Raw genomic sequence first — 55,787 nt, 5'->3', positions numbered from 1 at the left:
GTGGAGGGAGACGTCCGCCCCGGAGGCGGTGTGCGAGGTGACCAGGGCCCGGATGTCGAGCCCGGTCAGGATGTCGCCGTTGAAGATCAGGACCGGCTCGTCCGGCCCCGAGGACAGCTTCGGCGCGACGTTGCGGATGGCTCCGCCGGTGCCGAGCGGCTCCTGCTCGGTGACGTACTCGATGTGCAGGCCGAGCGAGGAACCGTCGCCGAAATACGGCTCGAAGACCTCCGCCAGGTAGGACGTGGCGAGCACGATGTGCTCCACCCCGGCCGCCCTGGCCCGCGCCAGCTGGTGGGTGAGGAAGGGGACCCCCGCCGCCGGAACCATGGGCTTCGGGGTGTGCACCGTGAGCGGGCGCAGCCGGGTGCCTTTGCCACCGACCAGGAGGATCGCTTCTTTTGCCTCTGTCACAGCACCGTCTCTGCTTCCTGCTGGGGCCTGGCCTGGTTGTGGCTGGCCAGTCTAAGCAGACCGGTCGGAAACGCCCCGGTCAGCGGCCCTGCAGTTTGGCGGAGCTGGTCCGGGCCTTGCCGAGCTTCTTGTACAGACGCGCTCCGGGACATTCGGTTGCGAAGCCGTCCCGATGGCCCGAGATGACGTTCATCTTGACCTTCTTGCCCTTCTTGTACTTGCCGCTTCCGCCGGAGACGAGGGTGACCTTGCCCTTGGGGTTGGCCCCGTACAGTCCGAGCTTCCAGGCGGTGAGCTTGGAGACGGCGGTCACCGCGGCGGCGGGCGGGTTGGTGGAGGAGTAGGTCCCCAGCACCGCGACGCCCATGGTGTTGGTGTTGAAGCCCAGGGTGTGGGCGCCCAGGACGGCTTTGGAGACGCCTCCGGCCCGGCCCTCGTAGATGTTTCCGCACTTGTCGACGGCGAAGTTGTAGCCGAAGTCGCGCCAGCCGCTGCTCTTGACGTGGTAGCGGTAGATGCTGCGGAGCACCGAAGGGGCCTGCTTGCAGGTGTAGTTGTTGCCGCTCGCGCTGTGGTGCACGAAGGCTGCCTTGACGGACTTGGTGTACGCGAAGTTGCGCTCGCGGAGCTTCTCGTCCGCACCCCAGCCCTTGCGGGTGATGATCTTCGGCCGGGGTCCGATGTACGGCTTCGCCCCGGCCGCGACGATCGCCGCCTCCTCCGTCGCCGCCTTGGTCAGCGCGGGGATGACGGCCGCACCGAGCGGCGCGAGGTCCGCGTTGACGGCCGAGGTCGCGGCGGATTCGGCGGTGAGCGCCTCCGGCACGACCGCCGTCTTCCTCGGTGGCACCGGCTTGACGGTGAACGCCGCCGGGGTGACGGTCCGGCCGGCGGGGGCGTCGGCGGCGGGCTCCGGCGCGGGGTCCTCGCCGGGGTCGACGAGTTCGAGGCGCAGCCCTTCGGGGAGTGGCACGGCGGCGGTCCAGTGCTGCGGATCGGCCGCTTCCGGGCGTACGCGTACCTCCACGCCGTCCGAGTCGCCGACCCAGAGCGGGGCGGTCGCTCCGCGCACGGCGCCGGACGCCCGCTCGGCGCTGCCCAGGTCGGCGGCGTGCTCGGCGTTGTGGGTCTCGACGTCCTGCCAGTCCGACCAGTTCGCGCCGCCGGTAGCCCGGGTGCGGACCTGGACCGTGCCGTGGAGTTCGGCTCGGGCGTCGTCCCAGACGACGCCCACCAGGGAGAACGGCCGGGCCGTCCGCCGGTCCAGCCCCTGGCCGGACACCGCCGGGCCCATGGCCCGGTCGGTCGGTGCGGCAAGAGGCTCCAGGGGCAGGGACTGCGTGGAGCCCGCGAGCGTGGCCGCACGGGTCTCACCGGTGCGCGGCGGGGCGGCCTCGCGGACTTCGGGGGCACCCTCTTCGTTCGCTTCGTCGGGGGCGACTTCGGCCCGGGCCGACGGCGGGCCGGACCCGGGCGACTCGTCGAGGGACAGGGAAGGAGGTCGGGCCGAGGCGGAGTGTTCGGCCGGGGCGGACAGGGCGGGGGCGGCGAGCGGCAGGGTGAGGGCTGCCGCGCAGGTGACGCCGACTGAGGTGACCAATAGTGCACGCATACACATGATCCTGGCCATATAGTCATGAGTCCGGCGACCCGGATATCGGCCCCGACGTGACGCACCGTCGGCCGAACCGGTGTACGTGACACCCGTTCAGCCCGTCCCGCACAGCGCCCCCGCGTACGCTTGCGCGGATGAACTCCAGCGACCGCACCCCTGCCGACCTGCTGCGATCCGCCCTCGCCGCGGACCCCACCCGACCTCTGGTCACCTTCTACGACGATGCCACCGGAGAACGCGTCGAACTGTCGGTGGCCACCTTCGCCAATTGGGTGGCCAAGACCGCCAATCTGCTCCAGGGCGACCTCGCCGCGGAGCCGGGCGACCGGCTCGCCCTGCTGCTCCCGGCGCACTGGCAGTCCGCGGTCTGGCTGCTCGCCTGCTCCTCCGTCGGGGTCGTCGCCGATGTCCAGGGCGACCCGGCCGCCGCCGATCTCGTCGTGACCGGCCCGGACACCCTGGAGCGGGCGCGGGCCTGCCGGGGTGAACGCGTCGCCCTCGCCCTGCGTCCGCTGGGTGGCCGGTTCCCGCAGGCGCCCGAGGGGTTCGCGGACTACGCGGTGGAGGTGCCGAGTCAGGGCGACCGCTTCGCGCCCTTCGCCCCGGTGGACCCCGAGGCGCCCGCGCTGGCCGTCGGCGGGACCGAGCTGACGGGTGCGCGGCTCGTCGCCCGGGCCCGGGAGGACGCCGACGCCCTCGGACTCGTACCGGGGTCCCGGCTGCTCACCGGGCGTACGTACGACACCTGGGAAGGGCTGAGTGCCGGACTCTTCGCGCCACTGGCGGCCGGCGGGTCCGTGGTGCTCTGCCGCCACCTCGGGCAGCTCGACGCGGATGGGTTGGCCAAGCGGACCAGGAGCGAGCGGGTCACCAACACCGCGGTATGACAAGCGCCCTGAGGTGCACTCGTCCGGCCCACAGCGGGCCGAGTCCTCGGCAAACGGCTCCGGAGCGGGTAGATGATCGGGCGGTACAGACCACTCTCCTGGCCGTGCACAACCAAGCGTGAGTTTCAGCCGTCTACCCCTGCGACCGGCGGCCCCTCGCGCCGCCGAACGTGAAGGATGGACGCAGACGTGACCGACAGTGCTGGCCCGCCGTCCGACCCGGACCACCCGGCCGGGGACAAGTCGCAGGGCAGGTCGCAGGAAGAGTCCGGACCCGAGGACGTGCCCTCCGAGGACGTGGCCCCCGAGGACGGTTCATCACAGGGTGATGCCCAGCGGGACGAGGCCCCGGCGCCCGGGGAAGCCCCAGCGCCCGGAGAAGCCCCGGAGGCCCTGAAACCCGCGGAAACCCAGGGGCCCGCGGAAACCCCGCGGGCCTCGGACACTCCGGAAGTCTCGGAGTCCCCGGCTCCGGCTCCGGCCGCAGCGAAGCCCGAGCCCGAGTCCGGGATGGAGGCGGGTCCCGAGCCCGGGGGCGGCGCCGGCGTGCAGACCTGGGCCGACCGGCCCAAGGACGGCATCGTCGCGGCGGGCAAGAGCAACTGGCTGCGCTGGACCGCGCTCGCCGCTTCGTTCCTCGTGCTCGTCGCCGCGGGTACGGGCTGGTGGCTCTACAAGAAGCTCGACGGGAACATCACCACCGACACGAGCGCCGCCGCCGAGCTCAAGGCGTACGAGAAGGAACGGCCGGCCCCGGTCGTCATGGACGCCCAGAACATCCTGCTCATCGGGTCCGACAGCCGGGCCGGGGACAACAGCGAGTACGGCCGGGACGACGGCGGCAGCCAGCGCTCCGACACCACGATCCTGCTGCACCTCGCGGCGGACCGGAAGAGCGCGACAGCCGTGTCCCTCCCCCGTGACCTGATGGTGGAGATCCCCAGCTGCCGCACCGCGGACGACAAGGAGACGCGGAAGCAGTTCACCCAGTTCAACAGCGCGTTCGAGCTGGGCGGCACCGCCTGCACGATCCGTACGGTGGAGCGGATGACCGGCATCCGTGTCGATCACCACATGGTCGTCGACTTCAACGGCTTCAAGGACATGGTCGACGCCGTGGACGGGGTCGAGATCTGCCTCAAGGAGCCGATCGACGACAAGGACGCACACCTGGAGCTGCCGGCCGGCCGGCAGAAGCTGAACGGCGAGGAGGCGCTCGGCTACGTACGGGCGCGCAAGACCATCGGCGACGGCAGCGACACCGAACGCATAGAGCGCCAGCAGCAGTTCCTGGGCGCCCTGGTGAACAAGATGCAGAGCAACGGCGTCCTGCTCAACCCGACGCGGCTCTACCCGGTGCTGGACGCGGCGACCAAGTCGCTGACCACGGACCCGGGGCTGGACTCGCTGCGCGACCTGTACGACCTGGTGCGCGGGATGCGCAACGTGCCGACCGAGCAGGTGCAGTTCCTGACCGTGCCACGGCAGCCGTACCGTAACGACGCGAACCGGGACGAACTCATCGAACCGGACGCGGGTGACCTGTTCAAGCAACTCCGCGAGGACCGGCCCGTCGCCGTGGTCCCGGCCGACGAACTGAAGGAAGCACGGCAGGACCAGGCAGGGAAGCAGGACGGGAAACCGGACGACACGGGGTCCGGGAGTCCGACGCCCACACCTACCTATTCGGGTTCGAGTGCGGCGGACGACCTGTGCAAGCAGTAAAGCAATTGCCAAGACACCGAACACAATCGACGCCTAATGGGAAGAATGCCCGGTTGTAAGGAGCGTGGAATGTGTCACGCACGTCGCTCGACGCGGAATCGGCCGGATAGTGTGACGCGATCCGGTGCTTCCGGCCGTCAGGTCGTGCGCTGCTGGAGCGAAGGAACGAGCGCCTTGCCGGGGGAGGGCGCCTCGCGTGGCACCGACGGAGGACGCAGGCAACCGTGGACGCGCACAGTCGTGGACGGGCGGACGATATCGACCCCGCCGACCAGTGGGTACTCAACCCGCACACCGGTAATTACGAATTGCGACTGGATCACTCCGCTGGGGAGTCGGGCGGCCCTTCGCGTACGGCTACAACCGAGGGAACAGGCCGCCGCGGCGGCTCCCGGACCGATTCGTCCCGCGAGGGTTCGGGGCGTGAGGGTTCGGGGCGCCGCGGTGCCGGTTCGCGTGAGCGCGAGCGCGAGGGCGCCCAGGTACCCGGTCAGCGCAGCCGCCGCGGCTCCCAGGGGGGACGCGGAGCCACCGAACCGCCGGCGGCCGGCCGCCGGAAGCGCAAGCCGGAGAAGTCGCGCAAGAAGAAGGCGCTGCTGTGGACGGGCGGGGTCATGGCGTTCGTCGTGGTCGCCGGCTCGATAGGCACGTACGTCCTGTACCAGAAGCTCAACGGGAACATCGACGCCATCGACGTGGGTGACGCCGGCAGCAAGAACGTCGTCACCGAGGGCCCGATAAACATCCTGGTCATCGGCACCGACAAGCGCACCGGCAAGGGCAATGAGGGGTACGGCGACAAGGGCAGCGAGGGCCACGCCGACACCACCATCCTGTTCCACGTCTCCGAGGACCGGACCAACGCGACGGCGATGAGCATCCCGCGCGATCTGATGACCGAGGTCCCCGAGTGCGAGTCGAAGGGAGCGGACGGCGACTCCACGGTCATCCCCGGCACCCCGAACGCGCGCTTCAACACCAGCCTCGGCCAGAACGGCCGCAACCCCGGCTGCACCATGGAGACGGTCGAGAACATCACCGGCGTCAAGCCCCACCACTTCATGATGGTCGACTTCAACGCGGTCAAGGATCTGACGGCCGCGGTCGGCGGCGTCAAGGTCTGCATGGCGAAGCCGATCGACGACCCGAAGTCCCATCTGAAGCTGCCCCGGGGCGAGTCGAAAGTGCAGGGCGAGCAGGCGCTGGCCCTGCTGCGCACCCGGGACAGCTTCGGCAACCGGAGCGACCTCGACCGGATCAAGGTGCAGCAGCAGTTCCTCGGCTCGATGATCCGCGAGATGAAGTCGAACGACACCCTGACCAACCCGAAGAAGCTGTACTCGCTCGCCGACGCGGCCACCAACGCCCTGACGGTCGACACGGGCATCGGCGACGCGCAGAAGCTGATGACGCTGGCCCAGGAGATCGGCAAGGTCGACACGAAGAACATCAGCTTCCTCACGATGCCGGTCATAGACAACCCGGCCGAGCCGAAGCCCATCACCGTGGTCGTGGACCCGGTCAAGGGCGAGCAGCTCTTCGCGATGATGCGCTCCGACACCTCGCTGACCGAGGTGAAGCAGAAGGAGAAGGCCGCCAAGGGCAAGCAGGCGGCCCTGCTCAAGGGCCCGAAGGCCGAGGCCGCCGACGTACGCGTGGACGTCCTCAACGGCGGTGAGATCCCCGGCGCGGCGGGCTCGACCGTCACCTGGCTCCAGAACGAGCAGGGGGTGCTGAAGTCCACCAACAAGGCCAACGCACCCGAGAAGATCAAGAAGACGACACTGGAGTACGCGCCGAACCAGGCCGATCAGGCCCGGGCGCTCGCCGAGATCATGGGGCTGCCCGCTACGGCCATGAAACAGGGCACCACCGACGCCGAGGGACTCGAGGCGATGGTGCTCACGCTGGGGGCGGACTTCAAGGGCGCGGGCCAGCTCATCACCGGGCCGGTGAAGGTGCCGAAGGACATCGAGAAGGCAAGCGCCGACAAGGCGGTATGCGCCGAGTGACACCGGGTCACCGCGCCACAGCGGAAATCTGAACAGCATGGGGGGTCCGGTGGGACGGAGCAGCACGCCCGGGGGGCGGACGCGATCACGCGTCCGCAGCGCCGATCAACTCGGCCGGGACGAGAGCCCGCACGAGGGCGACGGGCCGGGGAACGACGGTGATGGGCCGGGGGGCCGTGAGGCGTCGGAGGGCGACCGTCGGGCGGCGAAGGGCCGGGGCAGCGCCCAGGGGCGCAGCAGCCGCCGGGCGCCCAGGAGCGCCAAGCGGCGCGTACTGCGCTGGAGCGCCACCCTGCTCTCGGTGCTGATACTTGCCACCGGCGCGGCCGGTTACCTCTACTACGATCACCTCAACGGCAACATCAAGAAAGAGGATCTGACCCTCGGCGACAAGCAGATGGCCGATCACAAGGCCAACGCCGCCGGGCAGACCCCGCTCAACATCCTGCTCATCGGTTCCGACGCCCGGAACTCCAAGGCCAACCAGAAGCTGGGCGGGGCGAAGGAGACCTTCGGCGCACGTCCGCTGGCCGATGTGCAGATGCTGCTCCACGTCTCCGCGGACCGCAGCAACCTCTCCGTGATCAGCATGCCGCGCGACACCATGCTGAAGATGCCCAAGTGCACGGCCCCGGACGGTGAGGTCTTCCCGGCCAGCACCACGGACGTGCAGACCAACGAGAGCCTGGGCCGCGGTGGTCCGGGGTGCACGGTGGCCACCTGGTACGAGCTGACCGGCATCAGGATCGACCACTTCATGATGATCGACTTCGCCGGTGTGGTCTCGATGGCCGACGCGATCGGCGGCGTCCCGGTCTGCGTCGACGCCAACATCAACTCCCGTGGCCGGGACGGCAAGGGCTCCGGGCTGAAGCTGGAGAAGGGCACCACCTCCATCAAGGGCGAGCGGGCCCTCCAGTGGCTGCGCACCCGGTACGGCTTCGAGGACAACACCGACCTGGGGCGGGCGAAGGCCCAGCACCAGTACATGAACTCCATGGTCCGCGAGCTGCGCAAGGGCACCAAGCTCACCGACCCGGCGAAGCTGATGAACCTCGCCGAGGCGGCCACCGAGGCGCTGACGGTCGACGAGGGCCTCGATACGGTCAAGAAGCTCTACGACCTGGCCGAGGTGTTCAAGAAGGTCCCCACGAAGCGCATCACGATGTCGACCATGCCCAACGTGTACGGCACCGGCACGAACAGCGGCCGGGTCTACCCGAAGGCGGGCGACGCGGAGCAGCTGTTCCGGATGGTCCGCGACGACGTCCCGCTGGACGGCAAGGCCTCCAAGCGGAAGAAGCCGGAGGCCACGAAGGACCCGTCGGCTCCGGTCGGCGAGATCGCGGTCGCCGTGCGGAACGGGACCGCCACGGACGCGCTCGGGCCGGCCTCGGGGCGCGCCGGTGATGTGGCGGACCAGCTGAAGGGCGCGGGCTTCGCGAAGGCCGCCGTCGACCCAGGCGATGTGACCGGAGCGGCACGGACGGCGGTCCTGTATCCGAGCGCGGATCTGGAGGGCGACGCGCAGGCGGTCGCCAAGGCGCTCGGGGTTCCGCTGTCGCAGGCGAAGAGGTCCACCGACGTCTCGGGGATCTCGCTCGTCGTGGGCGCGGACTGGCGCGAGGACGGGACCTACCCGGTGTCCAAGGGCAAGGAGAAGACCCCGGAGTCGGCGGGCGCCCTCAACGGCGACGACGAGAAGGCCTGCATGAAGGTCAACCCGAACTACACCTGGTGACGCCGTAGGCAGGACGTACGAGGGACGTACGCCGGGCGTGAGCGGCAGGAGGGCCCCACCGCGCGAGCGGTGGGGCCCTCCGTACGCGTCGGGCGCCCGGGGTCAGACGGTCTCGCTGCTGCCGGTCATCGCGGGCCGGCGGCTCGCGATGACCCGCTTGGCCAGGGACCGGGGGCTGGTGAGGAAGCCGAAGCCCCAGCACATGTGCATCGTCGCCAGCGCCACCGGGATCTGTGCGCGGGCCTTCAGCGAGAGGCCCTTGCCCGCGGGCAGCGACCCGGCGACGATCGCGGCCACGTAGCCGCCGGGGACGAGAAGGGCCCACGGGGTGACGGCCGCGCCCAGGACCAGGCCCGCCGCGATGGCGACGACGGCGGTCGGCGGGGCCAGGTAGCGGAGGTTGATCGAGCCGGAGTGGTAGCGGGCGACGACGTGGCGCCAACGGCCGTAGTCCTTGTACTGCTTGGCGAGCGCCTTCACCGAGGGGCGCGGCCGGTACTGGACCTTCAGCTCGGGCGAGAACCAGATCAGCCCGCCGGCCTCGCGGATGCGGAAGTTCAGCTCCCAGTCCTGGGCGCGGATGAACTCGACGTTGTAGCCCTCGGCCCGCTCCAGGGCCTCTCGGCGAAAGACGCCCAGGTAGACGGTCTCGGCGGGGCCCGCCTGGCCGCCGGTGTGGAAGGCGGCGTTGCCGACGCCGATCTTCGAGGTCATCGCGGCGGCGACGGCGTCCTCCCAGGCGTTCTCGCCCTCGGCGTGCATGATGCCGCCGACGTTCTGCGCGCCGGTCTCCTCCAGGAGGCGGACGGCGGTCGCGATGTAGTTCGGCGAGAGCATGCCGTGGCCGTCGACCCGTACGACGACGGGGTGGCGGGAGGCCTTGATCGCCGCGTTGAGGGCGGCGGGGGTGCGGCCGGTGGGGTTGGGCACGGTGTGGACCCGGGGGTCCTCGGCGACCAGCTCGGCGGCGATCTCGTCCGTCCGGTCGGCGGAGGGGCCGAGCGCGATCACGACCTCCATCTCACCGGGGTACTCCTGCTCCAGGATGTGCCGGACCGAGTTCCTGAGATGACGTTCCTCGTCGAGCACCGGCATGATCACGGAGACGGCGGGGTACTGCGCGGCAGACATGTGGTCCTCGGGTGGTCCTCGGGGGCGCCGGGGGCGCCGCACCGCGGAAGGCGGGCGCCCCGGGAGGTGGCGTTATTCGGCCGCCACGTTACCGCGAATGGGGGATACCGGTGCGCGCCGCCGGGTCGTGGGCCGGGGCGGAGATCGTATGGGCCTACCGTGCGATGGTCCCCTTGCACCGCAGAGGTGTCTCCCTTGCACCCCGGAGGTGTCTCCCCCGTGCCCGCACCGCAACGACCGCAGCGTCCGCCGCATCCCCGCGCCACTCCCCCGCGAGGCCGTCCGCCGCAGGGCACCCGGCCGGTCCGCCGCCGGGAGCAGGACGAGCGGCCACGTTGGGGCATGCGGGTGGCCACGGGCCTGTCGGTGCTGGTGCTGGGGGCCGGCGGGATCGGTCACGCGGTGGTGAGCAGCCTGGAGGGCGGGATCGGGCGGGTCGATCCGTTCAAGGACATGAAGAACCGCCCCCAGGGGGGCCACGGCACGAATCTGCTGCTCGTCGGCACCGACGGCCGGGACACGATCACCAAGGCCGAGAAGAAGAAGTACCGGCTCGGCGGCGCACCCTGCCACTGCACCGACACGATCATGCTGGTCCATCTGTCGGCCGACCGGCAGCGGGCGAGCGTCGTCAGCCTCCCCCGGGACAGCTACGCCGAGATGCCCGCCCACACCGACCGCACCACCGGCAAGCACCACGAGAGCCACCCGGTGAAGCTGAACGCCGCGTACGCGGAGGGCGGGCCCACGCTGACCGTGCGGACCGTCGAGAACATGACCAAGGTCAAGATCGACCACTATCTGGAGGTCGACTTCACCAGCTTCATGAAGACGGTCGACGCGGTGGGCGGGGTGAAGATCTGCACGGCGCGGCCGATGAAGGACTCGTACACGGGTCTGGACCTCCCGGCGGGGACCCATGAGCTGGACGGTGGCCGGGCGCTCCAGTACGTGCGCTCGCGCCATGTGGACATCGGCTCCGACCTGGGCCGGATGCAGCGCCAGCAGAAGTTCATGGCGGCGCTGATCAAGCAGGCGACGAGCAGCGGGGTGCTGCTGAACCCGGTGAGGTTCCAGCAGGTCTCCGCCTCGGCGCTCGGCTCGGTCCGGGCGGACGAGGGCTTCGGTTCGGAGCAGCTGCTGGCGCTCGGCAAGGCGATGAAGGACTTCGGGCCGGCCTCGTCGGAGTTCGCCTCCGTGCCCGTCGGCAACCCCAGCTTCCCGGTCAAGGGCATCGGCTCGACGGTGCGGTGGGACGCGGAGAAGGCGAAGAAGCTGTTCCAGGCCCTGCGCGAGGACAAACCACTGGCCCCGTCGAAGCCGAAGCCCGCGGCAGGTCCGAAGAAGTCTCCGGCCACGCTCGTGGACGTGGCGCCGAAGGATGTCCGGGTGCAGGTCTACAACGGGACCCCGAAGGCCGGCCTCGGCCGGACGGTGGACGCGGCGCTGCGGGCCACCGGGTTCACCACCACCGATGCCCCGCTCAACGGGGAGTCGAGGGGTCTGAAGCGGACGCTCGTGGAGTACGACCCGCGTTGGGACCGCTCGGCGAAGTCCCTGACCACGGCCCTGCCCGGGAGCGAGCTGAAGGCGGTGAAGGGCCAGGGCCCGCAGATGAAGGTGACGGTGGGCTCGGACTTCACGAAGGTGCGGCCGGTGAGGACGGAGAGCCGGCAGACGGGCGAGTTCTCCACGATGACGGGCGACGAGGTGGTCTGCCCGTAGAGCTCCTGGGAACCGTTCGTCGCGGGGCTCGCTTCCGCCTCAGTCGTCGATGCCGTCGGCGGCGCGCCTCTCGCGCAGTTCCTTGATCGCGCGGCGGCGGGCGAGCCGGTGGGTGCGCCGGATCTGCGCCTCCTGGTAGCGCCGGTCGTCGCGCTCGGTCTCGGGGATCACCGGCGGTACGCGGCGCGGCTTGCCGTCCCCGTCGACGGCGGCGAAGACGAGATAGGCGCTGCCGACCTGCTGGGCGGGGGTCGACTCGTTCCAGCGTTCGGCCATCACCCGGACGCCGACCTCCATCGAGGAGCGGCCGGTCCAGTTGACCTGCGCGCGTACGTGAACGAGGTCGCCGACCCTGACCGGCTCCAGGAACACCATCTCGTCCATCGAGGCGGTCACGGCGGGCCCGCCGGAGTGCCGGCCCGCCACCGCGCCCGCGGCGTCGTCGACCAGTTTCATGATCACGCCACCGTGTACCGTGCCGAGGAGGTTGGTGTCGCTGCCGGTCATGATGTGGCTGAGGGTGGTCCGGGACGCCGCGGTCGGCTTGCCCGGAATCTCGCCCTCCGGGCGGCTGGTCTGGTCTGTCATACGATCCACCTTATGCGGGGCGTCGGCCCCGTGGAATGCATCAGCTTCGCAACAGCCCTGGCCCAATTTCCCCTACACCCTGTAAGAGCTGTGGGGCGGCGCGGCACACTGAGCGAATGAACGATTGGCCCGATCGACGGACCGGCGACCGCAGCGAACGCTACGGCCGGGGCAGCGCCAACCCCCAGCCCGAGAGTGCGCGGGCGATGCCGCACATCCAGCGCCGTCCGACCCCGCCGCAGAGGCCGTCGGCCCCGCCGCAGGTGCCGCCGCAGAGCCAGGGATACGACGACCGCCACCAGGGCGGCGGTTACGGCAACAGCCCCGACCCCGGGTACGACAACGGCTACAGCACGGGCCAGGTCTACGGCTCGGGCGGCGGTTCGGGCGGCCGGGGCGGCGGAGGCGGCCGTCGCGGCGGCGGTGACGGGGGTTACGTCCAGGGCCGCCCGGCCCCGGACTGGCGCCGCCGGATCAAGCTCGGCGCCCTGACCCTGGTGGTCGTGGTGCTCACGGTCTCGATCTCGACGTACTTCTGGGCCGACTCGAAGCTGAAGCGTGAGGTCGACCTCTCCAAGGTCATCGAGCGCCCGGAGTCCGGCGACGGAACGAACTACCTGATCGTCGGGTCCGACAGCCGCGAGGGCATGTCGGCCGAGGAGAAGAAGCGGCTGCGCACCGGTTCGGCCGAGGGCAAGCGGACCGACTCGATGATGATCCTGCACGACGGCTCCAACGGCCCGACACTGATCTCGCTGCCGCGCGACTCCAACGTCGAGATCCCGTCGTTCGTGGGGTCCGAGTCCGGGAAGAAGTTCCAGGGCACCGGCCGCCAGGTGAAGCTGAACGCCGCCTACGCCGAGGACGGCCCCGAACTGCTGGTGCGCACGGTGGAGTTCAACACCGGGCTGCACATCGACCACTACGTCGAGATCGGCTTCGGCGGCTTCGCGAAGATCGTGGACGCGATCGGCGGGGTCGAGCTGGACATCCCGAAGGCCTTCAAGGACAAGAAGTCCGGGGCCGACTTCCAGGCCGGCGAGCAGACGCTGAACGGTGAGCAGTCCCTGGCCTTCGTCCGAACGCGCTACGCGTTCGCGGGCAGCGACCTGGACCGTACGAAGAACCAGCAGAAGTTCCTCGCGGCGCTGGCGAGCCAGACGGCGACCCCGTCCACGATCATCAACCCGTTCAAGCTGTACCCGACGATGGGCGCGGGCCTGGACACGCTGATCGTGGACAAGGACATGTCGCTCTGGTCGCTGGCCAACATGTTCTTCGCGATGAAGGGCGTCACCGGCGGCGAGGGCACGTCGATGAACATCCCGATCTCGGGCACCGTCGGCTCCAACCTCGCCTGGGACAAGGCCAAGGTGAAGCAGTTGGTGGAGCAGCTCAACAACGACGAGAAGGTCACGGTCAAGGGCGACTGAGGCCACGAGCAGACGCGTCGAGGGGCGCCGGGCTGTTGCCCGGCGCCCCTCCGTCGCCCGGGGTCGCTACGTGCCGAAGGTGATGTTGCCCTTCTCGTCCATCACGGGATGGATCCTGGAGGGGCCGTAGTCGTCCACGTCCGACGGGCGCGACTTCTCCGGCCCGTCCGGCCCGATCCGCATCACACGCTCGACCCGGACCACCTCGAACCGACGCCCACGCAACACGAGTTCGTTGGGCCTCCGGCGCGCGGTGAACTTCTTGGCGGCCCGCGCGTGGAGGGCCGCCTCCTTCTCGTCCACCTTCATCCAGGCGGGCAGCTCCGGCATATCAGGCAGGTCCGGCAGTTGGGGCACGGGCCGGGTGAGATGGTGGACGAGAGCGCGGCGGGCGCCCTGCGGGGTCGAGTACTGTCCGGTCACCATCGACCAGGTCAACTCCTTGCGCTCCACCACCCGGAACGTCGTCGGGAGGAGCACGACCCCGGGGTGGGTGGTCAACGCCCGCCGGGAGTCGGCCCGTACGTTCTCGGGGAAGCGGGTGGCGGTGTAGGAGTGCCGCAGCAGCCCGGCCCGGTCGATCCCCTCGGTCAGCCCGACGGCAGCCGCGTGGTCGACCACGAAGCCCTCGGTGCGGCAGGGGTCCGGCGCGTCCAGGTCCCAGCTGTCCTCGTCCGGGTCGGTGACCCGGGGCGGCTCCAGACGGTCGCCGCCGATCCGGGCGAACTCGTCGGCGCGCACGACCCGGTAGCGGACGCCGTCCGCCGACACCTCGTCTGTCGCCTCGGTCTCCAGCCGCGCCACGGCGTCCAGCAGCGAGCGCCGCACCACCGGGTCCTCGATGTCGTCCCTCGCCCTGAACCAGAGGATCGAGTTGAGCTCGTCCCGGGCCATCTGCGGGAATCCGCAGTCCAGTTCGCCCAGCAGCCGCCAGCGCGGCCGGTCGCCGCGCCGCTGCTCGGCGAGCCCGAACAGGGGCCCCCGGACCACGATGTTCGGGTACTTGCGAACCGAGGCGAACGCGTCCGCCTCGGTGACCTCGGAGACCGGGTCGTCGCGATGGGTGACGTTGATCGTGAGGTGGTCCGGCGATTTCTCCGGGTGAGCATTCATGTACTCAGTGTGCCGAAGGGGGGTGCCGGTGTCAGGGGTTTCCGCCGTAAAGGGCGTTTGCCGCCCGGAGTTGACGCCGACGAGCGCGCCCGTGGCCCAGCTCCAGCAGGTATTCGAGCTGGCGGCGCAGCACCGGGCGCCCACCGAGCGGTCGCCGGATCGTCACCTCCTCCTGGACGAAGGTGAGCATGGTCAGCGGCTCTCGGCGGAGGATCTCCTGCCGTGCCATCCGGGCCGCGACGTACCGCTCGATCTCGTCGGGCCCGAACGCCGGCCGCCGCATCTCGTAGAGCACGCGGGCGCACTCGACGGCCGGGCGGAGTGACGGATCCCCGGAAATCCACCCGAAATCGCTGCTCGCGCCGGGTCGTGACGCGCCACGACCCGGTGGAGGCTCACCGGGTCGTGGCCCACCGCGACCCGGTGAGCCACGACGTCAACTACCTAAAGAACCAGGAGAAATTACCCAACCCCACCCCACCTGATCCCGGTGGTCAACTGCGGGACGGGGTGGTCACCCACATGGGTGAGATTCACCAACTGGTGTGGATTTCTGGCGGGTTGGCGGGCATATGCTCACGCTGACCACAACCCCAGACATGAGACGGCCCCCGCCGGGACGGCAATCCCGAGCGAGGACCTGACCACCAAGGAAGAGAGAAGCTTCCCGATGGATACCCAGCACGATATCGCCCTCGGCCATGCCCTGACCGGGATTCCCGGGCCCCTCCCGCCCTACGGCGTCATCCACGTCGCGATCCCGCACACCAGCCGCTTCACGATCGTCGGCAACCACCTCGCGCAGCACCCCCGGCTCTCCCTCACCGCGATCGGGATCGGCGTGCACATCCAGTCGCTGCCCGCCGGGTCCAAGGTCGGCATCAAGGCGCTCACGGCCCGCTTCGACGAGGGCGAGACAACGATCGCCTCCGCCCTGCGCGAGCTGGAGACCCACGGCTACCTGCGCCGGACCCGCACGAGGCTGGCGAACGGCCGGATGATCACCCGCACGGTGTTCTGCAACCAGCCGGGTGCGTTGTCGCAGGGCGGGGCGGTGGTAACGCCGATGACGCCTGTGGCGCCTGTGATGCCTGTGATGCCTGACGCTGTGCCCGCACCCCTGCCTGCGCCCGAGCCCACCCCCGTACCGGAAGAAGAGCTCCCGCCCGTCCGCGTACCGTCGCGTATGGCAGAGCTCCCACCGGTCCGCGTACCGTCGCGCATCGCGCCCAAGCCGCCGCGCCGGCCGCTCCCCCAGCCCCGCGAGCTGACCCCGGAGCTACACCGGACCGCCGCCGCGCTCCTCGCCGACCTGCGGCGTCATGCGCCGGAGCTGGTGCTCTCCGAGGACGACGTCGAGGAGCTGGTCCCCGGCGCGGCGGCCTGGCTGGAGCGCGGCGCGCACCTCGACGCCATCCGCCACGCCCTGACGGCCGAGCTCCCGCAGCCTCCGAAGTACCCGGCGAAGATCGTCAGACACCGCCTCACCGTGCTCCTGCCACCGCCGCTCCCCGGCGCCCAGGAGCTGGCCCCGGCCCATCGGACGCCCGTCACCCCCTTCCAGACCTGCGAGGGCTGCGACCGCGCCTTCCGCTCCCCGCATCCGGGCCACTGCCGCGACTGCCGGGCCCAGTACTGGGAGGCGGCCTAGTCAGTACGAAGGGGACGGGCCGCGCTACGTCTGGCGCCGCCGTTCCACGCCCCCGCCGGGCAACCGGGAGGGACGGAGTCCCTCATGAAACGGTTCCCTTCGGTTCGAGTTCGGCGAAGTCCTCGTGGAGGGCGTCGAGATGGCGGCCCGTCGGCACGCCGGCCGGGTCCAGCTCCGCCAGCCGCCAGCCGGGCAACCGCGCCTCGACCTCGGCCGGGAGCGACCCGTCCGCCGGGTCCGCCAGGGCGTACAGCACCCCGAACGCGGTCTCCCTGGCGACCTCGCGGGCCAGCGCGCCGAGGTCCTCGGGGGTGAGCCCGGCGGCGAGGGCCCGGCCGACGGCTTCGGCCGCCGCCCCTTCGGTGCGGTAGGTGTCGACCCACCGCTGGGCGGCCGTGCCCCAGGCGTCGACGTCCTGCCACACCGTCCGCAGGAGGCGGTAGCGGGCGAGCTGCGGCAGCCCCTCCTCCGCCTCGGACTCGGCCCAGTCCTGGGCGTCGGCATCCGCCCCCAGGGCGCTGAAGAGGGCGGTCAGCCTGTCGAGTTCGGTCATGGGCAGGGAGGCTACCGGCCGGGGCCGGGGTGGGGCCGGACGGATGAGCGTACGGGGACCGATGAGTTTTCACGGGGCGCGCGGTCAGTGCATCCGCAAGAGTGAGAGGCGACGCCGGGCACCGACCGGGCCCCGCCACGAACCAGCCAGGAGACCTGATGCGCACCCTGATCAGCACCGCCTTCGTTTCGCTCGACGGCGTCATGGAGGCCCCGGGCGGCGAGCCCGGCTACCGGAACTCGGGGTGGACGTTCAAGGACGTGGAGTTCCTGCCGGAGGCGTTCGCCATCAAGGGCCAGGAACAGGAGGAGGCCACCGCCCTGCTGCTGGGCCGGGCGAGCTACGAGGCGTTCAGCCCGGTGTGGCCGGGCATGGCGGAGTTCGCCGAGTACAAGACGATGCCCAAGTACGTCGTCTCCACCAAACTGACCGAGGGCGACCTCGTGTCCGACTGGGGCGAGACCACGATCCTGCGGTCGCTGGAGGAGGTCGCCGCCCTGAAGGAGACCGAGGGCGGCCCGATCATCGTCCACGGCAGCACCGCCCTGAACCGGAGCCTCGCGGACGCCGACCTGATCGACCGCTACCACCTGCTCGTCTTCCCGCTCCTGCTCGGCGCGGGCAAGCGCCTGTTCAGCGACACGGACAAGGACGCCCAGAAGCTGAAGCTGGTCGAGCACGAGGCGTACGCCAACGGCATCCAGAAGAACGTCTTCGAGGTCGTCCGCTGACGCGCCCGGACGGGCGCCCCCCTGCCCGACCGGCGCCGCCCACCCCTGTCCGAACCGGTCAGCCGGTGGGCACCCCTCGCAGGACGGCCTCCGCCACCAGGCTGGGCATGACGCCTGTCGTGTCGATCTCCCGGGCCTCCCGGCGGAGCCAGGGCAGGGCCCGCTCGTAGTCGGTCAGATGGTCCAGGCGCCACTGCCGGGCGCCGGCGCTCTCGGGCTTGCTGTCGGTCTCGATACGTTCGACGAGCGTGTCCCGGTCCGTGTGCAGCAGGACGTGGTGCACGGGGATACCGGCCCGCGTCAGACCGTCGTGGATCTCCTGCCAGTACGACTCGACCAGAACCGTCTGCGTGACCACGAGCGTTCCGCCCACGTGGTCGAGCACCTGCCGCGCGGTCTCCACCACCAGGCCCCGCCAGGGCGGGAACTCCTGGAAGTCCCTCTCCGGCACTCCGAGCACGTGCCAGAGCATCTCGCCGACCTTCTCGGTATCGAACAGCCGGGAGTCCGGGAGGAGCGACGTCACCTCCTTCGCGGTGGTGGTCTTGCCCGCGCCGAAGGTTCCGTTCAGCCAGATGATCATCGCTCCACCCTAGGGGCGGCCGAACTCGCGGGCCAAGCACGACCGTTCCCCGTAGGTTCGGACACACCCGTCGTGAGGACGGGCCCGGACCTACGCATCAGGGAGCCCGCATGGCATTCATCCACCGCACCACCATGACGCCCACCAAGCTGGAACTGCTCTCCGGCTGGCTGCCGAAGCAGAGCTGGTACGTGGGCTCCGGGAAGGCCCCGGACCTGGTCAAGGCCGGCGGGTTCCGTCTGGACGACCCGGAAGGCGAGGTCGGGATCGAGTTCATGGTCGTGGCGGACACGGCCGGGCAGGAGCCGGTGGCGTATCTGGTGCCGCTGGGCTACCGCGGCGCGGCGCTGGAGGGCGCCCCCGGCGAGGCGCTGATCGGCACCTCCGAGCACGGGGTGCTCGGCACCCGGTGGATCTACGACGGCGCCCACGACCCGGTGGTACGGGCGCGGTTGCGCGCCCTTCTGCGCGGCGCGGCGGAGCCGCAGCAGCAGAACGTGAACGACACCCCCGACCCGACCGTCATCGTGCACGGGGCCGACGTCGGCCAGGGAGCGGACGTCCGGATCAACCGCGTCCTGCGGGCGTCGGAAGCCGAGCCTGCGGCGTCGGGCCGTCTCGTCGCCGGATGGACCTGGCCGGACGGGACGGCCGTACGGGGAGAGCTGGCGGCCGTCACATCGCAGTAGCGTCCGCCACGCCGTAGTGGGCGGAGCCCCTGCGAACGGCCGGCCCCGGCGCCGTACCCGGGGCCGTCGGCAGAAGGGCTTCGGGAGGTTGCGCGCCATGACGATGTGCTGGCCCTGATTCGTGCCGTCGTAGATCTGGGTGCTTTACCGCCTCTACGGCTCCGACCTGCAAAAACACCCCCTTGCAGGGGGTGTCCTCCAGTATGTCCTCATGATCACGCGAGACCAACCGCTGGTCAGGATGGGGTGATCACGGGCGCGCGGCCCCGTGGCGCACGCGGACCCGGCAACTGCCCTCTTGACCTTGTCAACCCAAAGGGTGAGCATCGTGTAACAGACTGCAACTGAGAGCAGCACACGCAGCAGGAGGGCTCACCATGGGTTACACCTTCATCGGCAAAGATCCCGAGTCCGACGTGAACGGGTGCCCGGCGGTTTGGGTGGATGACGACCGACGGCTACTCGTACAGGGGCGGCGGGCCGGGGAAGACGAGCGGGCTCGGACGGTGACTGACGCGCCGCGAACCGAGGATGAGACGCTGATCGTTCTGGAACCGAGGATGATCCCGCTCCTCAAGGAGGCTATCCGTGTCGCAGAGTCTGGCTGAGTTCGCCGATCTGCTCAGGCAGTGCGAGCGCTCAGCAGTGCACCTTGAGACCCGCGACGTATACGCCGTCCCCGGGGAACACCCCGCCTTCGATGCCTGGCTAGCAGGAAAGCGGGAGGACTGGGACGACCGCTCGTCGTGGTGGCGTGAGGACTGGCACGGCCTCATCCAGGACATGACCGCAAAAGGTGTGGCGGTGCATCGCGCGCGGGTGGTGGGTGATCCCGTCTCGGACTACATCAAGTGGGAGCACTACGTCACGCAGGGCAACGTCGCCTGCGGAGAGGAAGTCCGATGGCTGCCGCGTCGGCAGGCGTCCGAGCTGCTGTTGCCCGGAAACGATTTCTGGCTCTTTGACAGCAAGCTGGTCCAGTTCAACATCTTTGACGGTGACGGTCGTTGGACGCACACGGACTTCACGGATGACGCGGGCGTAGCGGCACGGTGTGCTGACATGTTCGAGGCCGTGTGGGAGCGAGCTGTCCCGCACAACAAGTACAACGTCTAACAGAACAGCGCCAGTCCATGACCTCACCTCTGTCGACGGCTGAAGTGGCTCAAAAGGCAGTTGCCGACCGGCTTACTCGCATGATGGAAGACGCCGATCTATCGGGGGCCCGGCTGGCCGCACTGTGCGGCTGGGACCGCTCCAAAACTCACCGGATCATGCACCGGAAGACGATCCCGAAGCCCGCCGACATCCGCGCATGGTGCACGGCATGCGGAAGGCCCGAAGAAGCTGAAGCACTGATAGAGACCACGCGCACGGCCAAGACTCTGTACGTCCAGTGGACCCAGTACCTGAAGGGCGGCCTCAGCAAGGCCCAACGCAGCGGCATCTACCAGGAGACACGTTCCTTCCGGGTATACAGCTGCGGAGTCCTCCCCGGGATGCTCCAGACCGAGGCCTACGCACGGGGCATTCTCCGTAAGATCCGTCGCTTCAGGAGTCTTCCCGACGACATCGAGGACGCCGTACAGGCGCGTCTGGAGCGCTCGGCCGCCACTCTGCGGGGTAATCAAGTATCCGTCCTCATCGAGGAATCTGCCCTGTACATGCCGATGACCGACCCTCCGCAGCATGCGCAACAACTGGAACACTTCATGTCCGTCATCGGGCACCCCAACCTGGCTTTCGGAATCATTCCCCACATGTCACGCCGCCCGGTATGGCCCATCGAATCCTTCTACGCATTCGATGATCGCGAAGTTCAGGTGGAAACCCTGACCGCCATGGTCCGGGTGACGAATCGAGCCGAGATCGACATGTACCTGAGCGCGTTCGCTCAGATGGCACGAGCCGCTGTGTACGGCTCGCATGCCAAAGCCTTGATCAGGAAGGCCCTCGACGCTACCGAGGAATGAAAACGTACAACACCATGCAACATCCGTCCTGCCTGGCTGTCCCTCTTCCTACCGTTCTTGGCACAGCCAGTTGATAGCCGGAGGCAAGCATGGCGATGACCATCGCGGTCTATCGAGTGACGAGGGACGGCATCACGGAGCGGGTTCCGAAGCATGAGGTGGCACCCGCTTCAGAGCCTTCCGCGTCGAACCGCTTCCCGCTGTGTCGCTGCCCCGTTCACGCGGACACCCCAGGCGCTCCCAAGAGCGAGCGTCGCACCCGGGACAGCGTCTGAACACAACTGGCCGGCCTGCACGCTCCACGCAACCCTTCTCCCTGGAGGCACGCACAATGAGCACAGCCGTTCAGACCCGTACCCGCGAGCCGCAGATCATCCTCAACGCACTGGCCCATCGAGTGCCCCACCTGATCACCGACACCGAGCCGACACTGTGGGATCGAGAAATCGCTCTCCTGCTGCGCGACAACAGCGTCATGACCCGTAACACTGCCGAACGGCTGCTGGGCCAGGCCATCGCCTACACGATCACCGCCATGGAGCGGAAGGGCGTGGACATGGGGGTTGGCTACACGGTAGACGTGGCCGTTCACGCCCTGATCCTGGACACTCCGCTGTACTTCGCGCTGTGCGACGAATACAACAGCGGCCAGTACAAGCACCACGCTCCCCTGATCCAGCGGCGCTGCGACGGCACCGTGACGCGGACGGCCGACATCCTGCGGGACAACGGATTCGCCGTGGACGATGAGCTGTGGGACATGGATACGGCGGAGTGCTCGCCGTGCGACAACAAGGTGCCCGACAGCCACTAGCGCCGCCCTGTACAGGGTGCCCCGTCTACCCCAGGGCGGGGCACCGAACCAACGTGGAACGAGGACGACAGTTGCCCGCTCAGCACAACATCGACTCCGAACGCGAACTCTGGGACACCTTCGCCGAGAGCACAAAGGACAAGGCCCTGGAGGCTGAACCGGTGCTCTGCTGGACTCAGTACGCCGGACACGGCCCAGGGCCTGAACTCCTGGGTTCGCCAAGAACAGCACTGGAAATCGGCTGCGGTACTGGGCGAGCGTTGGCGTTCCTTCTGAACCAGGGAGTCAAGGTCACAGGCTTGGACCTGTCTCCGGTCGCCGTCAAGCACCTGACCGAACGCTGGGGGCCTATGCGGGCGGAGTTCATTTGTACGGAAGTGCTTGAGCACCTCGCGTCGAGCACGGAGACGTACGACACCATCTACTCAATCTTCGGCGCGGTGTGGTTCACCGACCCGGTGAAGCTCTTCCCGCTGATCGCCGAACGGCTCAACCCTGGTGGCACGTTGGTCTTCTCCCAACCCCCGGCCATCCCAGGCGCCTACGGCCCTCAGGGCATGTACAAAGGCGGCTTCACGGGCAAGGCCATGTTCACCTACCGGTACAGCTACACCCCCCGCAAGTGGGCCGCCCTCCTCGCCAAGAGTGGTTTCCAGGACATCGACGCAACCGTCTTGGACGCCCCCACCGAGGGACACATCGGAACCCTGATCGTACGCGGCGTAAAGCGCTGACCTCCTGGACATTCGAATTACTCCCGCTGGAACTGGCGCGGGTGTTCATTGTTCTGTTCGAGCGGTTCAGAGCAACGCGCGAAAGGGGTTGGCGGCGAGCGGTTCCGGCCGCTTCAGTTTCGGGGGCCGTCGGCAGAAGGCGCTGCGACAGGCTGCGCCGAACTACACAGACGTATGGTGTCGAAGCTCAGGAAGGCGTGCGATGTCACAGAACGAGCCGGGCTTCAACGAGCTGCTGGCCGCAGCCAAGCTCTCGGCTGTGCACCTGGAGCTGCGCGACTCGTACGGCGTCGGGGATGAGGCCGACGACTTCGAAACCTGGAAGCGCACGGACCAGCGCGACATTGACCCGGCGTCCTCTTACTGGACGCCGTGGGTTGACTTGGTACGGAGCACGGTTGCCCGAGGCGTGGCAATCCGCCGCGCTCGCGTTGTGTCGGAACCGGTAACGGATTACATCCGGTACGAACACGCCGGCACGGTGGTCAACCTGCACGCCGGGGAGCAAGTTCGCTGGTTGCCCAGGCGGCAAGCTTCGGACATCGCGGTTCCCGGAAACGACTGCTGGGTGTTCGACGGAGAGATCGTGCTCTTCAACCACTTCTCCGGTGATGGGAACTGGTCCGATCCCGGCTGGGAGGTTCGTTCCGAACCCGCTGTGGCAGGACTGGCCTCGGCTGCGTTCGAGGCAGTCTGGGAACGTGGCATCCCACATGAGAAGTACACGGTCTGACCCGACGGAAAACGAAGAACCCATTCATGTCTGCGTCCCCCTCGTCCAGCGACCAGGCCGCCCGTGAAGCCATCGCCGCCCGCCTCGGGGGCCTACGCACGGACGCGGGCATCGGGTTCTGGAGATCGGCACCGGAGTGCGACACGAGGTCGCACATTGCAAGTGGACACGAGAAGGAGGGTTGGCTCTCTGAATTAGCCAATATCGCTGTCTCAGGTCAGTGCTCAAGACCTGTCCCCGCCTCGGCGTGCGTCGTGAGTAATCGCGGGGTGCGAAGCCCGAGGAATGTGGCCCAAGGGGTCCTGTTCCATCCAGGATCCACAGGCCGGGGAAGGCCGAGCGGGTGAACGAAAGTGAATCCTCATTGATGCCTCGTTACGAATCAGGCCCGTGGGTGGAGTGCGTGAAGGGCCGTATAGGGCTGGCTGCTGTGAAGCGGCAAGTGCCGACCGGCGATCCGGTGCCGGTCGGGCGAGCACCGCTGCTCCGGGGTATAGAGGGCACCCAAACCGGCCGCATCTTGCATGTGCGGAACGTGGAAACCCCGTTGGAGTCCAGACGTGCATACGCCTGGTAAGCCGACCGTAAGGGAAGCCTAACCCTCCAGCGGGAGTAGGAAGGCCCGAGAAGCGAATGCCGGCGGCCGAAAGGAAACGGGAAACCGGGCGAGGCAAATCGATACCTCCGTCGAATGCTCGGATAACCGGCCGGATACAGGCGCTATGCCTGACCCGAAAGGGGGCCCACGCGGGTCTGGTGAGTCTGTGAAGCAGACGACGACGAAGATTCTGGAGCCAATGGACAAGTTAGACGTCTCGGGTGTCCCCGAGACGAACGGACCAGAGGGCGAAGTCTTCGACTGGCAGTCAATCGACTGGAACTCGGTCGAGGGCGACGTACGGCGTCTACGTCAGCGAATCTTCACGGCAGCACGGAAAGGGGACCTCAAGAAGGTCCGCAATTTGCAGAAGCTGATGCTCCGATCGCGCTCCAACGCACTAGTGGCGGTACGGCGGGTTTCGGAGATCAACGCAGGGCGTAAAACCCCTGGGGTGGACGGGTACACCGCAATGCGGGAGAGCTCCAAGGTCATGCTGGCCGAATGGACGCAATCCCGCTTGAGGACCTGGAAACCTATGGCGGTCAAGCGCGTGTACATCCCCAAGAGCAACGGAAAACAGCGCCCTTTGGGTATTCCAGTCGTCCGGGACCGAGCTATGCAGGCTCTTGTACTGAACGCATTGGAACCCGAATGGGAGGCGCGGTTCGAGCCGAGGTCGTATGGCTTTCGCCCCGGCCGTGGCTGTCACGACGCGATCGAAGCTATCTTCTGCGTGACGAGAGGTCGTCTCTCAAAGCGCAGATGGGCACTCGACGCAGACCTGGCGGCAGCGTTCGACCGCATCGATCACCAGCGTCTTGTCGCCTCGCTTGGAACCTTCCCAGCCAGGGCATTGGTGCAAGCATGGCTCAAGTCCGGAGTGATCGAGAACGGTAGATTCGCCCCCACGGAAGAAGGAACCCCGCAAGGGGGAGTCATCAGCCCGTTGCTGTTGAACATTGCTCTTCACGGAATGGAAGAGGCCGCAGGAGTCAGGTACCGAACTGATGGTGTTCACACCGGAAAGACGGCCCCTGGCAGCCCGGTATTGATCAGATACGCCGACGACTTTGTTGCCCTGTGTCATTCCTATGATCAGGCGCAAAGGGTCAAGGTGCAGCTTGCTGACTGGCTGACGCCGAGAGGGCTGGCCTTCAACGAGGAAAAGACGCGTATCGTCCACCTCGAAGAAGGCTTCGACTTCCTCGGATACAACGTCCGTCTGTACAAGGGAAGCAAACTGCTGATCAAGCCAAGCCCTGCGGCGGTGGCCCGGTTCCGAAACAGACTGCGCACGGAACTGCGTATGCTGCGCGGGACCAATTCACTCGAAGTGATCAGTAAGCTGAACCCGATCCTGAGAGGGTGGGCCGCCTACTACCGGAACGGAGTCTCGAAGCGGGTGTTCAGCGATATCGACGACTACCTATGGTGGGCCGTATTTCGCTGGGCGACTCGCAGGCATCCGAACAAGTCGAAGAGGTGGGTCAGTGACCGCTACTTCGGTGCGTTCAACTCCGCCAGTCAAGCAAGGTGGATCTTTGGTGACCGAGCCACGGGCCAATATCTCACTAAACTTGCCTGGACACCGATCGTCCGGCATGTAATGGTCAGTGGGAGTGCCTCCCCAGATGACCCAGAACTTGCCGAATACTGGGCACAGCGACGGAAGAAGTACAAGCCGCCGCTCAGTGATGCGCGCATCCGTATGATGCGGCGCCAACACGGAAAGTGCCCGCTCTGTGGCGAATACCTGCTCTATGCCGACACCGAACCACAACACCCGGACGACTGGGCGAAGTGGCTCACAGGAATCCGTAAGGCGATCCGCCTCCAGGCGGTCACCTTGCTTGCGGAGACCAACGGAGCAAACGATCGGAAGTTTCCGCGTGAACAATTCATCCATGCACACTGTGAGAAAAGGCTGGAGCAGAAGCCTCAATCACACCTGCGTGCATCGCCTTTCCTCAAGCCAGTAGGACTCGCTTGAGCCGTGTGCCGTGGAAGCGGCACGCACGGTTCTGAGGGGGGACCGCCGCAGCAATGCGGCGGTCCTACCCGACACCGGGTACAACGCCGCATGGCTCTCCCACCGCTTGGGCGAAGCCAACGTGACCAGCGTGGAGTTGGACAAGCCGGTTCTGGCCCTGGCCAACGAGAATCTGAAACGGGCGGGCTTCCACCCGACGACGGTTCTCGGCAACGGGCGGGACGGACATCACCGGGGCGCTCCGTATGACCGGGTCATCGCCACCTGCACCATGCGGGAAGTACCGCAGGCATGGCTGAAGCAGTGCCCGGACGGGCGGATCGTGACCCCGTGGGGCAGCAGCTTCTTCAGCGGTTCGTTCGCCACGCTGGACGTAGTGAACGGGAAGGCGATGGGGACGTTCTCCGGGTCTCCCGCCTTCATGTGGGACCGCACCCATCGGGGTGGGGCCGGGCGCATCTCGGACCTGTACCACGAGGAGGAAGGGGAGCAGGGAGCGACGGACATCGCACCCCAGAACGTCATTCAGGATGATCCGGCATTCTTCACCGGTCTGAGCCTCACCGATGCGTGGTTCCAGTGGTGCGAGGCGGACGACGGTAGCGGGGATGCCACCTTGTGGTTCTTCACCGACGACGGAAAGTCGTGGGCGACGGTGGAGTACGTGCCGGACGCGGAAACGTACGAGGTGGAGCAGTACGGCCCCCGGGCCCTGTGGGACGAGGTACGCCACACCTTCCTGAGGTGGCACAACCTCGGGAAGCCGGAGCGGTCCCGCTTCGGGCTGTCGGTCAACAGGACTTCGCGTGCCTTCTGAACGCGTGAAGAGGGGGGCGGGGGCATGGAGCCGGCTTTCGTCAGATCTGGTACTGGTGGTGCGGGATCGCTCGCTCCCAGACCGCCTCAAACGCAGCGGCGCACAGCTTCACTGCCTCCGGATCGGCCGTGATCTCGTCCTCCACCACCGCGCCTTCACCCGAGAAGTGATGCACCCGGAGCAGCACGTCATCGAACAGCCAGAAGTCGTTTCCCGGCACGGGGATTGCCGTGGCCCGTCGCCGGGGCAGCCAACGGACTTGCTCCCCTGCCGAGACGTTGGCGTGAGTGACGTAGTGCTCCCATCGGATGTACTCCGAGACCGGCTCGGAGATGACCCGTGCTCTTCGGATCTCTACGCCCCGAGCGACGGTGTCTGCGATCAACTGGTCGTAGGGATGCCACCAGGACTCGCGATCATCCCAGTCGATGCGCTCTCCACGCTTCCACGCCTCGAACCGGTCCGTGGCGGCGTAGGAGTCACGCAATTCCAGGTGGACGGCAGACCGCCCGCACTGGCCAAGCAGCTCAGCGAAGCTGGGCACGCTCGATGGCATCACACGCCTCCCTGATCATCGGAATCATCCGGGCCGGAATCCTGACGATGGCTTCGCTGTCGGGCACCGAGCCGTTCGCGGGGCTGCTCGCCTCACAGTCCGCCTGAGTCTCGGCGCTCGGCTTCCATCCCTGCAACAAGACCTCCTGGGCTTCTGCGTCCGACCACACGGTAGGGCAGTGATCCCGGTCCGTGTTGGGGTCGATTCCGATGAACTCCACGGCCATGGCCGGCTCCCTGATCCAGGTGCTTGCTCGGGCTTGCCTCAGCTTCATTGAACTGCAGAGACAGCGTCAATAGCACTACCTACGGCACCAATTGCCATGCAAGTTCGTGCAAGTTTGTGGAGCCCTGCATCCGCCACTTCCTACCGTCGGCACATCGAAGCGAGATCAATCGGGAGGGTGCGGCGCGATGGGCGAGGCCAAGGCGCAGCACACCGAAGCTGCTGCTCAGCTGAACAGCAGCGAGGCTCGGCAATTCCTCACAGAAGGACAGCCGGAAGTCGCCTGACATGGACCATGAGAACGGCCCCCGGCATCATGCCGAGGGCCGTCGTGTTTATGCAGGTCAGAAGCGGTCTAGAGCCCAGTGCCAGCCCAGGATTCCCCCAGCGTGACGCCCGTGATCAGCCCGAAACGGACCCGAACGGACCGGAGGCCGATCAGCGCTTCAGGAGCACTCCAGGAAGCTCTTGACCCGCGGAAACCCTCCTACGGCAGGTTGCGCGCCATCACGATCCGCTGAACCTGGTTCGTGCCCTCATAAATCTGGGTGATCTTGGCGTCGCGCATCATGCGCTCGACCGGGTAGTCCCGCGTGTAGCCGTAGCCGCCGAGCAGTTGGACGGCGTCCGTGGTGACCTCCATGGCGACGTCGGAGGCGAAGCACTTGGCCGCGGCGCCGAAGAACGTGAGGTCGCCGTCGACGCGCTGGGACTTGGCGGCGGCCGAGTAGGTGAGCTGGCGGGCCGCCTCCAGCTTCATCGCCATGTCGGCGAGCATGAACTGGACGCCCTGGAAGTCCGCGATCGGCTTGCCGAACTGCTTGCGCTCCTGGACGTACCCCTTGGCGTAGTCCAGCGCGCCCTGGGCGATGCCGAGGGCCTGGGCCGCGATGGTGATGCGGGTGTGGTCCAGGGTCTTCATCGCGGTGGCGAAGCCGGTGCCCTCCTCGCCGATCATCCGGTCGGCGGGGATGCGGACGTTGTCGAGGTAGACCTCGCGGGTCGGGGAGCCCTTGATGCCGAGCTTCCTCTCCGGGGCGCCGAAGGAGACGCCCTCATCGGACTTCTCGACGACGAACGCGGAGATGCCCTTGGAGCGCTTGTCCGGGTCGGTGACGGCCATGACCGTGTAGTACTCGGAGACGCCCGCGTTGGTGATCCAGCGCTTCACGCCGTTGAGGACCCAGAAGTCGCCGTCGCGCACGGCCTTCGTCTTCATGCCCGCCGCGTCGGAGCCGGCGTCCGGCTCGGAGAGGGCGTACGAGAACATCGCGTCGCCCTTGGCGAGCGGGGTCAGGTACGTGCGCTTCAGCTCCTCGGAGCCGGAGAGGATCACCGGGAGCGAGCCGAGCTTGTTGACGGCCGGGATCAGGGAGGAGGAGGCGCAGGCGCGGGCCACCTCCTCGATCACGATGACCGTGGCGAGCGCGTCGGCGCCGGCGCCACCGTACTCCTCCGGGACGTGGACAGCGTGCAGGTCCGAGGCGACCAGGGCGTCCAGCGCCTCCTGCGGGAAGCGGCCCTCCTCGTCGACCGCGGCGGCGAAGGGGGCGATCTTCGTCTCGGCGAGCGCGCGGATGGTCTCGCGGAGCATGTCGTGCTCCTCGGCCGGACGGTACAGGTCGAAATCGGTCGAACCCGCCAAGACGCTCACTCCCCAGATGCTAACTACCGTTAAGTAACCCAATTTTAGTCCGCCGCCCACCCGACGGCATACGTGCCGTGCACGTGAGCTTCCCGACAGGGGTGGGGCATATCCGATATAGCGGACAGATGGAGCGGTGAATTTCAGCCTTCCACCCCCCGACTATGCTCAGTCCGCATGTCCGTCCGTATCTCCCAGGAGCACTCCATGGCCCTCAGGATCACTGTGATCGGCACCGGCTATCTCGGCGCCACCCACGCCGCGGCCATGGCCGAGCTGGGCTTCGAGGTGCTGGGGCTCGATGTCGTGCCGGAGAAGATCGAGCTGCTCTCCACCGGCCGCGTGCCGATGTACGAGCCGGGGCTGGAGGAGATGCTCCAGCGGCACGTCGCCGGGATCGAAGGGTCCACCGGGCGGCTGCGCTTCACCACCTCCTGGGAGGAGGTCGGGGAGTTCGGCGACGTCCACTTCGTCTGTGTGAACACCCCGCAGAAGCACGGTGAGTACGCCTGCGACATGAGTTACGTCGACAGCGCCTTCGATTCGCTGGCCCCGCACCTGACCCGACCCGTCCTGGTGGTCGGCAAGTCGACCGTCCCCGTGGGCTCCGCGGCCCGCCTCGCGGCCCGCCTCGCCGAGCTGGCTCCGGCGGGCTCCGGCGCCGAGCTGGCCTGGAACCCGGAGTTCCTCCGTGAGGGCTTCGCCGTGAACGACACCCTGCACCCCGACCGGATCGTCGTCGGCGTCACGAGCGAGGGGGCCGAGAGGCTGCTGCGCGAGGTGTACGCCGTGCCGGTCGCCGAGGGCTCCCCCTTCGTGGTGACCGACTTCCCGACCGCCGAGCTGGTGAAGACCTCCGCCAACTCCTTCCTGGCCACCAAGATCTCCTTCATCAACGCGATGGCCGAGGTGTGCGAGGCCGCCGACGGGGACGTCGTGAAGCTCGCGGAGGCCATCGGGCACGACGAACGCATCGGGAAGAAGTTCCTGCGGGCCGGGATCGGCTTCGGCGGCGGCTGTCTGCCCAAGGACATCCGCGCCTTCATGGCGCGCGCCGGCGAGCTGGGCGCGGACCAAGCGCTCACCTTCCTCCGCGAGGTCGACTCCATCAACATGCGCCGCCGCGGCCACATGGTGGAGCTGGCCCGGGAGGCGGTGGGCGGGGACTCGTTCCTCGGCAAGCGGGTGGCGGTGCTGGGCGCCGCGTTCAAGCCCGACTCCGACGACGTACGCGACTCCCCCGCGCTCAACGTCGCCGGGCAGATCCATCTCCAGGGCGGCCAGGTGACCGTGTTCGACCCGAAGGGGATGGACAACGCCCGGCGGCTGTTCCCGACGCTCGGCTACGCGGACTCAGCGCTGGAGGCGGTACGCGGCGCGGATGTGGTGCTGCACCTGACGGAGTGGCGCGAGTTCCGCGAGCTGGACCCGGCGGAGCTGGGCGAGGTGGCCGCCCGTCGGATCATCCTGGACGGCCGCAACGCCCTGGACAGTGCGGTGTGGCGCGAGGCCGGGTGGACGTACCGGGCCATGGGCCGCCCGAAGGCCTGAAGGCCCCCGGGGCCTCAGGTCGAGGGCCCCGGGCCGGGGCCCTCGACCTGAGGCCCCGGCCCGGTCTCCCGCCGGTCAGCCGAGCGGGCCGTCCAGCTCCGTGATCGTCGCGTGGGACGGGCCGCGCCCGCTCTGCTCGTCGCGGGCGACGGCTTCCGCGTCGCGCAGCACACGTACGGAGTTCTGCCAGGTCAGCTTGGCGAGGTCGCCCTCGGACCAGCCGCGCCGCAGCAGTTCGGCGATGAGGTTCGGATAGCCGGAGACGTCCTCCAGGCCGCGCGGGGTGAACGCCGTGCCGTCGTAGTCGCCGCCGATGCCGATGTGGTCGACGCCCGCGACCGCGCGCATGTGGTCGAGGTGGTCCGCGATGGTCGAGGTGGTGGCCACGGGGCGCGGGTTGGCCGCCTCGAAGTCCTCGTGGATGCGCATCGCGGTCGGGGTGGTGTCGAGGTGGTGCAGTCCGTGCTCGCGCATGTTGCGGTCGGCGGCCAGGGTCCAGGCGACGGCCTCGGGCAGCACGAACTTCGGGACGAAGGTCACCATCGCGACACCGCCGTTGGCCGGGAGCGCCGCGAGCACGTCGTCGGGGATGTTGCGCGGGTGGTCGCAGACGGCGCGGGCCGATGAGTGCGAGAAGATCACCGGCGCGGTGCTGGTGGCGAGCGCGTCGCGCATCACACCGTCCGCGACGTGCGAGAGGTCCACCAGCATGCCGACGCGGTTCATCTCGCGGACGACCTCGTGGCCGAAGGCGGAGAGGCCGCCGAGGCGCGGCAGGTCCGTCGCGCTGTCGGCCCAGTCGATGTTGTCGTTGTGGGTGAGCGTCATGTAGCGGACGCCCAGGTCGTACAGGGCGCGCAGGGTGCCCAGCGAGTTGTTGATGGAGTGGCCGCCCTCGGCACCCATCAGGGAGGCGATGCGGCCCTCGGCGCGGGCCTTCTCCATGTCGTCGGCGGTGCGCGCCCGCCGCAGGTGCGTCGGGTAGCGGGCGATCAGCTCGCCGACGACGTCGACCTGTTCCAGGGTGGCGCTGACGGCCGCGTCGCCGGTCAGGTCGGTGCGGACGTACACCGACCAGAACTGGCCGCCGACCCCGCCGGCCCGCAGCCGGTTCAGGTCGGTGTGGAGCAGGCCGCGCTGGTCGGCGGCGATGTCCCGGGCGTCGAGGTCGTAGCCGACCTGTTCGCGCAGGGCCCAGGGGAGGTCGTTGTGGCCGTCGACGACGGGGTGGGCGGCGAGGAGCTCGCGGGCCCGCTCCAGGTGGTTCATGCGGAGCCCCTACTTTCCGAAGCCGAAGGAGTCGGCGCCCTGGACCTTGGCGCGCAGACGTTTGCCCTTCGCGGTGGCCTGGTCGTTCAGCTCCCGCTGGAACTCCCGCATCCGCTCCTGGAGCGCGGGGTCGGACGCGGCGAGGATCCGTGCGGCCAACAGGCCCGCGTTGCGCGCGCCGCCGACCGAGACGGTGGCGACGGGGACCCCGGCCGGCATCTGGACGATGGAGAGCAGGCTGTCCATACCGTCCAGGTACTTCAGCGGCACCGGCACACCGATGACCGGCAGCGGGGTGACCGAGGCCAGCATCCCGGGCAGATGGGCCGCGCCGCCCGCGCCCGCGACGATCGCCCTGAGACCGCGGCCCGCGGCCCGCTCGCCGTACGCGATCATCTCGTGCGGCATGCGGTGGGCGGAGACGACGTCGACCTCGTAGGGGATCTCGAACTCGTCGAGCGCCTTGGCCGCCGCCTCCATGACGGGCCAGTCGGAGTCCGAGCCCATGACGATGCCGACGAGAGGGGCGGCGGGGGATCCGGTGCCGGGGGAAGTCATTCGGTGATCGTTCCTCGCAGGTAGTCGGCCGCGTGCCGGGCGCGCTCCCGCACGTCCGCCAGGTCATCGCCGTAGGTGTTGACGTGTCCGACCTTGCGGCCGGGTTTCACGTCCTTGCCATACATGTGGATCTTGAGCTGCGGGTCGCGGGCCATGCAGTGCAGATACGCCTGGTACATGTCCGGGTAGTCGCCGCCCAGGACGTTGCACATGACCGTCCAGGGGGCGCGCGGGCGCGGGTCGCCGAGGGGGAGGTCGAGGACCGCCCGTACGTGGTTGGCGAACTGGGAGGTGATCGCGCCGTCCATGGTCCAGTGGCCCGAGTTGTGCGGGCGCATCGCCAGCTCGTTGACCAGGATGCGGGGCCTCCCGTCGGGTCCCCGCGTCTCGAACAGCTCGACCGCGAGGTGTCCGACGACGCCCAGCTCGGCGGCGATGCGCAGCGCGAGCTGCTGGGCCTCGCCGGCCAGCGCCTCGTCCAGCCCGGGGGCGGGGGCGATCACCGTGTCGCAGACGCCGTCGACCTGGATGGACTCGACGACCGGGTAGGCGACGGCCTGGCCGTGCGGCGAGCGGACGATGTTCGCCGCCAGCTCCCGTACGAAGTCGACCTTCTCCTCCGCGAGGACCGGGACCCCGGCGCGGAACGGGTCGGCGGCGTCCGCCTCGGAGCGGACCACCCACACGCCCTTGCCGTCGTAGCCGCCGCGCACGGTCTTGAGGATGACGGGGAAGCCCCCGGTCTCCTCGGCGAACGCCGCGGCGTCGGCCGGGTCGCTCACGATGCGGTGGCGGGGGCAGGGGGCGCCGATCTCCAGGAGCTTGGCGCGCATCACTCCCTTGTCCTGGGCGTGCACCAAGGCGTCGGGGCCGGGGCGCACGGGGATGCCGTCCGCCTCCAGGGCCCGCAGATGCTCGGTCGGCACGTGCTCGTGATCGAAGGTGATCACGTCGCAGCCGCGCGCGAAGGCGCGCAGCGTGTCCAGGTCGCGATAGTCGCCGATGACGACCTCGCTCACCACCTGGGCCGCCGAATCCTGGGGCGTGTCACTGAGCAGCTTGAATTTCAGGCCGAGGGGGATACCCGCCTCGTGGGTCATGCGGGCGAGCTGACCGCCGCCGACCATGCCGACTACCGGGAACGTCACGTCTTCAGGATATCCGCCACGCCGGTACTCCCCGGACGGCCGTACGGATGCCGTACGGCCACGACCCCTGCGGACTCGCGGGCGTCACACGGGTGGGCTGGATAGCATGGCGGAGTTGACGTGCTTGCGTCGACACGTCTTCCAGACGCCTTCCGACGGACGGGGCCGGCCATCACCATGAGCGAACGGGGCGCACTGCGGACCCGGCTTGAGCTGCTGGCCCGGGAGGTCGCCAAGTTCGGCGCGGTCGGCGCCTTCGGCCTGCTGGTCAACATCGCGGTCTTCAACCTGCTGCGGCACACGACGGACCTCCAGGTGGTCCGGGCGAGCGTGGTGGCGACGTTCGTCGCGATCCTTTTCAACTACGTGGGCTTCCGCTACTGGACCTATCGGGACCGCGACAAGACCGGCCGGACCCGTGAGCTGGCCCTCTTCCTCCTGTTCAGCGCGGTGGGAGCGGTGATCGAGACGGGCGTGCTGTACCTGGCAACGTACGGCTTCGGCTGGAACACCCCGGTCCAGAGCAATGTGTTCAAGATCGTCGGCATCGGGGTCGCCACCCTGTTCCGCTTCTGGTCCTACCGGACCTGGGTCTTCAAGACCCTGCCCGCCAAGGAGGCCGTGCTGAACGCGGAACGGTTTCTGGAGCAGCGCAGGCCGACGGAAGAGCGAGTAGCGCCCGACCCCGTACGGAACTGACCCGCCGCGCCCGGTGCGGAACTGACCCGCCACGCCCGTACGGAACTGTCCCGCCCCGCCCGTCGTTGTTCAGCGCACCGGGCGCTCAGGAGTCTTGCGGTCGACCGGGACCCGGCTGAGGAAGAGCGCGAAGACCGCCGGGTGCTGCTGAAGCAGCTCCAGTCGGCCGCCGTCCGCCTCCGAGAGATCGCGGGCGACGGCCAGGCCGATGCCGGTGGAGTTGCGGCCGCTGATGCTCCGCTCGAAGATCCGCGCCCCCAGTTCGGCGGGGACGCCGGGGCCCTCGTCGGTGACCTCGATGACCGCCTGGTTGCCGGTGACCCGGGTGCGCAGGGCGACGGTGCCGCCGCCGTGCATGAGGGAGTTCTCGATCAGCGCCGCCAGGACCTGGGCGACCGCGCCCGGGGTGCCGACGGCCCGCAGCCCCTGCTTGCCGGAGCAGACCAGTGCGCGGCCGGCGCTGCGGTAGGCGGGGCGCCACTCCTCGATCTGCTGCTTGACGATCTCGTCGAGGTCGAAGACGACGGCGGAGCCGGTGCGCGGGTCGCGGGAGTTCGTCAGGAGCCGCTGGACGACGTCGGTGAGGCGCTCGACCTGGGTGAGGGCGATATTCGCCTCCTCCTTCACCGTGTCGGGGTCGTCGGTGACGGAGATCTCCTCGATCCGCATGGAGAGGGCTGTCAGCGGCGTCCGCAGCTGGTGCGAGGCGTCCGCGGCGAGCCGGCGTTCGGCGGTCAGCATCCGGGCGATCCGCTCGGCCGAGGAGTCCAGGACATCGGCGACCCGGTCCAGCTCGGGCACCCCGTACCGCTTGTGGCGCGGGCGGGGGTCCCCGGAGCCGAGGCGTTCGGCGGTCTCGGCGAGGTCGGTGAGCGGGGAGGCCAGCCGGTTCGCCTGGCGTACGGCGAGCAGCACGGCCGAGACGATCGCCAGCAGCGCCACCGCACCGATGATCAGGAGCGTGCGCCCGACCTCACGGGTGACGGCCGAGCGGGACTCCTCGACGGTGACGGTCTCGCCCTGCTCCCCGGTCTCGACGGCGCGCAGGACGCTGCCGACGGGGCGTTCACCGACGGCGATGGGCTCGCGGCCGGGGATCTCGATGAGCGCGTACCGCTTGGGGTCGATCTGCTCGGCCAGCACCCCGGGGTTGATCCGCTCCGCGCCCAGCAGGCGGCTGTCGACCACGCTGATCAGCCGGAGCGCCTCGGACTCGACGCTCTCCTGGGCGCTGGCGCTGATGGTGCGTGTCTCGACGATCACCAGCGAGACGCCGAAGACGGCGATGACGACGAGCACCACGGCGAGCGTGGAGTTGATCAGCCGGCGGCGCATACCCGCCTCTTCAGGTCGTCGGGACGCCCGTGGCCACCCGGGTCGGGGCGGTCTCCGGGGCGGTCTCCGGGGCGGTCTTCAGGGTGCATGGATGCTTCGTACGTCAGCTCTTCTCGAACCGGAAGCCGACGCCCCGGACGGTGGCGATGTAGCGCGGATTGGCGGCGTCGTCGCCGAGCTTCTTGCGCAGCCAGGAGATGTGCATGTCGAGGGTCTTGGTGGAGGACCACCACGTGGTGTCCCAGACCTCGCGCATCAGCTGGTCGCGGGTGACGACCCGGCCGGCGTCCCGGACCAGGACCCGCAGGAGGTCGAACTCCTTGGCGGTGAGCTGGAGTTCCTCCTCGCCCATCCAGGCGCGGTGCGACTCGACGTCGATCCTGACCCCGTGCGTGGCGGGCTGCGGTACGGGCTCGGCGGCCCCGCGGCGCAGCAGGGCTCGGACCCGGGCGAGCAGCTCGGCGAGCCGGAACGGCTTGGTGACGTAGTCGTCGGCGCCCGCGTCCAGGCCGACAACCGTGTCGACCTCGTCGGCGCGGGCCGTCAGCACCAGGATGGGGATGGTGTGGCCGCCGGCCCGGAGCCTGCGGGCGACTTCGAGACCGTCCATTCCGGGCAGCCCCAGGTCGAGTACGACCAGGTCGATGCCGCCCTGGAGTCCGGCGTCGAGCGCGGTCGGACCGTCCTGACGGACCTCGACCTCGTAACCCTCCCGACGCAGTGCGCGGGCCAGTGGCTCCGAGATGGATGCGTCGTCCTCGGCGAGCAGTACACGGGTCATGGACTGATGGTAGTCCGGCCGGAGGCTCCGAAGTGAGGCCCACGACGTCGCCTGCGGGTCAGCGCCACAAAGCGGACGGGGGCCTTTGAATAGGGGAGTGTAATTCCATCCGGACCTGTGATCCATGTCTCAAGTCCTTTCATATCCTGCTGTGTCGTGTCGTATGGTGTCCCAACGCCTGTTGCACTACTCAAGGACCTTTGGGCAGCCATGAGCGCCAAGGGTCCCTTTTGTGTGCGGGGCCGGTTCCCGCCGGCTCCTTCTGAGTGAATGACCTGTGGGCCGGGCCCGGAGCGCGAGGAAGCGCGACGGGTGTGGATCCCGACGCGGTTCTTCCCCGCTCCGCCGCCACGTCTCCGTCAGGAGCCCGGCCGCACGGAGCACGTCCCTCTCAGGCGTGGGGATGGGGTATGCCGCGCCGGTGCCGGCTGCCCCCCACCGGGCGCGTACAGCTCACGAGGCGTCGCGTCCCGACCAGCAAGGATCGACCATGGCGTCCAGCCTGACGAAGGACTCGCCCAGTTCCGGCGAGCAGACCTTCTTCGGCCACCCCCGCGGTATGGCCACCCTGTTCATGACGGAGATGTGGGAACGCTTCTCCTGGTACGGGATGCGCGCCATCCTCACCCTGTACCTGGTGGCCGCGGTGCTCGACGGCCCCCTTGAGGGCCGGGAGGCGCTCGCCGCCTCCATCTACGGTGTCTACAACGCCGTCGTCTACATGGCAGCGATGCCCGGCGGCTGGGTCGCCGACCGCCTCTGGGGCGCCCGCAAGGCCGTTCTGGTCGGCGGCATCGTCATCGCGCTGGGCCACTTCACCCTGGCGCTGCCGAGCGACATCGCGTTCTTCTTCGGCCTCGCGCTGATCGCGGCCGGTACGGGCCTGCTGAAGCCGAACATCTCGGCGATGGTGGGCGCGCTCTACGAGGGCCAGTCCAGCGCCCGCCGGGACGCCGGTTTCACCCTCTTCTACATGGCGATCAACATCGGTGGCTTCGCCGCCCCGCTGCTGGTCGGCTACCTCGGCGAGAACGTCAGCTGGCACCTCGGCTTCGGTGTCGCCGGTGTGGGTATGACCCTCGCGGTCGTCCAGTACGCGCTGGGCTCCAAGCACCTCGGCGACATCGGCAAGCTGCCCGCGAAGCCCGCCTCCCCCGAGGAGCGGCGGCAGATGCTGCGCAAGGTGGGCCTGTGGTCCGGCGTCGCGGTCGCGGCGCTGCTGATCGACCTGGCACTGGGCACGTACGACATCGAGCACATCGTCAACGTCCTGGCCGTGCTGGGCATCGTCGTGCCGGTCATCTACTTCATCTCGATCTTCCGGGACCCGGCACTGACCCAGGAGGACCGGCCGAAGATCAAGGCATACGTGTGGTTCTTCATCACGGCCGTGCTCTTCTGGATGATCTACGACCAGTCCGGTTCGCTGCTGACGATCTTCGCGGACAACAAGACGGACCGCCTCATCGGCGGCTGGGAGTTCCCGGCCTCCTGGCTGCAGTCGGTCAACCCCGCACTGGTCATCATCCTGGCCCCGATCTTCGCCACGCTCTGGGTCAAACTGGCCACGCGCAACCGTGAGCCCAGCACGCCGATGAAGTTCGCGCTGGCGATGCTCCTCATCGGCGGCTCCTTCGGCATCATGGGCCTGGCGGGCGCGGCCGCGGCGAACAGCGACACCGGCAAGGTCACCGTCTTCTGGCTGCTCGCCGTCTACCTGGCGCAGACCATGGGCGAGATGTGCCTCTCCCCGGTCGGTCTGTCGCTGTCCACGAAGCTGGCGCCGAAGATGTTCGTGGGCCAGATCATGGGCCTGTGGTTCCTGGCCACATCGACGGGCAACGCCCTGAACGGCTGGACCACCAAGCTCAACGCCCCGTTGGGCGACGCCGCGTACTACACGTTGCAAGCGATCGTGGCGGTCGCCGCCGGTATCTCCTTCATGGTGGCGGGACGCAAGATCCGCGCACTCATGGGCAACGTCAAGTAGCTGTCCCGATCACGCCCGGGGCACGACAGCGGGTCCGCACGAACATCTCGTGCGGACCCGCTGTCGTTCGGTCCGGGCGGTCGCGACGGCTACGTGGTCTTGACCCCGACGCTCCGCAGGAAGCGCTGCGAGCAAGTCCAGAGCATGGCGGGGGCTCCGCCCGGAGAAGCGCTCTCCGCACGGAGCCCGCTCTCTCCGCACGGAGCCCGCTCGTGGTCCCGGTTCAGCGGGTGCCGCGCAGCCTCCGCCACGGCGTGAAGGTGAACACCGCGCCGCCCAGCAGGATCGCCGTGCCGGCCACCAGGCCGAGCGCCCTCAGCGCACCGTCGCCCTCGGCCCCGGTGGCGGCCAGGCCACCGCCGGAGTCCGTGCCTCCGCCGGACGCCGCGGCTCCGCCGGAGTCCGCCGCGCCACCGCTCCCGCTGCCGCCGGACGCGCCGCCCGGCTGGGCGGAGGTGTCCAGCTCCAGGGAGGCGGCCACGCCCGCGGGCGGGGTGCAGGTGGTCGTCGTACCGGCCGCCATCACCGTCAGGACACCGGGGCTGAGCGTGGACCTGCCGCTCGCTCCGGGCTTGTACGTGCCGGTGAGGTCGGGGATCTCGATCGGGGCGCCGGTCTTGATGACCTCCTTGTTCAGCGGCCCCTCGACCTTGACCGTGCCGTTGTCCGCCCCACCGAGCTTGACGTCCATCGACGGCTTCACCTGGCCCGCCGGGATGTCGATCGGGCTGTCCATCACGGACTTGCTGAACTTCACCGTCAGGTCGTACGCGCCGCCGCTCTTCTTGGCGCTGATCCGGACCGGCGAGGTGGCGTTCTTGTCCCCGATCGGGGTCTTGCACGCATAGGCGACGGACACCTCCTTGCCGGGGAAGTCGGTCTCCCCGCCCGCGCCACCGGTGCTGCCTCCGGAGGTGCCTGAGGTGGTGCCTCCGGAGGTGGTGCCTCCCGCGTCGGTCGCGCCCGATGTCGTACCTCCGGAGTCCGCGCCGCCGGACGTGGTGCCTCCGGCATCCGTGCCGCCGGATGTCGTGCCGCCCGTGGTGGTGGTGCCGCCCTCGGTGACCTTGATCGTGGCGCCCGGCCGGACCGCTTCCTTCGGCGCGCACTTGGTGTCCGTGGAGATCGGCTTGGACACGTTGATGGTGTACGCGCCCGGCGTCAGGGTGATCTCCCCGGCGGCCTCCAGTTTCAGCGTGCCCTTCATGTCGGGCAGCACCATGGGGCTGTTCTTGGGAATCGGCGGGTTCTGCCGCGGGCCCTCCAGCTTCAGTTCTCCGCTCGCCGAACCGCCCAGGGTGACGGTTCCGGTCGGCTTGACCGTGTCCGCTGCCAGGTCCAGCACATCCGGGTTCTTGGACGCCGCCTCGACCGTCTTCCAGACGACCTCGACCTCGTCGCCCACCTTCGCCTCGGCCGGGGCGATCAGCTCCACCTTCGTGGTGCCCTGCACCGCGGGCAGTCCCGAGATCGGCGGCGGAACGCACTCCGTCGCGTAGCTGACCTCGGCGGCCCGGGCCGGACTCGCGGCCATCAGGATGCCCGCGCCGCCGAGCATCAGCGCGATTCCGGCCGCGCTCATCCTCCGTTGCGTGCTCACGCTTGTCCCTTCGTCGTGGGTCGGGGTCGGTTCTCCGACGGTGCGGAAGCCGGGGTGAACCACGGCAGCACGGCCGTGGTCGTGTCAGTGGTCGCGTCAGTGGTCGTGGTCGTGTCAGTGGTCGCGCTCATGGCCGTGGTCGCGTCCTGGCCGGCGCCCGTGCCCGCGCGCCCGCGCGGCTTGGTCCTCCGTCGCGTGGCCGGCGTCCGCGTGCGGTGCGACCCGGCGGGACGGGGCCGGACCTTGTCCACGACCGCCATGCCGATACGGAAGACGGCCGCCGGGAGGACCAGACAGAGCAGGACCCAGAAGAGCGTGACGCCCCAGGGGCGACCGACCCCCCACGGCTGTTCGGCCAGCACTTTCTTCCCGTACCGCAGGGAGACCTGGTAGTCGCCGTGCGCGCCCGCCGACAGTTCCACCGGCAGCTTGATCTGCGCCTTGGCGCCGGGCTCGACCGTGCCGCGCCACTGGCGCTCCTCCCACCGCGGCGCGTAGACGCCGTGCGCGGTGCCGATCTCGAAGACGGGGTCCTTGACGGGCGCGGACCCGAGATTGCCCACGGTGAAGACGAGCCGACGGGCCGGCGGGGCCCCGAACCAGGTGAGCAGGGAGCTGTCACCCTCCAGGCGGGTGGTGGCCAGCACCGCGAGCTTTCCGTCGCCGGTCTGCTCCGGCAGGTCCGCCGTGGGGTGGCCCGCCACGGTGAACACCGCGTCGGCCAGGGCCTGTTCACCAGTCACCGTGGCGACGTGCACCACGCAGGGGCACGGCTTCGGCGGTTCGGTGACCGGCAGCTTCTTGCTGAAGGCGCCCTTCTTGTCGGTGGTGACGGCGCGGCCGTCGGCGTTGGCGCAGGAGTTGGTGCCGCCGACCACGCCCCGCTCCGGCGTGGACCGACCGCAGATCAGCAGCATCAGCAACGCCTCGGCGCGCCAGCCGCTGCCGCTGACGGTGATCTCTCCACCCTTGCCCGCCTCCTTCTTGGACAGGCTGACGGTGGGATCGCCGTCGGCCGCCCGCGCGCCCGGCGCGGTCAGGACGAACAGGGCGGGCAGGAGGGCCAGAAGAGCGGCCAGGAACAGGAGGGCGGGCGACGCGGTGCGCCGGAAGGCTCGGGGGCCGGGCTGCCGCGTCACGATTCCGCTCCCGCCTTCACCGGGGGTCCCGCCTTCACCAAGGGCCTCGTCTCTGTGGTCGGTTGCCTGTCGTCATCGGCTTCCGTGTCCGAGGTCGCCGGGGTCGGTGGAGTCGCCTGGGTCGATGGGGCCGCCTGGATCGCCGAGGTCGGTGAGGTGTCCGACGGGCCCTGGGCCCCGCGCCGGGTATGTCGCCGCCGGTACGCCCTGGAGCCGAGCAGGGCCAGGCCGCCGAGGACCAGCAGCCCGCCGCCGACGGCCGGGGCCACCGGGACGTATGTCGCCGAGGCCTCGGCCTCGTCCCGGGCGCCCCCCGGCGCGGTGACCCGCAGCCGTACGGTGACCGCGTCCAGGACCGGAGCGTCGGGCCAGGGTTCGGTCCGCTCCACCCGCCGACCGGGGGCCAGCTCCAGCGGCAGGGGCCGTTCCGGGCGGTCCAGCAGCACGCCGGACATCCCGTCGGCGCGTACCGCGAGCCGGGGCTCCAGCATCACGTTGCCCCGGTTGACCAGGGCGTACCGGATGGTCCCGCCGGAAATCTCGACGTCCTCAACGGTGAGCGCCGCCAGCGTCGGACCGCCGATCCGGACCCGGACCGGTACGCGGACCTCCTCGTCCCCGTCGTCGGCCACGACCTCCCCGGAGGCGTCGCCGGGCACCGCGTCCGGCGGCACCGTGAGGGCGAGCGGCACCTCGGCGCGGGTCCGGGCCGGGACGGTGACGGTGCCCTCGGCGAACCCGATCCAGGCCCCGGCCCGGCCATCGCCCCGTAGTCGTACGGTCAGCGGGGCGCGGCCGGAGTTGGTCACCGCGAGACGGTCCTGGAGGGCCGTGCCGGGGGTGCCCTCCAGATAGACGTACGGCCTGGCGTCCCGGTCGGCGGCTGAGCCGGCGGGCCGTGCCGTCCAATCCGCCGGGCCGTCGTCGGCGGTCGCGGCGGGGCCGTTCGGGCCGTCTGCGGCGGCCGGGAGCGGTGTGAGCGCGCACAGCAGCGCGGTGAGCGCCGCCGTGAGGACGAGCAGCGCCCGGCGGAGGCGCGGGGTGGGTGGCGACATGGGCGGCTCCTCTGCCTTCCGGCGGCGATGCTGCGCTGCGCGCTGTCCTGAGCTGTGCTGTGCTGTCCCTGAGCTGCGCTGAGCTGCCCCTGTGCTGTGCTGTCCTGGGCTGTGCTGTCCTGTGCTGTCCCTGAGCTGTCCTGTGCTGTCCCTGAGCCTGTGCTGTCCTGGGCTCAGCCGGCGGAGTGCTGTCCTCGCCGGGTCAGCCAGAGCACTCCGGCCGCCCCGCTCAGCAGCACGGTGCCACCGAGCGTGCCGAGCGCCGCCACCGAGTCCAGCGGGCCGGTGCGAGGCAGTTCACCGCCTCCCGAAGCGCCGCCGGTCGAACCTCCGGTGGACGCGCCGCCCGTCGAACCGCCGGTGGACGCGCCGCCGTCCGATGAACCGCCCGCCCCCTGGACGTCCAGTTCGAGAGAGGGACCGGGGCTGTTCTTGGGTGTACAGGTGGTGGTCGTACCGAGGGCCTTGATGGTGAGGACCCCGGCGGTGAAAGTGACCTTGCCGCTCTTCTTCGGGGTGTACGTCCCCGACAAGTCACTGATCTTTATGGGGGTGTTGGCCGGAATCGCCTCGCTGTTCGCCGGGCCCGTGGCCTGGATCCTCCCCTGCTCCGCGCCGCCCAGTTCGATCACGGCGCTCGGGCTCATGGCCCCTTTGCCCAGCTCGACCGGGCTGGAGGAGACGCCCTTCTGGAAGGACATGGTGAGCTTGTAGCCGTCGCCGCTCTTGACGCCCTTGATATCGATGGGCGAGACCGCCCCTTTGGGCCCGATGGGCGTCACACACTGGTAGTTGACGTCCACGACCTCGGCGTACGCGGCGGGCGCGCCCGCCACCACGATCGAGCCGGCCAGCGCAGCCGCCAGCGCGAGAGTTGTCCGCTTCTGGTTCGACACCTCGTGTTCCCCTCATGCCGGACGCCGCCGCGCGCCACAACCCGTACGGGCGCACATTACTGACGGCACATCAGATTTGGCGCTCAAGGTACGCCCGGGGCCTGATGGAGGGAAGACAAAGAGCGCGCCGATCCGGCGCGCTCCTGTCGGTGCGGGTGAGAGGTACGGCTGAGACGTGCCGGTGAGGCGTATGGGTGAGGAGTGCGGGAGAGGGTCGCGGCTAGGCGGGTGCGGCGAGCTCCGCCCAGACCGTCTTGCCGGGGGCGTCCGGAGTGCGCAGGACGCCCCAGTCGAGGCAGAGGCGCTGCACGATGAACATGCCGTGCCCACCGGGCCGGCCGGCCCGGTGGGGCGTACGGGGTGCGGGCTGACCGGCTCCCCGGTCGACGACCTCGACCCGCAGCACCTTGGAGGTGTGGCCGATCCGGATCTCCTCGGGGCCCTCCGCATGGAGACAGGCGTTGGTCACCAGCTCGGAGACGACCAGCAGGACGTCCTCGGCGGCGGCCCGGCGGTCCGCGGTGGACGCCGGGAGCCAGCCCCAGTCGTGCAGCGCCTGCCGGGCGAAGTCACGGGCCGTCGGAACAATGCCGCCGGCCTGCCCGAGCGAGAGCGTGCGCCACTGCCGCTCGGCCGGGACGGTCGAGGCTGCGCCCGCTCCGTCCGGCTCGCGACCGAGGTCGCCCGGCGGATACTGCCGGGTGGTGCTCATCAGCGCTTCACCTCACCGATTCGCCATGTCGCCATGTCGCAGTTGAACAGATAGTGATCAGTTACCGAGTGTGCCGGAGCCCTTGCGGGGCACCGCCGGGGTGTCTCCTGCCCTGCCGTGTCGCAACAACACCCCCTTGAGCCACACGATCGCGTGACGCGGCCGACATCGGGGACATCCGCGGTCGCACGTTCACGCCGGCTCAGGTGGCCAGGGCCTCTTCGAGCGTGGCGTGGACGGTGAAGACCGCCTCCGCGCCGGTGATCTCGAACACCCTCGCCACGACGGGCCGCATTCCGGCCAGATGAACTCCGCCGCCGACCGCCTCCGCCTTGAGGCGGGCACCGAGCAACACGTTCAGTCCGGTGGAATCACAGAAGTCCAGGCGGGAACAGTCGACCACCAGACGCGAACGCCCCTGCTCGACCGCGCTCTCCAGGGGCTCGCGCAGTAGATCGGCGGTGTGGTGGTCGAGCTCACCCACCGGCGTCACGACCTCGCTGCGCCCCTCGGTCCGGGCCTCGACCTGAAGTCGACCCCGGCCGACACTGCCGACCGTCCCGCGGTCCATGCCTGTCCCTCTTCGCCGTCCGTCACTGTGCGCGTCACTGCCTGTGCGGCTGCATGCGTAGCTACCGCCGACGTGCGTAAAACAGTACGCGTTCCGTACGCGACACGGTAGTCGAAGACCTCAACAAACCGGACATATAACAGTAATTGGCGCTTGTCACTGCTGGTCAGGACCGGGTATGGGTAGAGGGACACCCGAAACACGACCGGCTTTGGAGGCGCCGCTTCACCGCAGGAACACGTAGGGGCATCGGCAGCCATATGCCGAGAACGATGGAGGAGACCATGTCACCCCGGCTCGACGAAGCGCGTACCCACAACGCGCCGTCGGCATGTCCTCAGGGACCGACCGATTCCGACTCCCCCGCCGCGATCGCCGTTCCCGGCCCGCGCACCAGCTCCACCAGTGCCACCGGCACCACTGGCACCACCAGCACCACCTCAGACTTCTCCGGCGCGGTCGGCGAGGGACTCGAAGGGCTTCCCGAGATCCCGCCCTACGCCGAAGTGGGCGCTCTGGACGCCAGGGCCCTGTCGAAGACGCTTTTCGAGCGGCTGGAGTCCCTCGAAGAGGGCACACACGAGTACAGCTACGTCCGCAACACCCTCGTCGAGCTCAACCTCGCGCTGGTCAAGTTCGCCGCCTCCCGGTTCCGATCCCGCAGCGAGCCGATGGAGGACATCGTCCAGGTCGGCACCATCGGCCTGATCAAGGCGATCGACCGGTTCGAGCTGAGCCGCGGCGTGGAGTTCCCCACGTTCGCGATGCCGACGATCGTCGGCGAGATCAAGCGCTTCTTCCGTGACACCAGCTGGTCCGTGCGGGTACCGCGCCGGCTCCAGGAGCTGCGGCTCGACCTGGCGAAGGCCGGCGACGAGCTCTCCCAGCAGCTGGACCGCGCGCCCACCGTGGCGGAGCTGGCCGAGCGCCTCGGCATCACCCCCGACGAGGTCGTCGAGGGCATGTCCGCGAGCAACGCGTACACCGCGAGCTCGCTGGACGCCAAGCCCGAGGAGGACGACAACGAGGGCGCCCTCGCGGACCGCATCGGCTATGAGGACCACGGTCTCGAAGGGATCGAGTACGTCGAGTCGCTGAAGCCGCTGATCGCCGCGCTGCCCTCCAGGGACCGGATGATCCTCTCGCTCCGCTTCGTCAGCAACATGACGCAGTCGGAGATCGGCGAGGAGCTGAACATCTCGCAGATGCACGTGTCCCGGCTGCTCTCCAGGACACTGACCAAGCTCCGCAAGGGTCTGACCCTGGAGGAGTGACCCCGACGCGGCCCGCTGTCCCGCCACGGGGCCCCGCGGGCCGGTCGTGCAGCACCGCGGAAGGACCCGCCCCGGATACCGGGAGCGGGTCCTTCCGCGTGTCGGGGCGGTCCTTCCGCATGTCGGGCAGGCTCCTTCCGCAATCGGGGCGGGTCCTTCCGCATGTGTGGGCGTCGGGCCGGATCGGCTACTCACCCGCGCTGAGTACGCCACCGGAGGCGTCCGGTGGTCGCGGGCTCGTAGCGTTCGGTCGTGAACGCACCCCGGACCCAGCTCCGCCCCCGCCCCTGGTACCGCACGGCCCCCCTCGGCGCGTCCTCCCGCGTCCGCGTCTTCCCAGGTCCCGCGCCGCCCGTGTCCTCGTCCTCCTCTGCGCGGCGCTCGTCGCGGCGGCGGTGCTCGCCGCACTCACCTGGCTGTGGAACGGGTCGCCGTACCCGGAGGCCGACCCCGACCGCATCGCCGTCCGGCTCAAGGGCCAGGCCCAACGCGCCTACGACGATGCCTCCCTGCCCGGCCGACCCGATGGGGGCCCGGCCCGGGTGGAGACGGCAACGTGCTCCTACCGAGGGCTGCGCGGCCTGGCCCACATCGACCGCGGCCGCCCCGACGTCAGAAGCTTCGACCTCGACTGGCGGGTGACGGCGGTCCCGGAGGACGTCGCCCGGTCCGGCCTGCACCGGACGCGTGCGCGCCTGGTACGCGAAGGCTGGACCTTCGTCGACACCGGCGTCGACAGGACCGGCTTCCGCTTCCGGAACCCGAACAACGAGGACCACGTGGACGCGCGCTGGTACCGGGAGACGGGAACGTACGCCGTCAGCGCCTACGCGGACTGCGGGAAGCTCCCCGACGGCTTCGACGACCTCGCGTGGCCGGAGGCCGAGTGGGCCCCGGCGCCGGTCCCCGGAGCGCCCGTCACACCACCCGTCGGCCGCTCCGCCAGACCGCGCTGACCAGCGGGACGCCCGGGCGGTAGGCGAGGTGGACATGGCTCGGGGCGTCGAGGAGGACCAGATCGGCGCGGGCGCCGGGGGTGATCCGGCCGATGTCGGTGCGCCGCAGGGCGGCGGCCCCGCCGGCGGTGGCCGACCAGATCGCCTCGTCCGGAGTCATCCCCATGTCGCGAACCGCCAGCGCGACGCAGAACGGCACGGACGAGGTGAACGACGAACCGGGGTTGCAGTCCGTGGAGAGCGCGACGGTGGCCCCCGCGTCGAGGAGGCGGCGGGCGTCGGGCCAGGTGGCGCGGGTCGAGAACTCCGCGCCCGGGAGCAGCGTGGCCACCGTGTCGCCCTGGCCGAGCGCGTCGACGTCCGCGTCGGTGAGGTGGGTGCAGTGGTCGGCCGAGGCGGCGTCGAGCTCGACGGCGAGCTGGACGCCGGGGCCGTAGCTCAGCTGGTTGGCGTGGACACGGGGGTGCAGCCCCTTGGCGCGGCCCGCCGTGAGGATGGCGCGGGCCTGGTCGCCGTCGAAGGCGCCCTGCTCGCAGAACACGTCGATCCAGCGGGCGTGCGGGGCACAGGCCTCCAGCATCGGGCCGGTGACCAGGTCGACGTACCCGGCGGGATCGTCGGCGTAGTCGGGGGACACGATGTGGGCGCCGAGATAGGTGACCTCGTCGGTGTGGCGGGCCGCGATCCGCAGGGAGCGGGCCTCGTCCTCGACGGTGAGCCCGTAACCGGACTTGGTCTCGAAGGTGGTGGTGCCCTGGCGCAGGGCCTCGGCGAGGTAGCGGGCGACGTTGGCGGAGAGCTCCTCGTCGGAGGCGGCCCGGGTGGCGGCGACGGTGGTGCGGATACCGCCGGCGCGGTAGGGCTGCCCGGACATGCGGGCGTTGAACTCCTCGGTGCGGTCGCCCGCGAAGACCAGGTGGGAGTGGGAGTCGACGAAGCCCGGGATCACCGCGCGGCCGGCCGCGTCGAGGACGTTGTCAGTGGCGGGTGCTTTGCTGGATTCACCGGTCCAGACGATGCGGTCGCCCTCGATGACGACGGCCGCGTCCTGGATCAGGCCCAGGGGGGTCCCGTTGCCGAGGGAGGGGTCATTGGTGACCAGGCTGGCGATGTGGGTGACGGCGGTGGTCGTCATCTGGAGAGTGTTCTCCTTGCGTTCCGGGAGTTCCGGGAGTTCCGAGGGGGCCGGGGTGCTTGCGCGTTCCGGGGTGCTTGCGCGTGCCGGGAGTTCAGGCGCGCCCGGGGTCAGCCGTGCAGGGCGGCCACGGCCTCGGCGAGCGCCCGGGGCACGTCCTCGATCCGTGTGTGACGGCCGTCCCGGACGAGGTGCCGGCCCGCCACGACCGTGTGCCGCACATCAGCGGCGGAGGCGGCGAATACGGCGGTCTCCGCTGCCAGTCGGGGCACCGGTCCGGCCGTCCTGACGGAGTCCAGGGCGACGGTGGTCAGATCGGCGGGGGCGCCCGGCTCCAGCACGCCCGCGTCGGGGCGGCCGAGTGCGGCGTGCCCGTCGGCGGAGGCGGCCCGGAGCAGGGCGGCGGCCGTCCAGTGGCCCCGGATGTGCGTGCGCAGCCGCTCGTTGAGCTCCATCGCGCGCGCCTCTTCGAAGAGGTCGATCACGGCGTGGCTGTCGCTGCCCAGCGAGAGCGGCGAGCCCGCCTTCTGGAGGGCGGCGGCGGGGCCGATGCCGTCGGCCAGGTCGCGTTCGGTGGTGGGGCACATACAGGTGCCGGTGGCCGAGGAGCCGAGCAGCTCGATGTCCGCCCCGGTCAGGTGCGTGTTGTGGATGCCGGTGGTGCGCGGGCCGAGGATGCCGTGGTCGGCCAGCAGCCGGGTGGGGGTGCGGCCGTGGGCGGCCTGGCAGGCGTCGTTCTCCGCCGTCTGCTCGGAGAGGTGGACGTGGAGCGGGGCGTTCCGCTCCTCGGCCCACTGCGCGACGGTGGCCAGCTGTCCGGCCGGGACCGCCCGGACGGAGTGGACGGCCGCGCCGATGAGGGTGTGGTCGTCGCCCTTGAGGAGGGAGGCGCGTTCCGCCCAGGCCTCGGCGGTGGTGTCGGAGAAGCGCAGCTGGTGCCGGTTGGGCTTCTCGCCGAATCCGGCGGCGAGATAGGCGGTGTCCAGCAGGGTGATCCGGATCCCGGCCTCGGCGGCGGCCGCGATCAGCGCCTCGCCCATGGCGTTCGGGTTGGCGTAGGGGGTGCCGCCGGGGGTGTGGTGCAGATAGTGGAATTCGCCGACGGAGGTGATGCCGGCCAGGGCCATTTCGGCGTAGGTGGCGCGGGCCAGGTCGAAGTAGGTGTCCGGGGTGAGCCGGGAGGCCGTCCGGTACATCAGCTCGCGCCAGGTCCAGAAGGTGCCCGAGCCGACCTGGACGGTGGCGCGCAGGGCCCGGTGGAAGGCGTGGGAGTGGGTGTTGGCGAGGCCGGGAAGGGTCAGACCGCGCAGCGCGGTGGCACCGGGTGGTGGCGCCTCGACCCCGGTCCTGATCCCGGCGATCCGGCCGTCCGCGACGTCCAGGGTGACGCCCGGCTCGACATGCGTGCCGAGCCAGGCGTGGTCCATCCAGTACGTCGCGGTGACGGGTGCGCCCGTCGTCCGGTGTGTCAGCTGCACGCGAGACCTTCCAGTACGTCGGCGAGTGTCCCGACCCCGGCCGTGCAATCGTCCTCGGTGGCGTGCTCGGCGGGTGAGTGCGAGATGCCGGTGGGGTTGCGTACGAAGAGCATGGCGGTGGGCGCCGAGGCGGACAAAATACCCGCATCGTGGCCCGCTCCGGTGCCGAGGACGGGCACGGGCCGGCCCGTGTCGCCACCTGTCTCCAGGATCTTGCCGAGCTCGTCGCGCAGGGCGTGCTCGAACTCGACGACGGGCGTGAACGACTCGCGCACGACGTCGAGGTCGATCCCGGCCCGCTCGGCGTACTGGCGGGCGGCGCGCTCGATTCCGGCGACGACGGCGTCCAGGGTGGCCTGGTCGGCGGCGCGGGAGTCGAGCCAGCCGCGCACGAGGGAGGGGATGGCGTTGACCCCGTTGGGCTCGACCGCGATCTTGCCGAAGGTGGCGAGAGCGCCGGTCAGTTCGGCCTCGCGGCGGGCGGCGAGCACGGTCTCGGCGTAGGTGAGCATCGGGTCGCGGCGGTCGGCGAGGCGGGTGGTGCCCGCATGGTTGGCCTCGCCCCGGAAGTCGAACCGCCAGCGGCCGTGCGGCCAGATGGCGGAGGCGATGCCGACGGGGTCGCCGGTCAGGTCGAGGGCGCGGCCCTGCTCGACGTGGAGCTCGACGAACGCGCCGATCCGGGCGAGCCGTTCCGGGTCGGGGCCGATGGTCCCGGGGTCGTATCCGGCTCCCTCCATGGCGGCGGGCAGGGCGATCCCGTCCCCGTCGCGCAGCCGGTGGGCGTCGGCGACGGCGAGCTGTCCGGCTGCCAGCCGGGACCCGACGCAGGCCAGTCCGAAGCGGGCGCCTTCCTCGTCACCGAAGTTGGTGATCGCCAGCGGCCGGGTGAACTCCACTCCCCTGCGGTGGAGTTCATCGAGCGCGGCGAAGGAGGACACCACGCCGAGCGGACCGTCGAAGGCGCCGCCGTCCGGGACGGAGTCCAGGTGCGAGCCGGTGACGACGGCGTCCCCGGCCAGGGGGTCGCCGAGCCAGGCCCACTGGTTGCCGTTGCGGTCGCTCTCGTACGTGAGACCGCGCGCCTCGGCCTGCGCGCGGAACCAGGCCCGGCAGTCGAGGTCCGCCGGGGACCAGGCGTAGCGCCGGTAGCCGCCGCTGTCGGGGTGGCGCCCGATGGGGGCCAGCTCCCGCCACATCGAGAGGAAGGAGTCACCCGCGCGCCACTGCTCCCGGGTGCCGGAGGAGGTGGCGGGCGCGCCCCCGGACATGCCGGACGGCATCAGCTGCCCTCCGTCATGGGGACGCGTACGCCTTGGTCGGCGGCGACGTTCTCGGCGATGTCGTACCCGGCGTCCACGTGGCGGATGACGCCCATGCCCGGGTCGTTCGTCAGCACGCGGCGGATCTTCTCGCCCGCCAGTTTCGTGCCGTCCGCGACGGACACCTGGCCCGCGTGGATGGAGCGGCCCATGCCGACGCCGCCACCGTGGTGGAGGGAGACCCAGGAGGCCCCGGAGGCGACGTTGACCATGGCGTTGAGCAGCGGCCAGTCGGCGATGGCGTCGGAGCCGTCGAGCATGGCCTCGGTCTCGCGGTACGGGGAGGCGACCGAGCCGCAGTCCAGGTGGTCGCGGCCGATGGCCAGCGGGGCGGCCAGCTCGCCGCTCGCGACCATGTCGTTGAAGCGCTCGCCGGCCTTGTCACGCTCGCCGTAGCCGAGCCAGCAGATGCGGGCGGGCAGGCCCTGGAAGTGGACGCGCTCGCCGGCCATCTTGATCCAGCGGTGCAGCGACTCGTTCTCCGGGAACAGCTCCAGCATCGCCTTGTCGGTCTTGTGGATGTCGGACGCCTCGCCGGACAGCGCGGCCCAGCGGAAGGGCCCCTTGCCCTCGCAGAAGAGGGGGCGGATGTAGGCGGGGACGAAGCCGGGGAAGTCGAAGGCGCGGTCGTACCCGGCGAGCTGGGCCTCGCCGCGGATGGAGTTGCCGTAGTCGAAGACCTCGGCGCCGGCGTCCATGAAGCCGACCATGGCCTCGACGTGGCGGGCCATCGACTCACGGGCGCGCTGGGTGAAGTCGGCGGGATGGTCGGCGGCCAGGTCGGCCATGTCGTCGAAGTCGACGCCGAGCGGCAGGTAGGCCAGCGGGTCGTGGGCGCTGGTCTGGTCGGTGACGATGTCGATGGGCGCGCTCTCCGCGAGCATTCGGGGCAGCAGTTCGGCGGCGTTGCCGAGGAGGCCGATGGAGAGCGGGCGGCGGGCGTCGCGGGCCTCGACGGCGAGCTGGAGGGCGTGCTCCAGGTTGTCCGCACGCACGTCCAGGAAGCGGTGCTCGATCCGGCGCTCGATGGCGCGCGGGTCGCAGTCGACGCAGATGGCGACGCCGTCGTTCATGGTCACGGCGAGCGGCTGGGCACCGCCCATGCCGCCGAGCCCGGCGGTCAGGGTGATCGTCCCGGCCAGCGTGCCCCCGAACTTCTTGGCCGCGACGGCGGCGAAGGTCTCGTAGGTGCCCTGGAGGATGCCCTGGGTGCCGATGTAGATCCAGGACCCGGCGGTCATCTGGCCGTACATGGTGAGTCCGAGCGCCTCCAGGCGGCGGAACTCCTCCCAGTTGGCCCAGTCGCCGACCAGGTTGGAGTTGGCGATGAGCACGCGCGGCGCCCACTCGTGGGTCTGCATGACGCCGACCGGCCGCCCGGACTGGACGAGCATCGTCTCGTCCTGCTTGAGCGTCTGAAGGGTGCGGACCATCGCGTCGAACGAGCGCCAGTCGCGGGCGGCCTTCCCGGTGCCGCCGTAGACGACGAGCTTGTCGGGGTGCTCGGCGACCTCGGGGTCGAGGTTGTTCTGCAGCATCCGCAGGGCGGCTTCCTGCTGCCATCCCAGGGCGGTCAGTGCGCTGCCGCGTGGTGCCCGTACGGGGCGGGGTCCTGACATGGCGGTGCCTCCTCGCGACGGTGAAAATCTATTCACATCCTGATGCTCTGAATAGTCGTAGTCAACAGGTGCGCCTCGCGCCACGGCCGGGAACAGGTTCTGCCCAAGGGCTGTCCCGTAGCCCCTGGCGGGACCGTGACGACAGCTACGGCACCTCGCCGCACTGCCGGAACGCCCGAATACACCCAGTACGCGGACGCCCCTCCGCCTTGCGATGCCTTGTGATGGCTTCTGATGGCTTGCGATGGCTTGCGATGGCTTGCGATGCACCGCATCCGAGGCCGGGCGCCGATCCACCAGGGATCGCGGGACAGCCCACAGCCACGCGGAAGCCGAACCGGAGGCATTCATGAGCACTGCCGACACACCCGCGCCGACGGAACCCGGGGGCCGCGGCGCCCAGGAGGCGCCCGGAGGATCGCCGCCCCTCAAACGCGCCCTCGGCACCAAGCTTCTGATCCTCTTCGTCATCGGCGACATCCTGGGCACCGGCATCTACGCGACCACCGGGAACGTGGCGGGCAGGGTCGGCGGCGCGCTGTGGCTGCCGTTCGCGATCGGCTTCGCCGTCGCCCTGCTGACGGCGGCCTCGTACGTGGAACTCGTCGGCAAGTACCCGAAGGCGGCCGGGGCCGCGCTCTACACCCAGAAGGCGTTCAAGACCCCCTTCCTGACCTTCGTCGTCGCCTTCATGGTGATGTGCTCGGGCCTCTCCTCGGCGAGCGCGGCGGCGCGGGCGTTCAGCGGCGACTACCTGGGGGAGTTCACCGACGCGATGCCGCCGACACTGGTCGCGATCCTGTTCGTCCTCGCCCTCGCCGCGATCAACCTCCGCGGGGTCGCCGAGTCGGTGAAGACGAACGTCGTCCTGACCCTGGTCGAGGTCAGCGGACTCGCGGTGATCCTCGCGATCGGCGCGTACGCCGTGTTCAGCGGCGAGGGCGAGCCCTCCCGGCTGACCCAGATCGAGACCGGCGGCACCGGATACGCCCTGCTCACCGGGGTGCTCGGCGCCACCGCGCTGGGCTTCTTCGCGTTCGTCGGTTTCGAGGACTCGGTCAACATGGCCGAGGAGACCAAGAACCCCGCCCGCGCCTTCCCCCGTGCGATCTTCATCGGGGTGGGCATCACCGGCACCGTCTACGTCCTGGTCGCCCTGGTCTCCTCGCTCCTGGTCGACTCCCGCACCCTGGCGGGCTCCAGCGGTCCACTGCTGGAGGTGGTGAAGGCCGGTGGCGTCGATTTCCCGCCGAAACTCTTCGCGCTGATCGCCCTGTTCGCCGTCACCAATTCGGCGCTGATCAACATCATGATGGCCTCGCGGCTCTGCTACGGCATGGCCAACGAACGCATCCTGCCGCCCGCGATGGGCAAGGTGCTGGCCGGCCGCCGCACCCCCTGGGTCGGAATCGTCTTCGTCTCCCTCCTGGCCATCGGCCTGGTCTCCACCGGCGAGATCGAGGGGCTCGGCGACACCACCTCGTTCCTGTTGCTCTGCGTCTTCGCCGTCGTCAACATCGCCGTACTGGTGCTGCGCAAGGACCGCGTGGACCACCGCCACTTCCGTACGCCCACGGCGCTTCCGGTGCTCGGCGCGCTCACCTCGCTGATCCTGGCGAGCCCGCTGGCCGACCGGGGCTCCGACGTGTACGTCCGGGCCGGGATCCTGCTGCTGATCGGACTCGGGCTGTGGGCGCTCAACAAGGCGGTGATGAGGCGGTGATGACGGTCCGCGAGAAGTAGGGCGCTCCGGGCGCCCGGGCGCCCGACGGGACGCCGCCCACCGCCACCGCGTTCCGGCCGCTCCTTTACACCGCGGCCCGCATGTACCAAAGGAAAATGCCAGAACCTCCACCTGCCGTGAGCACGATGCGTAGCCTCGGCGCTACAGCCGTACGCCACGTCGGGAGGGGAGATCCGCGTGCCCGGAATCGACGAGTGCCTGCTCGAAGTCATGAGGCTGCCCGGCGCCCGGGGCGCCTCGGTGGTCGACTGGACGAGCGGTCTCGCCCTCGGCACCATCGGGGAATCCCCCAACGGCGACCACGAGGCGACCGCCGTCGAGACCGCGGAGGTCGCCCGGTTGACCGCCGAGCAGCCGGCCTTCGCCCACCTCGCCCAGGACAACGGCGCACAGCACCCCGGGCAGCCGCCGAGCACCCCCGTCGAGGACGTCATCGTCACCACCCACGACGGGTACCACCTGCTCCGGTTCGTCGAGACGGCTTTCGACAGCAGCGTCTTCCTGCATCTGTGGCTGGACCGCTCCGAGGGCAATCTCGCGCTCGCCCGGATGCGGCTCGGCGAGCTGGCCCAGCTCCTGGTGCTGGCATGAGCGCGATAGCCGCCGACCCCGACACCCCCGGCACGGACCGGCTTCCGGTGCTCTCCCCGATGCTCCAGCGCCTCGCCGCCGAGCGCGCCACCGGCGCCCTGATGCGCGACCGCGGCACGCTCTACCTCGCCGACGGCCAGGTGGTGCACGCCGAAAGCCCCGCCACCCCCGGCATCGACGTCCTGCTCACCACCGGCGGGACCCTGCGCCACGAGGGCTGGTGGGACGCCGTGGCGCAGGCCGGGGCCCACCGCCGGGTCGGCCGCTATCTCGTCGACAGCGGTCATGTGCCGGGCGGGGCAATGGAGTTGTGCCACCTCGGCGCGCTGTACGACGCCGCGTTCTTCGCGCTCGCCCCGACCGGGACGCCCGCCCGCTTCCGCTACGGGGTGGCGCACTGGATCGGTCCGGTGCGCCCGGTTCCGGTGTCCGCCGTGGAGCGCGAGACGCTGCGCAGACGGGAGTTCCTGGACCGGATCTGGCCCGACCCCGCCTGCGACAGCGCACCACTGCTGCGGACGGCGGCGCATCCGTCCGACGCCCCGGTCCCGGCCCGGCGGCGCCGGCTCCTGGAGCTGGCCGACGGGGCCCGTACGGCCTCGGACATCGCACAGGCGCTGGGCCGCTCCGCGTTCCACATCCTGGTCGACCTGCGGCGGCTGGCGGCGGCCGGCCTGGTGGAGGCGGTCCGCTTCCAGCCCCTGTCGGCCGCATCCCCACCCGGCCGGATCACGCTCCCCGAGGTGACGGCCGACCCCGATATCGCCCTGCTGCGCCGGCTGCGAGACGCATTGGAGGCCCTGTGATACGCGCGCTCAGACAGCGTGCCGGGAGGAGACAGCTGATGGTGCCCGAGGCCGAAGCGCGTGATGTCCTCGTCGAGCTCCAGCGGTTACGCGCCCGGGTCCCGCTGCTCTCCGGGGCGCTGGCCGCCTCCACCGACGGTCTGGTCCTGGCCCACGACACCCCGGGCGTCGAGGCGGAGGGCGTCGCCGCCCTCACCGCCGCCGCCCTCGGCGTCTCCATCCGGATGACCGACGCCACCGGCCGGGGCGGCTTCCGTGAACTGCTGGTCCGCGGCGGCAGCGGCTACATCGCCACCTACGCCGCGGGGTCCTCGGCCGTCCTGACCCTGCTGGCCGAGGACCGCATCAACGTAGGCCGACTCCATCTGGAGGGCCGCCGCGCGGGCGCCCGTATCGGCGAACTCGTCGACGCCGCGCTGCGAGGCGCGGAGCGCCCCGCCACCGCCGCACCCCCGCGCCCCGCCACCGCGCCCGGCCGCACCCTGCCGCAACGCCCCACGTAGGCGGCCCGATCCCCCCACCCGCACCGTCACCACCACCCGGGACCCACGCCATCACGCAGAAGCCCGCACCCCGGCCCGCACAGAAGCCACCACCGAAACGGATCCGGTCACCACGACCGGCCAGGGAAAGGAAACGAGCCTCCATGGCGAACACCGAAGCGGCACTGAAGGAAGCGATGAGCTCGATCGAGGGCGCCACGGGTGTCGCCCTCGTCGACTACACGAGCGGGATGGCCCTGGGCACGCTCGGCGGCGGCAAGGACTTCAACCTGGAGGTCGCCGCCGCGGGCAACACCGACGTGGTCCGCGCCAAGCTCCGCACCATGGACCACCTGGGCATCAAGGACGAGATCGAGGACATCCTGATCACGCTGGG

General features: G+C 69.8%; 52 protein-coding genes and 1 pseudogene (2 of these 53 running past the window's edge). 27 read left to right on the top strand and 26 right to left on the bottom strand.

All coding sequences use genetic code 11. From position 1 onward, the window contains the following. Together manB and ACZ60Q_RS27695 are read right to left on the bottom strand one after the other, a co-directional pair. On the bottom strand, positions 1-414 hold the start of the coding sequence (gene manB / locus ACZ60Q_RS27700; protein WP_469639947.1) for a mannose-1-phosphate guanylyltransferase. The gene continues 678 nt to the left of window position 1, outside the view; the window shows 414 of its 1,092 coding nt (coding positions 1-414); the start codon lies at positions 412-414; the stop codon falls past the left edge of the window. Positions 415-493: 79 nt separating this feature from the next. Further along, positions 494-2,026 carry a peptidoglycan recognition protein family protein gene (locus ACZ60Q_RS27695; protein ID WP_469639945.1) on the bottom strand — a complete coding sequence of 511 codons (1,533 nt, stop codon included), beginning with the start codon at positions 2,024-2,026 and terminating at the stop codon, positions 494-496. A gap of 137 nt (positions 2,027-2,163) precedes the next feature. Between ACZ60Q_RS27695 and ACZ60Q_RS27690 the strand changes: the two genes are divergently transcribed. The 4 genes from ACZ60Q_RS27690 to ACZ60Q_RS27675 all read left to right on the top strand — a co-directional run bounded on the left by ACZ60Q_RS27690 (position 2,164) and on the right by ACZ60Q_RS27675 (position 8,394). Beyond that, the gene (locus ACZ60Q_RS27690; RefSeq protein ID WP_469639943.1) at positions 2,164-2,916 is read left to right on the top strand and encodes a TIGR03089 family protein; all 753 of its coding nucleotides are present in this window, start codon (positions 2,164-2,166) and stop codon (positions 2,914-2,916) included. A gap of 177 nt (positions 2,917-3,093) precedes the next feature. Further along, positions 3,094-4,641, top strand: a complete 1,548-nt coding sequence (locus ACZ60Q_RS27685) for an LCP family protein (RefSeq protein WP_469639942.1) — start codon at positions 3,094-3,096, stop codon at positions 4,639-4,641. A 224-nt stretch (positions 4,642-4,865) separates the two neighbouring features. Next, positions 4,866-6,653 (top strand): LCP family protein, encoded by a 1,788-nt coding sequence (locus tag ACZ60Q_RS27680; RefSeq protein WP_469639940.1) that lies wholly within the window; start codon positions 4,866-4,868, stop codon positions 6,651-6,653. Between the two features lie 37 nt (positions 6,654-6,690). Further along, on the top strand, positions 6,691-8,394 hold the full coding sequence (locus ACZ60Q_RS27675) for an LCP family protein (protein ID WP_469639938.1): 1,704 nt from the start codon (positions 6,691-6,693) through the stop codon (positions 8,392-8,394). Positions 8,395-8,496: 102 nt separating this feature from the next. Here ACZ60Q_RS27675 and ACZ60Q_RS27670 read toward each other — a convergent pair whose 3' ends face one another. After that, positions 8,497-9,525 carry a glycosyltransferase family 2 protein gene (locus ACZ60Q_RS27670; RefSeq protein ID WP_469639936.1) on the bottom strand — a complete coding sequence of 343 codons (1,029 nt, stop codon included), beginning with the start codon at positions 9,523-9,525 and terminating at the stop codon, positions 8,497-8,499. 219 nt (positions 9,526-9,744) lie between these two features. Between ACZ60Q_RS27670 and ACZ60Q_RS27665 the strand changes: the two genes are divergently transcribed. Continuing rightward, positions 9,745-11,250, top strand: a complete 1,506-nt coding sequence (locus ACZ60Q_RS27665) for an LCP family protein (RefSeq protein ID WP_469639934.1) — start codon at positions 9,745-9,747, stop codon at positions 11,248-11,250. A gap of 39 nt (positions 11,251-11,289) precedes the next feature. On the opposite strand, the gene ACZ60Q_RS27660 is transcribed toward ACZ60Q_RS27665, so the two are convergent. Then, positions 11,290-11,838, bottom strand: a complete 549-nt coding sequence (locus ACZ60Q_RS27660) for an acyl-CoA thioesterase (protein ID WP_469639932.1) — start codon at positions 11,836-11,838, stop codon at positions 11,290-11,292. A 116-nt stretch (positions 11,839-11,954) separates the two neighbouring features. Here ACZ60Q_RS27660 and ACZ60Q_RS27655 point away from each other — a divergent pair, with 116 nt between their 5' ends. Next, positions 11,955-13,271, top strand: a complete 1,317-nt coding sequence (locus tag ACZ60Q_RS27655) for an LCP family protein (protein ID WP_469639930.1) — start codon at positions 11,955-11,957, stop codon at positions 13,269-13,271. A 66-nt stretch (positions 13,272-13,337) separates the two neighbouring features. Here the strand turns inward: ACZ60Q_RS27655 and ACZ60Q_RS27650 are convergent, their stop codons facing one another. Then, the gene (locus ACZ60Q_RS27650) at positions 13,338-14,384 is read right to left on the bottom strand and encodes a DUF5954 family protein (protein ID WP_469639928.1); all 1,047 of its coding nucleotides are present in this window, start codon (positions 14,382-14,384) and stop codon (positions 13,338-13,340) included. An 85-nt stretch (positions 14,385-14,469) separates the two neighbouring features. Next, positions 14,470-14,691, bottom strand: a pseudogene (locus ACZ60Q_RS27645) (Scr1 family TA system antitoxin-like transcriptional regulator); the annotation flags it as partial. A 363-nt stretch (positions 14,692-15,054) separates the two neighbouring features. Here ACZ60Q_RS27645 and ACZ60Q_RS27640 point away from each other — a divergent pair. Continuing rightward, a complete protein-coding gene (locus ACZ60Q_RS27640; protein ID WP_469639926.1) occupies positions 15,055-16,035 on the top strand; it encodes a hypothetical protein in 981 nt (326 codons plus the stop codon). Positions 16,036-16,117: 82 nt separating this feature from the next. On the opposite strand, the gene ACZ60Q_RS27635 is transcribed toward ACZ60Q_RS27640, so the two are convergent. Beyond that, entirely contained in the window at positions 16,118-16,588 is a 471-nt protein-coding gene (locus ACZ60Q_RS27635; protein ID WP_469639924.1) for a hypothetical protein, read from the bottom strand. Positions 16,589-16,746: 158 nt separating this feature from the next. Here ACZ60Q_RS27635 and ACZ60Q_RS27630 point away from each other — a divergent pair, with 158 nt between their 5' ends. Beyond that, entirely contained in the window at positions 16,747-17,319 is a 573-nt protein-coding gene (locus ACZ60Q_RS27630) for a dihydrofolate reductase family protein (RefSeq protein WP_469639922.1), read from the top strand. Between the two features lie 58 nt (positions 17,320-17,377). Here ACZ60Q_RS27630 and ACZ60Q_RS27625 read toward each other — a convergent pair whose 3' ends face one another. Then, complete coding sequence (locus ACZ60Q_RS27625; protein ID WP_469639920.1) at positions 17,378-17,902, bottom strand: P-loop nucleotide/nucleoside kinase family protein; 525 nt, start codon at positions 17,900-17,902, stop codon at positions 17,378-17,380. A gap of 110 nt (positions 17,903-18,012) precedes the next feature. Here ACZ60Q_RS27625 and ACZ60Q_RS27620 point away from each other — a divergent pair, with 110 nt between their 5' ends. From ACZ60Q_RS27620 to ACZ60Q_RS27580, 9 genes are all read left to right on the top strand, one after another. After that, entirely contained in the window at positions 18,013-18,591 is a 579-nt protein-coding gene (locus ACZ60Q_RS27620; RefSeq protein ID WP_469639918.1) for a maltokinase N-terminal cap-like domain-containing protein, read from the top strand. A gap of 377 nt (positions 18,592-18,968) precedes the next feature. Next, positions 18,969-19,199 (top strand): hypothetical protein, encoded by a 231-nt coding sequence (locus ACZ60Q_RS27615; protein ID WP_469639916.1) that lies wholly within the window; start codon positions 18,969-18,971, stop codon positions 19,197-19,199. After that, positions 19,180-19,707, top strand: a complete 528-nt coding sequence (locus ACZ60Q_RS27610) for a DUF6879 family protein (protein WP_469639914.1) — start codon at positions 19,180-19,182, stop codon at positions 19,705-19,707. Before ACZ60Q_RS27615 ends, ACZ60Q_RS27610 begins: the two co-directional genes overlap by 20 nt. A gap of 17 nt (positions 19,708-19,724) precedes the next feature. Beyond that, on the top strand, positions 19,725-20,564 hold the full coding sequence (locus tag ACZ60Q_RS27605; protein WP_469639912.1) for a DUF5753 domain-containing protein: 840 nt from the start codon (positions 19,725-19,727) through the stop codon (positions 20,562-20,564). Between the two features lie 331 nt (positions 20,565-20,895). After that, positions 20,896-21,378 carry a hypothetical protein gene (locus ACZ60Q_RS27600; protein WP_469639910.1) on the top strand — a complete coding sequence of 161 codons (483 nt, stop codon included), beginning with the start codon at positions 20,896-20,898 and terminating at the stop codon, positions 21,376-21,378. A gap of 71 nt (positions 21,379-21,449) precedes the next feature. Then, positions 21,450-22,112 (top strand): class I SAM-dependent methyltransferase, encoded by a 663-nt coding sequence (locus tag ACZ60Q_RS27595; protein WP_469639908.1) that lies wholly within the window; start codon positions 21,450-21,452, stop codon positions 22,110-22,112. Between the two features lie 202 nt (positions 22,113-22,314). Next, positions 22,315-22,845 carry a DUF6879 family protein gene (locus tag ACZ60Q_RS27590; protein WP_469639906.1) on the top strand — a complete coding sequence of 177 codons (531 nt, stop codon included), beginning with the start codon at positions 22,315-22,317 and terminating at the stop codon, positions 22,843-22,845. 764 nt (positions 22,846-23,609) lie between these two features. Further along, entirely contained in the window at positions 23,610-25,436 is a 1,827-nt protein-coding gene (gene ltrA / locus ACZ60Q_RS27585) for a group II intron reverse transcriptase/maturase (RefSeq protein ID WP_469639904.1), read from the top strand. A 10-nt stretch (positions 25,437-25,446) separates the two neighbouring features. Continuing rightward, complete coding sequence (locus tag ACZ60Q_RS27580) at positions 25,447-26,253, top strand: methyltransferase domain-containing protein (protein ID WP_469639902.1); 807 nt, start codon at positions 25,447-25,449, stop codon at positions 26,251-26,253. A 40-nt stretch (positions 26,254-26,293) separates the two neighbouring features. On the opposite strand, the gene ACZ60Q_RS27575 is transcribed toward ACZ60Q_RS27580, so the two are convergent. From ACZ60Q_RS27575 to ACZ60Q_RS27565, 3 genes are all read right to left on the bottom strand, one after another. Then, the gene (locus ACZ60Q_RS27575; protein ID WP_469639900.1) at positions 26,294-26,809 is read right to left on the bottom strand and encodes a DUF6879 family protein; all 516 of its coding nucleotides are present in this window, start codon (positions 26,807-26,809) and stop codon (positions 26,294-26,296) included. Then, positions 26,781-27,035 (bottom strand): hypothetical protein, encoded by a 255-nt coding sequence (locus ACZ60Q_RS27570; protein WP_469639898.1) that lies wholly within the window; start codon positions 27,033-27,035, stop codon positions 26,781-26,783. The genes ACZ60Q_RS27575 and ACZ60Q_RS27570 overlap by 29 nt, the downstream gene beginning before the upstream one ends. A gap of 486 nt (positions 27,036-27,521) precedes the next feature. Further along, on the bottom strand, positions 27,522-28,679 hold the full coding sequence (locus ACZ60Q_RS27565; RefSeq protein ID WP_469640002.1) for an acyl-CoA dehydrogenase: 1,158 nt from the start codon (positions 28,677-28,679) through the stop codon (positions 27,522-27,524). 207 nt (positions 28,680-28,886) lie between these two features. Between ACZ60Q_RS27565 and ACZ60Q_RS27560 the strand changes: the two genes are divergently transcribed. Then, on the top strand, positions 28,887-30,230 hold the full coding sequence (locus ACZ60Q_RS27560) for a UDP-glucose dehydrogenase family protein (RefSeq protein WP_469640000.1): 1,344 nt from the start codon (positions 28,887-28,889) through the stop codon (positions 30,228-30,230). A 75-nt stretch (positions 30,231-30,305) separates the two neighbouring features. Here ACZ60Q_RS27560 and ACZ60Q_RS27555 read toward each other — a convergent pair whose 3' ends face one another. From ACZ60Q_RS27555 to ACZ60Q_RS27545, 3 genes are read right to left on the bottom strand one after another with little or no spacing between them, the layout of a single operon-like run. Then, positions 30,306-31,499, bottom strand: coding sequence for a dipeptidase (locus ACZ60Q_RS27555; protein ID WP_469639896.1), 1,194 nt, complete (start codon positions 31,497-31,499; stop codon positions 30,306-30,308). A 9-nt stretch (positions 31,500-31,508) separates the two neighbouring features. Further along, entirely contained in the window at positions 31,509-32,057 is a 549-nt protein-coding gene (gene purE / locus ACZ60Q_RS27550; protein WP_469639894.1) for a 5-(carboxyamino)imidazole ribonucleotide mutase, read from the bottom strand. Continuing rightward, positions 32,054-33,205, bottom strand: coding sequence for a 5-(carboxyamino)imidazole ribonucleotide synthase (locus tag ACZ60Q_RS27545; protein ID WP_469639893.1), 1,152 nt, complete (start codon positions 33,203-33,205; stop codon positions 32,054-32,056). The genes purE and ACZ60Q_RS27545 overlap by 4 nt, the downstream gene beginning before the upstream one ends. 177 nt (positions 33,206-33,382) lie before the next feature. On the opposite strand from ACZ60Q_RS27545, the gene ACZ60Q_RS27540 reads away from it, so the two are divergent. Continuing rightward, positions 33,383-33,904 carry a GtrA family protein gene (locus ACZ60Q_RS27540; RefSeq protein WP_469639891.1) on the top strand — a complete coding sequence of 174 codons (522 nt, stop codon included), beginning with the start codon at positions 33,383-33,385 and terminating at the stop codon, positions 33,902-33,904. 69 nt (positions 33,905-33,973) lie between these two features. Here ACZ60Q_RS27540 and ACZ60Q_RS27535 read toward each other — a convergent pair whose 3' ends face one another. Beyond that, positions 33,974-35,239, bottom strand: a complete 1,266-nt coding sequence (locus tag ACZ60Q_RS27535; RefSeq protein ID WP_469639889.1) for an ATP-binding protein — start codon at positions 35,237-35,239, stop codon at positions 33,974-33,976. Positions 35,240-35,342: 103 nt separating this feature from the next. Then, entirely contained in the window at positions 35,343-36,020 is a 678-nt protein-coding gene (locus ACZ60Q_RS27530; RefSeq protein ID WP_073804947.1) for a response regulator transcription factor, read from the bottom strand. A gap of 490 nt (positions 36,021-36,510) precedes the next feature. Between ACZ60Q_RS27530 and ACZ60Q_RS27525 the strand changes: the two genes are divergently transcribed. Next, a complete protein-coding gene (locus ACZ60Q_RS27525) occupies positions 36,511-38,010 on the top strand; it encodes a peptide MFS transporter (RefSeq protein WP_469639888.1) in 1,500 nt (499 codons plus the stop codon). A 223-nt stretch (positions 38,011-38,233) separates the two neighbouring features. Here ACZ60Q_RS27525 and ACZ60Q_RS27520 read toward each other — a convergent pair whose 3' ends face one another. From ACZ60Q_RS27520 to ACZ60Q_RS27495, 6 genes are all read right to left on the bottom strand, one after another. Beyond that, positions 38,234-39,592, bottom strand: a complete 1,359-nt coding sequence (locus tag ACZ60Q_RS27520; RefSeq protein ID WP_469639998.1) for a hypothetical protein — start codon at positions 39,590-39,592, stop codon at positions 38,234-38,236. A gap of 14 nt (positions 39,593-39,606) precedes the next feature. After that, a complete protein-coding gene (locus tag ACZ60Q_RS27515) occupies positions 39,607-40,749 on the bottom strand; it encodes a hypothetical protein (protein WP_469639886.1) in 1,143 nt (380 codons plus the stop codon). Continuing rightward, positions 40,746-41,804 carry a COG1470 family protein gene (locus ACZ60Q_RS27510; RefSeq protein ID WP_469639884.1) on the bottom strand — a complete coding sequence of 353 codons (1,059 nt, stop codon included), beginning with the start codon at positions 41,802-41,804 and terminating at the stop codon, positions 40,746-40,748. Before ACZ60Q_RS27510 ends, ACZ60Q_RS27515 begins: the two co-directional genes overlap by 4 nt. Positions 41,805-41,977: 173 nt before the next feature. Then, entirely contained in the window at positions 41,978-42,700 is a 723-nt protein-coding gene (locus ACZ60Q_RS27505; RefSeq protein ID WP_469639882.1) for a peptidase, read from the bottom strand. A gap of 220 nt (positions 42,701-42,920) precedes the next feature. After that, complete coding sequence (locus tag ACZ60Q_RS27500; RefSeq protein ID WP_469639881.1) at positions 42,921-43,412, bottom strand: ATP-binding protein; 492 nt, start codon at positions 43,410-43,412, stop codon at positions 42,921-42,923. A gap of 202 nt (positions 43,413-43,614) precedes the next feature. Beyond that, positions 43,615-43,983, bottom strand: a complete 369-nt coding sequence (locus ACZ60Q_RS27495) for an STAS domain-containing protein (RefSeq protein ID WP_469639879.1) — start codon at positions 43,981-43,983, stop codon at positions 43,615-43,617. A gap of 284 nt (positions 43,984-44,267) precedes the next feature. On the opposite strand from ACZ60Q_RS27495, the gene ACZ60Q_RS27490 reads away from it, so the two are divergent. Both ACZ60Q_RS27490 and ACZ60Q_RS27485 read left to right on the top strand, forming a co-directional pair. After that, positions 44,268-45,257: an RNA polymerase sigma factor SigF gene (locus ACZ60Q_RS27490; protein WP_469639997.1), complete on the top strand. Its 990-nt coding sequence runs from the start codon at positions 44,268-44,270 to the stop codon at positions 45,255-45,257. Between the two features lie 119 nt (positions 45,258-45,376). Further along, on the top strand, positions 45,377-46,213 hold the full coding sequence (locus ACZ60Q_RS27485) for a hypothetical protein (protein WP_469639878.1): 837 nt from the start codon (positions 45,377-45,379) through the stop codon (positions 46,211-46,213). Here ACZ60Q_RS27485 and hutI read toward each other — a convergent pair. The 4 genes from hutI to hutU form a co-directional block, all read right to left on the bottom strand. Continuing rightward, positions 46,176-47,348 (bottom strand): imidazolonepropionase, encoded by a 1,173-nt coding sequence (gene hutI, locus ACZ60Q_RS27480; protein WP_469639876.1) that lies wholly within the window; start codon positions 47,346-47,348, stop codon positions 46,176-46,178. The genes ACZ60Q_RS27485 and hutI overlap by 38 nt on opposite strands. A 110-nt stretch (positions 47,349-47,458) precedes the next feature. Further along, positions 47,459-48,826: a formimidoylglutamate deiminase gene (locus ACZ60Q_RS27475; protein ID WP_469639874.1), complete on the bottom strand. Its 1,368-nt coding sequence runs from the start codon at positions 48,824-48,826 to the stop codon at positions 47,459-47,461. Next, entirely contained in the window at positions 48,817-50,109 is a 1,293-nt protein-coding gene (locus tag ACZ60Q_RS27470) for an allantoate amidohydrolase (RefSeq protein ID WP_469639873.1), read from the bottom strand. Before ACZ60Q_RS27470 ends, ACZ60Q_RS27475 begins: the two co-directional genes overlap by 10 nt. Further along, positions 50,109-51,767, bottom strand: coding sequence for a urocanate hydratase (gene hutU / locus ACZ60Q_RS27465; RefSeq protein ID WP_469639871.1), 1,659 nt, complete (start codon positions 51,765-51,767; stop codon positions 50,109-50,111). Before hutU ends, ACZ60Q_RS27470 begins: the two co-directional genes overlap by 1 nt. A gap of 349 nt (positions 51,768-52,116) precedes the next feature. Here hutU and ACZ60Q_RS27460 point away from each other — a divergent pair, with 349 nt between their 5' ends. From ACZ60Q_RS27460 to ACZ60Q_RS27440, 5 genes are all read left to right on the top strand, one after another. After that, complete coding sequence (locus ACZ60Q_RS27460; protein WP_469639869.1) at positions 52,117-53,490, top strand: APC family permease; 1,374 nt, start codon at positions 52,117-52,119, stop codon at positions 53,488-53,490. A 198-nt stretch (positions 53,491-53,688) separates the two neighbouring features. Beyond that, positions 53,689-54,102: a hypothetical protein gene (locus tag ACZ60Q_RS27455; RefSeq protein ID WP_469639867.1), complete on the top strand. Its 414-nt coding sequence runs from the start codon at positions 53,689-53,691 to the stop codon at positions 54,100-54,102. Further along, positions 54,099-54,908, top strand: coding sequence for a transcriptional regulator (locus ACZ60Q_RS27450; protein WP_469639865.1), 810 nt, complete (start codon positions 54,099-54,101; stop codon positions 54,906-54,908). The genes ACZ60Q_RS27455 and ACZ60Q_RS27450 overlap by 4 nt, the downstream gene beginning before the upstream one ends. Positions 54,909-54,946: 38 nt before the next feature. Continuing rightward, positions 54,947-55,411, top strand: coding sequence for a roadblock/LC7 domain-containing protein (locus ACZ60Q_RS27445; RefSeq protein ID WP_469639863.1), 465 nt, complete (start codon positions 54,947-54,949; stop codon positions 55,409-55,411). Positions 55,412-55,554: 143 nt separating this feature from the next. Next, positions 55,555-55,787, top strand: partial view of a hypothetical protein gene (locus tag ACZ60Q_RS27440; RefSeq protein WP_469639861.1) — the 5' portion only. The gene runs 142 nt beyond the window's last position; only the first 233 of its 375 coding nucleotides appear in the window; it begins with the start codon at positions 55,555-55,557; the stop codon falls past the right edge of the window.

The organism is Streptomyces sp. NPDC104313, from assembly GCF_055583985.1.
This window is presented reverse-complemented; position numbering and strand designations above follow the sequence as displayed.

What these genes read in the sequence shown, in the direction of transcription:
- ACZ60Q_RS27615 (WP_469639916.1), top strand. Translation starts at nt 18,969, where the DNA reads ATGGGTTACACCTTCATCGGCAAAGATCCCGAGTCCGACGTGAACGGG.
- ACZ60Q_RS27655 (WP_469639930.1), top strand. Translation starts at nt 11,955, where the DNA reads ATGAACGATTGGCCCGATCGACGGACCGGCGACCGCAGCGAACGCTAC.
- ACZ60Q_RS27470 (WP_469639873.1), bottom strand. Translation starts at nt 50,109, where the DNA reads ATGCCGTCCGGCATGTCCGGGGGCGCGCCCGCCACCTCCTCCGGCACC.
- ACZ60Q_RS27460 (WP_469639869.1), top strand. Translation starts at nt 52,117, where the DNA reads ATGAGCACTGCCGACACACCCGCGCCGACGGAACCCGGGGGCCGCGGC.
- ACZ60Q_RS27660 (WP_469639932.1), bottom strand. Translation starts at nt 11,838, where the DNA reads ATGACAGACCAGACCAGCCGCCCGGAGGGCGAGATTCCGGGCAAGCCG.
- ACZ60Q_RS27495 (WP_469639879.1), bottom strand. Translation starts at nt 43,983, where the DNA reads ATGGACCGCGGGACGGTCGGCAGTGTCGGCCGGGGTCGACTTCAGGTC.
- ACZ60Q_RS27450 (WP_469639865.1), top strand. Translation starts at nt 54,099, where the DNA reads ATGAGCGCGATAGCCGCCGACCCCGACACCCCCGGCACGGACCGGCTT.
- ACZ60Q_RS27640 (WP_469639926.1), top strand. Translation starts at nt 15,055, where the DNA reads ATGGATACCCAGCACGATATCGCCCTCGGCCATGCCCTGACCGGGATT.
- ACZ60Q_RS27535 (WP_469639889.1), bottom strand. Translation starts at nt 35,239, where the DNA reads ATGCGCCGCCGGCTGATCAACTCCACGCTCGCCGTGGTGCTCGTCGTC.
- ACZ60Q_RS27525 (WP_469639888.1), top strand. Translation starts at nt 36,511, where the DNA reads ATGGCGTCCAGCCTGACGAAGGACTCGCCCAGTTCCGGCGAGCAGACC.
- ACZ60Q_RS27630 (WP_469639922.1), top strand. Translation starts at nt 16,747, where the DNA reads ATGCGCACCCTGATCAGCACCGCCTTCGTTTCGCTCGACGGCGTCATG.
- ACZ60Q_RS27670 (WP_469639936.1), bottom strand. Translation starts at nt 9,525, where the DNA reads ATGTCTGCCGCGCAGTACCCCGCCGTCTCCGTGATCATGCCGGTGCTC.
- ACZ60Q_RS27490 (WP_469639997.1), top strand. Translation starts at nt 44,268, where the DNA reads ATGTCACCCCGGCTCGACGAAGCGCGTACCCACAACGCGCCGTCGGCA.
- ACZ60Q_RS27625 (WP_469639920.1), bottom strand. Translation starts at nt 17,902, where the DNA reads ATGATCATCTGGCTGAACGGAACCTTCGGCGCGGGCAAGACCACCACC.
- ACZ60Q_RS27620 (WP_469639918.1), top strand. Translation starts at nt 18,013, where the DNA reads ATGGCATTCATCCACCGCACCACCATGACGCCCACCAAGCTGGAACTG.
- ACZ60Q_RS27690 (WP_469639943.1), top strand. Translation starts at nt 2,164, where the DNA reads ATGAACTCCAGCGACCGCACCCCTGCCGACCTGCTGCGATCCGCCCTC.
- ACZ60Q_RS27500 (WP_469639881.1), bottom strand. Translation starts at nt 43,412, where the DNA reads ATGAGCACCACCCGGCAGTATCCGCCGGGCGACCTCGGTCGCGAGCCG.
- ACZ60Q_RS27605 (WP_469639912.1), top strand. Translation starts at nt 19,725, where the DNA reads ATGACCTCACCTCTGTCGACGGCTGAAGTGGCTCAAAAGGCAGTTGCC.
- hutI (WP_469639876.1), bottom strand. Translation starts at nt 47,348, where the DNA reads ATGACGACCACCGCCGTCACCCACATCGCCAGCCTGGTCACCAATGAC.
- ACZ60Q_RS27695 (WP_469639945.1), bottom strand. Translation starts at nt 2,026, where the DNA reads ATGCGTGCACTATTGGTCACCTCAGTCGGCGTCACCTGCGCGGCAGCC.
- ACZ60Q_RS27510 (WP_469639884.1), bottom strand. Translation starts at nt 41,804, where the DNA reads ATGTCGCCACCCACCCCGCGCCTCCGCCGGGCGCTGCTCGTCCTCACG.
- ACZ60Q_RS27635 (WP_469639924.1), bottom strand. Translation starts at nt 16,588, where the DNA reads ATGACCGAACTCGACAGGCTGACCGCCCTCTTCAGCGCCCTGGGGGCG.
- ACZ60Q_RS27570 (WP_469639898.1), bottom strand. Translation starts at nt 27,035, where the DNA reads ATGGCCGTGGAGTTCATCGGAATCGACCCCAACACGGACCGGGATCAC.
- ACZ60Q_RS27520 (WP_469639998.1), bottom strand. Translation starts at nt 39,592, where the DNA reads ATGAGCGCGGCCGGAATCGCGCTGATGCTCGGCGGCGCGGGCATCCTG.
- ACZ60Q_RS27555 (WP_469639896.1), bottom strand. Translation starts at nt 31,499, where the DNA reads ATGAACCACCTGGAGCGGGCCCGCGAGCTCCTCGCCGCCCACCCCGTC.
- ACZ60Q_RS27560 (WP_469640000.1), top strand. Translation starts at nt 28,887, where the DNA reads ATGGCCCTCAGGATCACTGTGATCGGCACCGGCTATCTCGGCGCCACC.
- ACZ60Q_RS27650 (WP_469639928.1), bottom strand. Translation starts at nt 14,384, where the DNA reads ATGAATGCTCACCCGGAGAAATCGCCGGACCACCTCACGATCAACGTC.
- ACZ60Q_RS27685 (WP_469639942.1), top strand. Translation starts at nt 3,094, where the DNA reads ATGGACGCAGACGTGACCGACAGTGCTGGCCCGCCGTCCGACCCGGAC.
- ACZ60Q_RS27485 (WP_469639878.1), top strand. Translation starts at nt 45,377, where the DNA reads ATGTCGGGCAGGCTCCTTCCGCAATCGGGGCGGGTCCTTCCGCATGTG.
- ACZ60Q_RS27540 (WP_469639891.1), top strand. Translation starts at nt 33,383, where the DNA reads ATGAGCGAACGGGGCGCACTGCGGACCCGGCTTGAGCTGCTGGCCCGG.
- purE (WP_469639894.1), bottom strand. Translation starts at nt 32,057, where the DNA reads ATGACTTCCCCCGGCACCGGATCCCCCGCCGCCCCTCTCGTCGGCATC.
- ACZ60Q_RS27575 (WP_469639900.1), bottom strand. Translation starts at nt 26,809, where the DNA reads ATGCCATCGAGCGTGCCCAGCTTCGCTGAGCTGCTTGGCCAGTGCGGG.
- ACZ60Q_RS27600 (WP_469639910.1), top strand. Translation starts at nt 20,896, where the DNA reads ATGAGCACAGCCGTTCAGACCCGTACCCGCGAGCCGCAGATCATCCTC.
- ACZ60Q_RS27590 (WP_469639906.1), top strand. Translation starts at nt 22,315, where the DNA reads ATGTCACAGAACGAGCCGGGCTTCAACGAGCTGCTGGCCGCAGCCAAG.
- hutU (WP_469639871.1), bottom strand. Translation starts at nt 51,767, where the DNA reads ATGTCAGGACCCCGCCCCGTACGGGCACCACGCGGCAGCGCACTGACC.
- ACZ60Q_RS27675 (WP_469639938.1), top strand. Translation starts at nt 6,691, where the DNA reads ATGGGGGGTCCGGTGGGACGGAGCAGCACGCCCGGGGGGCGGACGCGA.
- ACZ60Q_RS27445 (WP_469639863.1), top strand. Translation starts at nt 54,947, where the DNA reads ATGGTGCCCGAGGCCGAAGCGCGTGATGTCCTCGTCGAGCTCCAGCGG.
- ACZ60Q_RS27530 (WP_073804947.1), bottom strand. Translation starts at nt 36,020, where the DNA reads ATGACCCGTGTACTGCTCGCCGAGGACGACGCATCCATCTCGGAGCCA.